Origin of the sequence: Pseudophaeobacter leonis, assembly GCF_002087335.1 — a bacterium.
Lineage (GTDB): Bacteria > Pseudomonadota > Alphaproteobacteria > Rhodobacterales > Rhodobacteraceae > Pseudophaeobacter > Pseudophaeobacter leonis.
In genome coordinates this window covers 1-57671 of record NZ_MWVJ01000068.1, presented here as the reverse complement: position 1 = coordinate 57671, position 57671 = coordinate 1, and the positions used below count along the sequence as shown (strand labels likewise).

Genomic DNA, 57671 nt, shown 5'->3' with positions numbered 1-57671 from the left:
TGTGACTTTATTTTAGTCGGTGACAGCGTTGGAATGGTGCTGCACGGGCTGCCGTCGACGCTGGGCGTCACCATGGAGATGATGATTCTGCATGGCGCGGCCGTCGCGCGTGGCCTGAGCCACGCCATGCTGGTGATTGATATGCCGTTTGGCTCTTATGAAGAGGGGCCTGCGCAGGCCTTTGCCAATGCGGCGCGGCTGATGCGCGAAACCGGAGCTGCGGCGGTCAAGCTGGAGGGCGGTGTCGAGATGGCCGAGACCATCCGGTTTCTGGTGCAGCGCGGCATCCCGGTGATGGCGCATCTGGGCCTGACGCCCAGTCGTTCAACGCCCTTGGCGGCTATAAGGTGCAGGGTCGCGATGAGGCGGGTGCCGCTGTGCTGGAAAATGCTCATGCGGTTGCAGCAGCGGGGGCCTTTGCCGTGGTGCTGGAAAAGGTGCCTCAGCGCCTCGCAGATGAGATCACCGCAGCCGTGGCAATCCCCACCATCGGCATTGGCGCCTCTGCGGGCTGTGATGGCCAGATCCTGGTGGTGGATGACATGCTGGGGCTGTTTACCGCCTTCAAGCCGAAGTTTTTCAAACGCTACAGCGATCTGGGAGAGCGGGCCGAGGCGGCCATCGCCGCATACGCCAGCGAGGTGCGCGCCCGCAGCTTCCCTGCGGCCGAACATGTCTTTGCCGACCAGTCCCCAGTTCAGTCCCCTGTCAAGAAGTGACCCCTCCTATGACCCCTGCCATGACAGCTCCTATCCTTCGGCGCCTTGCTGATCTGCGCTCAAAACATGCGGGGTGGATTCGCGCGGGAGAGCGCGTCGGCGTGGTCCCCACCATGGGCGCTCTGCACGCGGGACATTTGTCGCTGGTAGAAGCCGCCAAAGCCGCCTGTGACCGCGTTATTGTGACGATCTTTGTCAATCCCAAACAGTTCAACAGTCCAGAGGATCTGGCCAACTACCCGCGCACCGAACATGAAGATGCCAGGCTGCTGGCCCCCTACGGTGTTGACGTGATCTATGTGCCCGACCCGGAGGAGATCTACCCGCAAGGCTTTGCCAGCAGTGTCTCGGTCTCCGGGGTGTCGGATGTGATGGAGGGGGCCTGTCGGCCGGGGCATTTTGACGGGGTGGCCACGGTGGTGGCAAAACTGTTTCTGCAAACCGGGGCGCATCAGGCGTTTTTTGGCGAAAAAGACTATCAGCAACTGATGGTGGTGCGGCGCATGGCGCGGGATCTGGATATCGACATCGAGGTCATCGGCTGCCCAACCGTGCGTGAGGTGTCGGGGCTGGCCCTGTCCTCGCGCAATTCTCGCCTGTCAGCGGGGGCATTGCGGCAAGCGGGTCGCCTGCATCCCATTTTGACGCGTCTGGCGGCAGATCTGGCGGCCGGAGGTCGCTTTGATGCCCTCTGCGCGGCGGCGCAGGCAGAAATTATCGCGGCGGGGTTTGATGAGGTTGAATACCTGTCGCTCTGCGCCGCCGAGGATCTGCAGCCGTTGCAGGTTGCCGAGAGCACGGCGCGGCTGTTTGTGGCGGCCTGGATAGAGGGCGTGCGGCTGATCGATAATATCGCCGTCGGCTAACTAAAGTTTTAGCAGGGACTGGCAGCGGTAACATGTTGCCGCTAGTGTCCCGCCCTGAGGAGATCCATCAAGGGGCGGGACATGACATATATTCTGGCAATCGATCAGGGCACCACGTCAACACGGGCGATCTTGTTTGGTGCGCGTATGCAGGCCGTGGGCGCGGCGCAGCAAGAGTTCACGCAGCATTTCCCCAAGGCCGGCTGGGTAGAGCACGATCCTGAGGACCTCTGGTCCACAACGGTTGCAGTCTGTCGTCAGGTGATTGCCGAGGCGGGCATCGCCGTCACCGAGATCGCCGGTATTGGCATTACCAATCAGCGCGAAACCACCGTGGTCTGGGAAAAGGACAGCGGCAAGCCGATCCATAACGCTATTGTCTGGCAGGACCGGCGCACTGCCGAGACCTGCGAGGCTTTGCGTAGCGGAGGCCATGAGCCGATGATCCGTCATAAGACAGGCCTGCTGCTGGATCCGTATTTTTCTGGCACCAAGGTGAGCTGGATCCTGGATCAGGTGCCTCAGGCGCGGGTACGGGCAGCGGCAGGAGAGCTGCTGTTTGGCACTGTCGACAGCTTTTTGATCTGGCGGCTCACGGGGGGCAAATCGCATGTCACCGACGCCACCAATGCCTCGCGCACCATGCTATATGATATTCGCGAGGGGGGCTGGAGTGCTGAGATCTGCGCCCTGCTGGATGTGCCCATGGCGATGCTGCCGCAGGTCAAGGACTGCGCCGCCGATTTTGGCACCACGCTGCCCGAGATCTGTGGGGCTGAGATCGCCATCCTTGGCGTTGCTGGGGATCAGCAAGCGGCAACGATAGGCCAGGCCTGTTTTGAGCCGGGGATGATGAAATCGACCTATGGGACCGGGTGTTTTGCCCTGCTCAACACAGGCGAGACGCCGGTGGTCTCAAACAATCGCATGCTGACCACCGTGGCCTATCAGTTGGATGGCAAGACCACCTACGCGCTGGAGGGGTCGATCTTTATTGCCGGGGCGGCAGTGCAGTGGCTGCGCGATGGGTTGGGTATTATTGCGCAGGCGTCGCAGAGCGGAGAGCTGGCACCCCAGGCCGATCCTGAGCAGGATGTGTTGCTGGTGCCTGCCTTTACCGGGCTTGGTGCGCCCTATTGGCAGCCCGAATGCCGCGGTGCCGTCTTTGGCCTGACCCGCAGTTCCGGCCCTGCCGAATTTGCCCGTGCCGCGCTGCAAAGCGTGGCGTATCAGACGCGGGATCTTTGGGAGGCGATGCGGGCCGACTGGACGGGGGATACCCATGTGACCCTGCGGGTGGATGGCGGCATGAGCGGCAGCGACTGGACGATGCAAAGCCTGTCAGACCTGCTTGGCGCCGCAGTCGATCGACCTGTCATGCAAGAAACCACGGCTCTGGGGGCAGGGTGGCTGGCGGGCATGCAGGCCGGGATCTATCCGGATCAGGTGGAATTTGCCGCGACCTGGGCGTTGGATCGAAAGTTCACACCACAGATGGCACCAGAGCAGCGGGAAGCGGCCTATGCCCGTTGGCAGCGCGCGGTACAGGCGGTGATGGGCGTCTGACCATCGACAAAAGCAGGCGAAATTCTCGATCCAAGGGGGGGCTCCCGCGCCCGCAGGCTCCCGGCTATCGCCGAGAGACCTTGGCGGCCTTGGGCATGGCGCCGCGCTATCGCGCGGCGCGGTTGCACATTGACGCATGGGATGCCGCAGAGCGCACGCCGCGCGGCAGCGCGGCGCTATGCCCAACGGGAAGAGGGCATGTATCATGCCCAATGACGGGCGGGAGCGCTGCCTTAATCGCGCAGGCGCTCACCGGCTGGGATTGTGGCCGGGATCGTAGCAGGGCTGGCATTCAGTGCTTCAATCGAGAATCCGGCGATGGATTTGTAGCGCGCTGCATGTGCCGCGAGATCCGCATGCGGGATCACATCCTCGATGGTGACAAAATCGCCGCCACAGAGATCTTCGACCTGCTGCAACACCCCATCCGGCCCTTTGCCCGCGCGGTTGGTCTTACAGATGGCTGTGGCCAGCGGGCGCACCTCATCCTCGTAGGCATCAAGCGCTGCCTCGGTGACACCCTGCGCCAGAAAACGCGCCCCAAGGATACGTGCGTCCAGAATAGCCTGACTGGCCCCGTTTGAGCCCACAGGATAGGTTGGATGCGCCGCATCCCCCATCAGGCTAACCGCGCCAAACCGCCACTGCGGCAGCGGATCGCGATCTACCATTGGATACTCGTAAACGGTTTCAGCGCCCCGAATGAGACCCGGCACATCAATCCAGTCAAAGCGCCAATCCTCAAATTCGGCTATGAAATCATTGATGTCGGCGGCGCGGTTCCAGTCTTCCTTTTTCCACGGCGCCTCAGGGTCAAAACTCTTTTCCGCAATCCAGTTCAGGGTTGCAGTTCCATCCGGGCCAGGGCGCGAGATCGGATAGGCCACCATGCGCAGGCTGTCGTGACCGATCATGACCATGACGGCCTCGCCCTTCCATGGCCTTCCCTGCGTGGTGGCGCGCCACAGAATGCGGCCGTTCCAGATCGGCGCGCCTTCCTCGGAATACATCTGTTGGCGCAGGGCCGAATGGATGCCATCTGCCGCCACAATCAACCTGCCGCTTTTGCGCGTGCCATCGGCCAGCAGCAGCGCGGCGCCTGTCGCTGTCTGCTCAAACCCTACGGCGCGCGCGCCCAAAGTGATGCAGTCAGCGCCTGCGCGTGCGATCAGCGCCTGGTAGAGCATCATCTGCAGTGCGCCCCGGTGGACGGAATATTGCGGCCAGGCGTAACCAGCCTCCAGGCCACGCGGCTCTTCCCAAATGGTTTTGCCCAGCTTGGTGTAAAACCCCAGTTGCCGGGTGCGGATGCCGATCTTATCCAGCTCAGCCTCCAGCCCGAGGTCAAACAGCTCGCGCACCGCATTGGGCTGCAGGTTGATACCAACCCCCATGGGGCGCAACTCATTGGCGGTTCATAGATATGAAAGGGCACGCCAATCTGGTGCAGCGTCAGGCCAAGGCTCAGCCCGGCGATGCCGCCGCCTGCAATGAGAATGGTCATCGTAAGTCTGCCTCCAAATGTGCGGCGCCACACAAACCATATTGCTCTGAGCGAAGGCAAGGGAAAACCAACAGGCAGCACGGTGCCGACGCCAGCGCTCGGCCAGTGTTACGCCAGCGCCAAGCCAGTGTTACGCCAGTGTCAGGTCTTGGACGCGATGATCAAATCCGGGCCAAAGATGACATCGGCATATTTGTGCAGATAGATCTTCAGCCAGGGGGTAAAGCGCTCGGGATGCCGCTGCACTTCGGCGAGAAGATCATGATAGTCCATCCAGCGGGTCTCCATCACCTCATCGGGGTTGGCGACGGGGGTGAGGGGGCGATGCGCATGGGCAAGAAAGACGTCGACCACCTCGTGTTCAATCATGCCGTGGCCCACATCCGCACGGTATTCCAGCTGATGGCGAAATTCGGGGTACAGGCCCCGGATGCCCAGCTCCTCCCCCATCCGGCGCACAGCGCAGGCCGAGGACTCCTCTTCCCACATGGGATGAGTGCAGCAGGTATTGGCCCACAGACCAGGGGTATGATATTTCTCCAAGGCGCGGCGTTGCAGCAGAATTTTCACGCCTTTGACCACAAACACCGAGACAGCCTTGTGCTTTAGCCCCTGTTCATGCGCCAGGAGCTTTTCCACCGGTGTCAGTTCGCCGTTCACCCAGGCCGGGATCATATGGGGCATTCCGGGTCCATGATAATCTGCCGTCAAAGCGCAGCCTGCACTGGCTATCGCGGGGCGCGCCGCAAAGCAACTACGCGAAAGGCCGCGCCCCTGAGGATGCGGCCTTAGGTGCCCAGAATTCAGGCATTTCCTTATCCCGGATTGCAAAATCATCGCTGCGTTCGGGACGTGACGGAGGAGTTACTCCGAAGCGGGCTCTTCGCTGGTTTCTGCGGCATCCATTACCGGGCCATGCAGAGAGAGGAAGGCATAGATATCTTCAGCGCCTTTTTTCAGTTTGAAAGACATCTTGGATTTGGCCTTATTGTCGTCCAGATGGGTCCGCAGAAAGCCGCGGGGATCCGCGGTGAAAGCGGTGAAGCTCTCGAGATCCCAGACCAGACCGGCTTCACCGGCGGCAACCAGATCCTTACCATATTTAAAGCCCTCATAGCTGCCTGCGGTGCGCCCAGCAACGCCCCAGAGGTTTGGTCCGGTTTTGCCGCCCTTAATGACTGTTTCGTCTGTGTCCGAGACAACCATGTGGCAAGATTTGCATTTTTTAAAGCTCTTCTCGCCTTTTGCGGCATCGCCCTCGGCAAAGGCGGGGGCGGCCAGAAGGCTGAGAAGGGCTGCTGTCAGAATGGGTTTCATGTGCTTGCTCCGAATTTGAGTTGGCTGGGCGAATACGGCATCTCTCGACCGGGATAGTCAACAGGTGAATCTGCCGCATCTAGGCTTGAGATCAGGTGCTGCTGTGCGGATTTTCGCTCCAGCAGGGCAGCAGGTCCTTTTCTTTTGGGGTGGCGCTATAGATGGCCCGTGCGATGCCCCGGCTGAGACAAAGTGCAGCGGCATGGCCGATATTGCCAAGCTCTGCTTCTATGTTCGACAGGCTGCGCGCGCCGGTGCTGGCGGCAAAGACCAGATCGCCGTCGCCGGGGGCATGCGCCGGAACCGTGGCGCGCCCGATACCGTCATGGGCGGCGGTGGCTATGCGCTGGCATTGGGCCTTGCTCAGGGCGGCATCGGTGGCCACGATTGCGATGGTGGTATTGCCGCGCTCATCAGGCAAAGAGCCTGCGGCGGCCAGATCGCGCATCGCCTGCATCTTGCGACTGTCGAGCCTGCGTCCCAGCCCCGCAGCGCTGTCAGGTCCTGCGCCGCCAAACTCTCCGTCAACTTCAAATGGTGCCGCCCAGAAGTGGCGATCCCCGGGTGTGGTGACGCTGCCCATCGGATTTGCCGCAACCAGGGCCCCAACCGTCACGCCGCTGTCCAGCACAAACGAAGCTGAGCCCAGCCCGCCCTTGAGCATCGCCGTCAGCGCCCCGGTGCCCGCGCCGTGGCTGCCGATGGCGAAATCAGTGGAGGCGGTCTCAAAGGCGGCACGGCCCAGAGCGCGATAGGGATTGTTCTGCCAGTCCTTGTCGCCACCGTTCAGCAGATCGAACAGGATGGCGCCGGGCACCAGCGGGATGATCGCAGGCCCCAGGGCGAAACCGCGCCCCTGGGCGCGCAGACCGTCCACCACGCCTGAACAGGCATCCAGCCCAAAGGCGGACCCACCAGACAGCACCAGCGCGTCAATTTTGGCCACGGATTTATCGGGCGCCAAAAGATCCGTCTCACGGCTGCCGGGCGCGCCGCCCATGACATGCACCGAGGCGACCAGCGGCTCAGCGCTCAGCAGAACCGTGGTGCCGGATTTCAGCGCCTCATCCTGAGCATTACCAACCAGCAGGCCGGGCACATCGGTGATAAGGTTCTTGGGGCCTGGTTTCATGGGGTCAGGTTTCATAGGTGTTGGGCTCATCCCGTGATGTCCTGTTTCAAAGCCGCAGGGGAGGCAGGTTCACCTCTTCCTTTTAGGCGTGATTCTGATGGGGTCTTTGATCCGGCGCAAAGTGCCGGGAGGTGATGTCATGACGACAGATCCGTCCCGGCAGATTTACGGACTAAATCCGGTTCTTGGCGGCGGCTGTTGTGGGATCACCGGAATTTGGCTCTCCCCTGGGTTCGATCAGCAAAACCTTGCATTCGTGATCTGCACGGGGGCGGTGGGTGACGCCCTTTGGCACCACGAATAATTCGCCAGTCCGCACAGTATGCGAGTCATCACCTTCGATATCCATCACCATTTCGCCCGCAAGCACCAGAAAGAAATCATCGGTGTCTTCATGCAGATGAAACGGAAAGGCGCCCTGAAATTTGACCACCATGATCTCGTTGTCATTGTAGTCGGCCACGACCTTGGGGTCCCAGTGCGTGTCAAACAGTGCCAGTTTCTCGGCCAGATTTACCGTCTTCATATGCAGCGCCCGCCGTCGACTTCCATGGCGACACCAGTGACCATACTGGCCTCGTCCGAGCACAGATAGCAGGCGGCATTGCCCATGTCCTCGGGGGTGGAAAAGCGGCCGATGGGGATGGTTGAGATGAATTTGGCGCGCATCTCAGGGGTGTCCTCGCCCATAAAGGATTTCAGCAGCGGTGTCTCTCCGGCCACCGGGTTGATCGCATTGACGCGAATGCCCTTGGGGGCCAGCTCAACCGCCATGGCCTTTGTTGCGGTGATCATCCAGCCCTTGGAGGCATTGTACCAGTTGAGGTTGGGGCGTGGTGACACACCGGCTGTTGAGGCCACGTTGAGGATGGCGCCTGTGCCGCGCGCCTTCATGTGCGGCACCAGGGCGCGCGCGGTCAGGTAGACCGACTTCATATTGACGTTAAAGACCCGGTCGAAATCTTCCTCGCTCACCTCGTCCAGGGGGGTGGGCAGATGGGTGATGCCGGCATTGTTGATCAGGATATCGACCTGGCCAAAGGCCTTGATCGCGGCCTCTGCCATGGCATTGACCGAGGCGGCCTCCGAGACGTCGACCTGCTGGGCAATGGCTGCGTTGCCGCGGGCATCAGCCAGCTGTGCGGCACCTGTCTCATTGATGTCGGCGATCATGACCTGGGCGCCTTCGGCCAGGAATTTATCAACAATGCCAAGGCCAAACCCCGAAGCTCCGCCAGTCACGATGGCGCATTTTCCTGCAAGCCGCATATTCATCTCCTCAAATTCATATTGAGACAAACATGGCCAAGGCGGCGAGAGGGTGCAATCACAAGCGTCAGTCTGGCGAGATTTTCCCCCGCGTCGCTTTGACCGAGCTGCGTTGCTTTTTGCTCTCGAGCCGTCGCTTGACCGAGCCGCGGGTGGGTTTGGTCGCTATACGACGTTTTGGAACCACCAGCGCCTGACGGATCAGCGCGACGAGGCGTTCACGCACCAGTTCGCGGTTGCGCAGCTGCGAGCGGGTTTCGTCACATTGCAGCAAGATGGCGCCCTCTTTGGACCAGCGCCGGCCGGCCAGACGTTTGAGCCGGGCCTTGACCGCCGGGGTGAGCGCAGGCGAGCGGGCCGCCTCAAACCGCAACTCAACTGCGGTGGCCACCTTGTTTACATTCTGCCCACCGACGCCCGAAGCGCGCATAAAGCTCTCGCTCAGCTCCCAGTCCTGCAGGGTTATCTCGTCTTTGATATGCAGCATGCTGGGGGATTTAGCGCGCTTGGCGCAAATGGAAAAGGCCGCACGCAACACGCGGCGGCCTTTTGCCAGGACTGTTGTATTGCCGTGTGGCCTAGGCGGGCTTGGCCGTGAGGTGGCTCACGATCATGCGGAAGGGCACCAGCGCCAGCAGCGCAAGGGAGAGTTTGACCAGCCAGTCAGCCACGGCCAGGGAGACCCAAAGCGGCGCTGTGGGACCTGCGCCCAGCAGCGGCAGCATCTCAGCCGCCCAGGAGATGTCATTGGCAGGTTCGATCCAGCTCAGCGCGCCGGAAAAGGCGATGGTGAAAAAGATTGCTGTATCCACCGAAGAACCCACAAGGGTCGAGGCCAGGGGCGCACGCCACCATTTGCCAGAGCGCAGTGCTGCAAAGATTGACACGTCCAGCAGCTGCGCGGTGAGGAAGGCGAGGCCAGATCCAAGTGCTATGCGCAGGGTCACAAGCGGGCCAAATTCGCCAATGATCTGCGTGCCAATGAGAGAGCAGGCAACGCCGGTTACAAAACCAGCCAGCACGACGCGGCGGGCCGGGCCTACGCCGTAGACGCGGTTCATCACATCGGTGATGAGAAAGGCGATTGGATAGGTGAAGGCGCCCCAGGTCAGCCATTGGCCAAAGAGGAATTGCACCAGAATGTTGGAAGCCACTACAACGGTGGCCATGGCAAGAATGCCAGGTAGGTGTGATCTGTTCATTTCAGGATCCGTTTTTTACAAGGTCGCGGCGACTTGTTCCGCCCGAAGTGCGAAAGACTGGCTCTGTTAGCCCCGTTCCAAAGCTTTGGCAAGTTTATTGGCAGATATTTTGGCAGCTATACTGCCCTTTCGCATGTCGTCTGGGTCACGAAAAAGAGGGGGGGCTCCCGCCTGTTTCACCACATTCAAAGAATGTGACTCAACAGTTGGGCCCGGCACCGCACTGACGTGCGCTGCGGCAGCGCAGATGAGCGACGTTGTATCCTGACGGCAAAACGTCCTGTGGAATGGTTGGGAAAAGGGACGCCATGGGCCGCCATACTGAGGGCTAAGCACCAGCAGCAGGCCGGTGACTGTTTTAGGCACTTTTACAATAAACAAGGCGGCACGCTTTGGCAGCTATCTTGATGTGAGGTGTGAATTAGGCGCAACCGCGCCGCGCAAAGCGCGGCGCCAGGCCCAAAGGGGACAGGCTAAAGGGGGCAGTGGCAAATGGCGTCAGCCAATGGGCCTGGCAGCTGCGGGAGCGCTTGGTTCTCTGTGGCATTTTACGAAAGTTGGCCTGCGGAACTGAGGCCAGTTCGAGCCACCTATAGTCACTCCGGCAGGGTGTATTCCACCAGTTCAGTCCGCTGCAATGACTTGAAATTGTCATCCGAAATCATGGTGGCGCGCAGATCGCCGGCGTGATCGCGCCACACAGAGACACCCTCTAGATTGTCATGCAGTCCCGTCCCCGTCTCCAGAAGCGTCACCTCGTTCTGTGCGCCCTGATCCGTGATGTCCCAGCGCCGCAGCCGGGAGCGAAACCCGATAAACACAAAGTTCCGTTCCAGCAGATAAAACCGGCCGTCGGGGCCAAAATCAGCGCCTACCGGCAGAAAGCCTCCGCGACGCGGCAGAGCAAACGGCTGGCTCCAGCGCGCGCCATCCCACCGCCAGACCGGGATCTCTCCTTTGGCGTTGGGCGCATTTTCAGGCAGGGTATAGAGCCTTCCGCGCGCATCAATGGCCAGCGCCTCCAGCGCCTTGTTCAGGGGCAGGGTCCTAAAACCCTTTGGGCGTGGCAGAACACGGGCGCGGCTGTCGTCCCGGCGATGATGCACCACACGGGACACGCCCTCAAACGAGATATAGAGAGAGCCATCTGGTGCCATCGCCAGGCCTTCGCTGTCCATGATTCGGCCGATCAGATACCTGCCCTTGGAAGAACGCAGCCGCTGCGCACTTTGCAGCTCTATCCCCGAAATCACCCCTCCGTCGCGCTGAATCCGGGCACGTGCCAGCGTGGCGCGATCGCTCAGAACGGTCATTTTTGTGCCGTCATCCGAGACTTCGATCCCCGAAAAGCCACCAAACCAGTCCGGCTTGGCCCGCCAGGTGTAAGAGCCTACGAGCTGAGCCCTAGCCTGTCGCGCGCCATCGCTACGATCCGGGCCACTCTCTGGCCTGTTTGCGGCAAAGGCCGCGGCAGCCAGCATGAGGCCGAAGGCCAGGGCCAGACCGCCCCACAGTCTGCGGCGGGACCACCGGGTGAAGGGCTGAGAGGAGCGGCTCAATTGGCTTGCAGAACGGCGGCGCATTGCTGCGGCAGATCCGCAAGCGTGTAATCCCGTCTGGGTTTGGGTTTCGGCGCGTTGGGGTCAGCAGGGTTTGGCGGCGGTGGTTTCAGAATGTCATTGACCCATTTTTGCGCATCGTCACAGCCATCACCGCGCGGCGGCGCTGCCTGATCGACGCAGCCACGGGCACCCTTTGGGCAGGCGAGACGCACATGGAAATGATAGTGATGTCCCCACCAGGGGCGAATTTTGCGCAGCCAGCGCCGGTCGCCCTTGGCAGTCTTGCACATCTGTACCTTGGCGCCGGGAAAAACAAAGATCCGGGCCACGCGTTTGTCCGAGGCGGCGGCCTTGATGATCTCGTGATGCGCCCGCGTCCAGTCGCCGTTCACATAGGCGCCTTTGGAGCGGCGCATGGAAATGGATGATATCTTCTCGCGCTGGGCGCGGCTGAAGTTCAATTTGTCTGCGGGGCGCATCCAGATATCAATGTCGAGCCCAACCTGGTGACTGCGGTGCCCCGACAGCATCGGCCCGCCACGCGGCTGGCTGATATCGCCAATATAGAGCCCGTCCCATCCCGGCTGTTTGGCGGCAAACCGGCTGAGTTTCTCGATAAAGCTGATGGTCTCGGGGTGGCCCCAGTTGCGGTTACGGCTGAGACGCATGGCCTGCCAGGTCGGACCGGTTTCCGGCAGCTGCACGGCTCCAGCCACACAGCCCTTGGCGTAAGAGCCATGCGAGGCCGGAGCCTGTTGCGACCCGGTTGCCTTGGCACCAAACAGCTGTTTCGCTGGTGTCGCGGCATCTGCGACCGCAACCAGTCCAAACAGGATACAAAAACACGTAACAAGCAGTCTCAAACCTGGTCTCCCTTTGCCTCGACCCTGCGCAAAAATATCAACCCGAGCAGAAACAAAAAGATCACGGGCGTGATGCCCAATCGTGCGCTACCAGTCAGGGTTGTGGCAAGCCCAATCAGAGCGGGGGCCAGAAAGGCGGTGGCGCGACCCGACAAACCATAGAGCCCAAAGCTCTCAGTCGCCTTGGCAGGATCGGTAGGGCGCACCATCAGGCTGCGGCTGGCGGCCTGCAAGATTCCGCCGAAACCGCCAATCAACATGCCGCAGCCAAAGAAAATCGCGTCCGGCAGTTTGGAGGTCTCGCTGAGCTCGAACCCAAAAAGAGCCTCGCGCGACATGTTCACAACGGTGATGCAAACCAGCGTCAGCATCAAAATCGAGGTCACAATGACGGGCTTGGGACCAAAGCGGCGGTCCGCAATGCCCCCGACCCAGCTGAACAGGGTGGCGGCAAAGGCCGAGATGATGCCGAAGATGCCGATAAGGGTGATTTCCCAGCCCAGCACCAGGCTGGCATAGACTCCGCCAAAGCCATACAGCCCATTGAGCGCATCCCGATACAGCATGGACGATCCGAGATAGTTTGCCAGGCTGCGACGATGCCGCAGCGCCTTGACCGATTTCACCACCAGCCGCACTGCATCGCCGAGCGAGCCACGCTTGCCAGTGCCTGCGTCGTCCTTGACCCACAAAAAATAGGGCACCATGAAAATGATGAACCACAGCGCAGTAAAAGGTCCCACCGCACGGGTGCCTTCACGGGTTTCGGCATCCAGGCCAAGCACCGGGTCCAGCCCGATCAGTGTCTTGCCATTGCCCTGCTCAACAAAGAGCAAAAGCATGATGAACAGTGCCAGCACGCCACCCAGATAACCAAAGGCAAAGCCAGAGCCCGAAATGGCGCCGACATCGTCTTTGTCGCCAAGGCTGGGCAGCTGCGAGTTGGCAAATATCAGGGCAAATTCAGCGCCGATAAAGCCAAGACCAAAACAGGCAAGCATGGCCCAAAGGTTGGCACCGGCCGGATCCATGAACCAGATGCCTGCGGCGCCGGCCACATACATCAGCGAAAACCCCAAAAGCCAGGGCCGCTTGCGCCCTGAAATATCGGCCATTGCGCCAATAAAGGGCGCGCCAAAACCAATCAGCAGGCCGGTTATTGTCAGGCCCAGCGACCAGACGGTCTGCGCCTGGGCCTTGGCGGCTTCGGGGGCAAGGCCCTGATCGAGATAGAAATTCGCCGCCACGGCCGCAAAGAATGGCCCAAAGACAAAGGTGACCAGCAGCGTGTGATCGGGCTGACTGGCCCAGTCAAAAAACCACCAGCCCCAAATGCGCTTGCGCATCGATATATTGCTCATCCCGTCCCCGCTTGTTTGTTATCGGCGATAAGACAGGGGCGCGGCCTGCTAGGCAAGCGCATCTTGCATGGGCGGCCAGGGACGTTGCGCGTCCGCCGCGCGCCAGGCATCGATCCAGGCTGGCATCTCATCCGGTGCAAGACCCGACTGGCCCATCGCCTGAAGCACGCGTTGGGGAGAGACGATGCCTTCTTTGTCGGTCAGCGCTGTGCGCAGCATCACATGGCTGGCGCATTCGCCGTCCTTTTTCCACATGCTCTGTTCCAGATAGATGAACTTGTCATCCCAGGCCACGGCGCGGCTGCGCATCTCGAACCGTTCAAAGCCGCGAATGCGGCGGCGAAACCGCACAGATGAGCCCGCCACCGTCATGCCCCAGCGGTTCTGGCGCAGGGCGCCAATCAGCCCGACCCGCTGCGCCAGCATGGTGCGCCCCAGATCATACAGCGTCATGGCGCGGCCATTGTTCAGCTCCATCCAGATGTCCAGATCCCAGGGCCAGCAGATATGGCTGGAAACATGGGTATCCGTGAGGCCAAGCGGCGCCATGCGGCGCGCCTTGAGCAGGTCTTTGATCAGGCGGAAAATAGGGAACATCTGCGGTCTCTCCTGTGCAATGTGCCCCTCATGCCACCGTTTAACCAATGGTCAACTGCAACCTCGCGGAAGCCTTGCACATGGGCGCTGTGCTGCTTACCTGTGAGGTCGATATTCTAAAGAGGTAAATAATGCTCTCTCTGTTCCAAATCCTGCTGCTGATCCTGGACGTTGTCTGGTTCTTCATAATCGCCCATGTGATCATGAGCTGGCTGATCAACTTTCAGGTGCTGAACCTGAATCAACAGCTGGTGAGCCAGATCTGGTACATGCTGCAGCGCATTCTTGATCCGATCTATAGCCGGGTGCGGCGTTTTATGCCCAATCTTGGCGGGGTCGACCTTACAGCTCTGGTGGTTTTGCTGGCGGTCTACGCGCTGCGTATTGTTATTCAAAACAACATGATGGCCTTCTACTAACGCAGGCGCCCGCCGCCAAGTCAGCAGCCTGCAGATCCTGCGGTATCCGGCCTTGTCGGGCCGGACTGCTGTATCTGTGCCGTTTGCAGCTCTCACGGGGGTGCAGGGCATAACAGGGCTGCGGGGCGTAAAAGTTATGCAGCAAGGCAGAAAGCTTTGCCGCCTGCCCTTGCTGCCCGATTCGACCTGTGGGATTGTGCTGCCTAAATCAGAGCAGTCCAAACCCCAAGAGGTCCCACTCCATGACAGCCGCGCCAGCGATTCCCGGGACCGAGACATCAGCGCTCTCTGGCTCTTCTGCAATCTCTGGCTCTTCGCCGCTTTTGCGCGAGATTTTCGGCTTTGACGCCTTTCGCCCCGGTCAGGAAGAGATCGTCGACGCGGTGACGCGTGGCGAGAACGTGTTGGCCATCATGCCCACGGGGGGCGGCAAATCGCTGTGCTTTCAGCTGCCTGCCCTGCTGCGCGCGGGGATTACGGTGGTGATCTCGCCGCTGATCGCCTTGATGCGCGATCAGGTGCGCGCGCTGCAGGCGGTGGGTGTCAATGCTGGCGCGCTCACCTCGGGCAATACCGAAGAAGAGACCGAAGCCGTCTGGCAGGCCATCGAGGCGGGTGAGCTGAAGCTGTTATACATGGCGCCGGAACGGCTGGCCTCGGGCGCGACGCTTGGCCTGTTGCAGCGTATCAATGTCAGCCTCATCGCGGTGGATGAGGCCCATTGCGTCAGCCAATGGGGCCATGATTTTCGCCTGACTATCTGCGCATCGGCGAGCTGCGTCAGGCGCTGGATGTACCGCTTGCGGCCTTTACCGCCACGGCCGATTCGGAAACCCGCGACGAGATCGTGCGCAAGCTGTTTGACGGCCAGGCACCCCGGACCTTTTTGCGCGGCTTTGACCGGCCCAATATCCATCTGGCCTTTGGGGCCAAAGACGGGCCACGGCGTCAGATTTTGGAATTCGCGGCGGCACGCAAAACCCAGTCGGGCATTGTCATTGCGGCACCCGCGCCAAGACCGAAGCCCTGGCCCGTGCGCTGCGCGATGCCGGCCACGCGGCCTGCCATTATCATGGTGGCATGGAGGCCGGCGAGCGCCGCGATGTGGAGACGCGCTTTGCCCGCGAGGATGGCTTGATCGTGGTGGCCACCGTGGCCTTTGGCATGGGGATCGACAAGCCGGATATCCGCTGGGTGGCCCATGCCGATCTGCCCAAAAGCATTGAATCCTACTATCAGGAAATTGGCCGCGCTGGCCGGGACGGCGCGCCCGCTGAAACCCTGACGCTGTTTGGCTCAGACGACATCCGGCTGCGCCGCTCTCAGATCGACGAGGGGCTGGCGCCGCCCGAACGCCGCGCCGCCGATCATGGCCGTCTCAACGCGCTGCTGGGGCTGGCCGAGGCGCTGAGCTGTCGTCGCCAGACCCTGCTTAGGTATTTCGAGGAAGCCTCTGAGCCCTGCGGCAATTGCGATCTCTGCGACAGCCCGGTTGAGGTCTTTGACGGCACTGTTGCGGTGCGCAAGGCGCTGTCGGCGATATTGCGCACCAATGAGACCTATGGCGCCGGGCATCTGATCGATATTCTCTATGGCAATGAGACCGACCGGGTGCGCGAAAAGGGCCATGATGATCTGTCGGTGTTTGGCTGCGGCAAGGAATATAGCAAACGCCAGTGGCAGGCCGTTTTCCGCCAGATGATGGGCCATGATCTGGTGCGGCCTGACCCGGAACGCCACGGCGCGCTGCGCATGACCGAGGCCGCCCTGCCGGTGCTGAAAGGCGAAGCACAGATTTCCCTGCGCAAGGATACCATCAAATCGGCCGAACGCCGCCCGGCGGTGAAAATGCTGGTCTCGGAAGAGGATGCGCCTTTGATGTCGGCGCTGAAGGCAAAGCGCCGCGCCCTGGCCGAGGCGCAAAAAGTGCCGGCCTATGTGGTCTTTAACGACAAGACCCTGATCGAGATGGCCGAGAGCAGGCCGGAAACTCTGGATCAGATGGCGCGGATCGGCGGCGTTGGGGCCAAAAAGCTGGAGCGCTATGGCGATGAGTTCCTCGCGGTGATCACGGGGGCTATTGAGCAGCTGCATCCGGCGCGGCGCAAACTGGCGACACGCGCCGGGGCGGGGTCAACCTATGACGCGCTGATGCAGGTGCAGACCCAGCTGATGCGTGGCACCTGCGGCACCCTGAAACCGCTGAGTTGCCCGGCGCCGATGCTGGCCAAGCTGGCGCAGATGCGGCCTGAAAACGAGACAGGCATCACCCTGCTGCTGGGTGAGCGCCGGGTCGAGAGATTTTTGCCGGCCTTTCTGGACGTTTTGCGCCAGACTGAGTAAGTCTGTCCGTGGAAACAAAGCGGAAACAAAAAGGAGCGCGCGATGCTGGTAGTGGTATCCCCGGCGAAAAAGCTGGACTGGGCCGAGCGGGATCAGGAGATGACCTCTCCTGCGTTTCAGGACGATGCCATTCGTCTGGCCGAGGTGGCGCGCGGGCTGAGCGTGCAGGAGCTGATGAAGCTGATGCATATCAGCGAGGATCTGGCCAAGGTGAACTACAGGCGCTTTCGCGATTTTGCCTCCGAGCCCAAAGCCGAAGACCTGCGCCCCGCCGCGCTGGCCTTTGCTGGTGATACCTATCAGGGGCTGGAGGCCGCCTCGCTGGAGCCTGAGGAAATGGCCTGGGCGCAGGATCATTTCCGTATTCTGTCAGGGCTTTATGGTCTGCTGCGACCGCTGGATGCGCTGCAGCCTTACCGGCTGGAAATGGGCTCGCGGCTGAAAACGCCACGCGGCAAGAACCTCTATGAATACTGGGGCAGCCAGATTTCTGACGCGCTGAATGCCCAGGCCGCAGCGGTGGGGGCTGAGGTGCTGGTAAACTGTGCCAGCCAGGAATATTTCGGTGCTGTGGACCTGAAAGCGCTAAAGCTCAAAGTGGTGACGCCGGTCTTTATGGAAGATAAAAACGGCACGCCAAAGATCGTCAGTTTTTACGCCAAACGCGCCCGCGGAGCCATGGCGCGCTATGTCATTCAGCACCGGATAACGGATGTCGCGGCGCTGCAGGATTTTGACAGTGGCGGCTATGTCTTTCAGCCGCAGCTGTCAGAGTCGATGAAGCCGGTTTTCCTGCGCCAGCCGAGCGCCTGAAGACCCGGTTACCCTAGGCCGCTGAGTTTACCGAGATTGGCTGAACATCTTCGGGCGCATGTTTCTCAATGCGTTCGAGGATAAGAGCTTTGCGCAGCGGCTTGGTCATATAATAGTCGAGCCCGGCTGCCAGGATCCCGTCGGAATCGCCTGCCATAGCATGGGCGGTGAGGGCGACAATGGGGACATGCCCCCCGGTTTGGCCCTCGATCTTGCGGATCTCGCCGGTTGCTTCTTTCCCGTCCATTTCCGGCATGGAAATATCCATGAAGATCAGATCGGGCTGGAACTCTTTGAAGAGAGCAACCGCTTCGAGCCCATTGCTGGCAAATTGCAGCTCGATCTGAAGCTCTTTGACCATCTTGCTAAAGACCAGCTGGTTGGTCTTGTTGTCTTCGGCCGCAAGAACACGCAATTTGCGCGCTTCGGTTGGCACCGCCGGGGTGTCCGCATCTGTTGTGTCGGCGGCATAGGCCTCTTCCAGAGTTTGCGCCTCAGGCCCGTCATTGTCTGCAGCCGCGCCCTGACCCACATCTGGCAGCACATCAGAGCTCTTTTCCGGATGCAGCTCCACGGCCTCTGCCTCGACCACCTGAGACGGCAAAGAAGAGCTGAGGCTGGCGAGCTTGGCAAACAGCTCGTCGCGCGGCGTTGGCTTTGGCAACAGATTGAGGTTCAGCTCTGTGACATCCTTGGCGGCAAAATCGTGCAGATTGGCGCAGAGCATCACAATCGGTGTGTCGCTCCAGTCACTTTTGCGCAATGGGCGCGTCAATTCCAGACCGCCGCCACCCGGCAGCGCATGATCGCTGATGACCATGTCGATGCCATGGTGCATTTTCTGCATGGCGTCCGAGACACTGTCGGCAATGGTTGCCTCTACGCCCAATAGCATCAACTGACGGTGCAGGATCTCGCAGTTGAGCGTCGAGTCATCGACCAACAGGATGTGACGCAGGCTTTTGGGCAGCTTGGGGGTCGGTGCATAGGGGCCCTCGGCGGTGGGCAGCGGGATGCGGAAGCCAAAGCAGGACCCCTTGCCTTCTTCGCTTTCGACCCAGATCTCGCCGCCCATCAGATCAATCAGACGGCGCGAGATCGCCAGTCCCAGACCGGTGCCTTCGAACTTGCGGTTGCGCTCATTCTCGACCTGGTTGAATTCGCCAAAGACGTGGTCGATTTTTTCTTCGGGAATGCCGATGCCGGTGTCTTCGATCATGCAATGGACAGCGCAGGAGTTGTCATCGGTGTCGTAGACCCCGGTCACCCGCAGGGTCACATGGCCTTCATTGGTGAATTTCACCGCATTGCCGGCCAGGTTGGTCAGCACCTGCCGGATGCGGCCCGGATCGCCAACAAACCGGGTTGGCAGGAACAGGTCATAGTCCACCAGCATGGTGAGCCCCTTGTCCCGCGCCGTGGGCTGCAACAACATGACAATCTCGTGGATGCTGCGCTCCAGATCAAAGTTCTCTTTGTGCAGCACCAGTTTGGCGGCTTCAATTTTGGAATAGTCGAGCACGTCATTGATGATCACCAAAAGCGCTTCGCCAGAGTTCTTGATCGTTGTGGCGTAGAGTTTCTGCTCTTCTGTCAGCGTGGTGTCGTTCAGCAGTTCGGCCATGCCAACAACGCCATTCATAGGCGTGCGGATTTCGTGCGACATATTGGCCAGAAAGGCAGATTTGGCGCGGTTGGCAGCCTCGGCATGTTCGCGCGCGCTGCGCAGCTCTTCTTCGTAGTGCACGGTCGAGGTGATATCGAGCGCGAGGCTCACCACATCACCGCCATGGCCACGTTGGTCAATCAGGCGCAGATAGCGATCATCCCACAGCTGCACCACCACGGGTTCAGGCGCCAGTGACATCCAGCGTTCGGTCATCATCGCACGCCAGATATCGGGCTTCATGTCGCCGGTATTGATCAGGCCTTCATCGGTGAGAATCTGCAAGATACGCACATAAGAGATGCCAGGGGTGACCTCCTCGAGGCCATCAAAAATGTTGAGATAGGCCGTATTGGCGCCAATCAGCTGACTGTCTGCACTGAAAAAGGCAAAGCCGTCCTGAAAGGCCTGGATCGAATGCCCCAGCCGCCGCTCGGCTGTTTCGATCTTTTCATTGGCCATGCTGAGATCTGATTTGACCTTGGCATTTTCTTCCCGGGCGGTTGCCATCTCGGCCTGGGTGACGCCGTTTTGTTTTGTCAGCGCCAGAGCATGGCGGCCCAGCTTGCGATTCGCGGCTGTCAGTTCGGCCTGCTTGAGCTCAAGCAGCCGTTCTGCCGCCAGTCTTGCCCGGCGTTCTTCCGCGATTCTGTCAGCAAGGCTCATCCCTGCGGGCTCCATCAAAAAATCCAAACCGGGACCCGCCAAAAAGGGGCCGAAAGCTGAGTGAAAATACAAAGATCCTGATCTCATACCTACGCGCGAACTTCTTGCTATGGCGTTAAGCCCGTGTCAGCCTGTTGGGGATTTAGGAGGGCGTTATGTTTGATTATTTATTTTCACCTCTCACTTTTATGTGTCCCGGTCTTCGCCATCTTGCGGCCCGCAGGACTTCTATGGCGCTGCCAACAGCGCTGCCCATCGTGCCAACTGCGCTGTTCACCGTGCTGACGGCTCTGCCCATCGTGCTGACGGCTCTGCCCATCGTGCTGGCCGCTCTGCTCACAGCCTTCCTTGCGAGCCCGGTGACAGCCGGACCGGCGATCCCGTCGCTGCGCTATCAGGCCTATCTTGATACGGACTATTATGGCTCTGATTTGCAGGCGCTGTTTGATACCGATCTGGCCTCTTGCCAGCGGGCCTGCTCGGCGCAGAAATCTTGCGCTGGGTTTTCCTTTAACAGCCGTGCAAATGCCTGTTTTCCAAAGCAAGACATGCAGACAGCGTCACCGTTTGTAGGCGCCATTTCCGCCCTGAAACAGATCCAGCCCAAGCGCCTGTTGCAGCAAGGAGAGGCCCGCGCCAAACAGCTGAGCTTTCTGCCGGACGCGGATCTCAATCTGGCCTTTCGCGAGGCCGAAGAGATCGGGTTGCGCTTCCCCTCCGAGGGGGCGGCGCTGGAGGACATGATTACGGCAGGGCAGATCCAGGCCCGCAACGGCAATGACAAGGGTGCGTTGCGCTGGCTCTCCCAGGCGGTGGCGCTGAGCGACGAGGCAGCCCTCTGGGCGGAATATTCCACTGTTTTGTTGCGCTATAGCCAGGTGCAGAGCAGTGGCAAAAATCAGTCCCGCACGCGGGCTTTTGCCGCCGGGCTCAACAGCTTTTTGCGCGCGCCCTCTGCGTCGGGGCAGGTGAACGGCCTGGTCGCTGCTGCTCTGGCGCTGGAAAAACTGGGCCGGGGACGCGATATGCTGCCGGTGCTGCGTCTGGCCGAAGAAATCGCGCCGCGCCTTGATACCGCCCGGCTGCTGGACGAAGCGATCACAAAATATGGCTTCCGCGTCACGGATAGCCGGGTGCAAAGCGACAGCGCCACCCCGCGCCTCTGTGTGGAATTCTCTGAATCCCTGTTGCTGAGCGGCGTCTCCTATGAGGACTACATCAAGCTGCCCACCACCGGAGTTGTCGCCACACCTGAGGGCCGGGAGCTGTGCCTTGAGGGTCTGGAGCATGGCCAGCGCTACACATTGGTGCTGCGCCGCGGCCTGCCTGGGGGCACGGGTGATGCGCTGATCAAGGATGTTGAGCTGACGCATTATATCGGTGATCGCAGCCCTGCGGTGCGCTTTCCGGGTCGCGCCTATGTGCTGGCCAAGACGGATCAGGCGGCGCTGCCCATCGAGACCGTGAACCTCTCGGAGGTGGAGCTGCGCCTGCGGCGTGTCAGTGACCGCAACCTTTTGCGCAGCATTCAGGACGGCTATTTTGGCCGCCCCCTGTCGCAGTGGCAGGATGAGCATTTTGCCAGTGATATCGCCGAGGAGGTCTGGGTGGGCAGCGCGGTGCTGCAAAACGAGTTGAACCGCGACATGACCACCCGGCTGCCGCTGGCCGAGGCTATCGCTGACCAACCTGTTGGTATCTATGCGCTTTCGGCCCGTATTGCGGGGGCTGACCCCTATGAAGACCCCGGCGCCACCCAGTGGTTTGTGCTGACCGATCTGGGGCTGAGCACTATGTCCGGCAGCGACGGGTTGCATGTGCAGGTTCAGGGTCTGGCGAATGCCAAACCAAAGCCGGGCGTCGAGGTCACGCTGGTTTCCAACGCCAATGCGGTGCTGGGCAAAGCCGTCAGCGATGCCACGGGCTATGCGCATTTTGCACCGGGCCTCGCGCGTGGGCGCGGCGGGGCGGCCCCGGCCATGGTGCTGGCCCAGGCTGGAGAGGACGACTTTGCCTTTTTGTCGCTAAAGGATGCCGCCTTTGATCTGTCAGATCGCGGCGTCGAGGGCCGCCCGGCTCCGGGTCGGGTGGATGTATTCCTCGCCACGGATCGCGGTGCCTATCGGGCGGGAGAAGTGATCCATGTGACGGCGCTGACCCGCGATGGTACTGCCCAGGCAATCGAGGGCCTGCCCCTCACCGCCATTCTGACCCGCCCCGACGGGGTGGAATACAGCCGCCATTTGTCAGCCGGCGACAAGGCGGGCGGGTATGTCTTTGCTCTGCCCGTGGGGCTGTCGGCGCCGCGCGGCACCTGGCGGCTTGACGTCATGAGCGATGTGAAGGCGCCCGCGCTGGCCAGTCGCCAGATACTGGTCGAGGACTTCCTGCCCGAGCGGATTGATTTTGACCAAAGCGTCGCCAATGCCAGCGCTCTGCGTCCCGGTGAGCGGGCCCAGCTGGAGATCACGGCGCGCTATCTCTTTGGTGCGCCGGGGGCCGGGCTTGGCATTGATGGCGATCTGCGTCTGCGGCCTGTCACCACGCTGGAGAAATGGCCGGGCTACAGGTTTGGCCGCTATGACGCCGCGCGCGACAGTCAAAGCAGCTATTTCGGCGGCGATGAGACCGACCCAAAGGTCTGGCCCGCCTCAGTGTTGAGCTGCCCAAGATCGAGGCCGCAGGCCTGCCGCTGCAAGCCACGCTCATCACCCGGCTCACCGATGGCTCGGGTCGTCCGGTGGAACGCAGTCTCAGCCTGCCGGTCAGCCCGTCCGGGCCCATCCTGGGCATCCGGCCGCTGTTTGACGAGGTGGTGGCAGAGGGCACCGAGGCGGGATTCGAGCTGATCGCGCTGTCGCCGCAGCTGATACCGACCCCCATGCGGGTGAAATGGAGCCTGAACCGGATCGAGACCCGCTACCACTGGTATCAGCTTTATGGCAACTGGAACTGGGAGCCGAGCACCCGTCGCAAAAGCATTGCCACCGGTGAGGCCCTGCTTGGCGACACACCCTTTGTGCTGTCCACCCCCACCGACTGGGGCCAGTACGAGCTGGTGGTGGAACGGCTTGATGGCGACTATGTCGCGGCGGCGCTGGATTTTTACGCCGGCTGGTATGCGCCCGCTGATGGCTCGGCCACCCCGGACCGGCTGGAGCTGTCGCTGGACGCAGACAGCTATCAGCCCGGCGACACGGCCCAGCTGCGACTGGTGCCAAAAAATGCAGGCACCGCTTTGATTTCGGTGCTCTCCAACCGGGTCATCAGCCGCCAGGCTGTTGCGGTCGAGGCAGGCGATGTCGCGGCGGGCGAGGTTGTGATCCCGCTCTCTGTCACAAAAGACTGGGGCAGTGGCGCCTATGTCACCGCGATGATGCTGCAGCCACTGACCGGCAAGGACAGTCGCACCCCGACGCGGGCCCTGGGTCTTGTGCATGCCAAAGTGGCACAGCCCGGTCAGGACCTGCAGGTCAGCATTGAGGTGCCCGAGGTGGCGCGCCCGCGCAGCACCGAGGTCGCGCATATCGCAGTCAGTGGGGCGCATCCCGGCGCGGAGGTCTGGCTGACCGTTGCGGCCGTGGACCTTGGCATTCTTAATCTCACCGGTTTCAAAAGCCCGGATCCAGGTGCCTATTACCACGGCCAGCGTCGTCTTGGCATGGAATTGCGCGATCTCTATGGCCGCCTGATTGATCCGGGTAATGGCGCACTGGGGCAAATCCGCTCGGGTGGTGATGCGGATCGCGGCATGCAGATGCAATCACCGCCGCCGACGCAGGATCTGGTGGCGTTCTTTTCCGGACCACTGCAGGTTGATGCCAATGGCGCGGTTGCCATGCCGCTGGACCTACCTGCCTTTAATGGCACGGTGCGCCTGATGGCTGTGGCCTGGTCAAAACAGGCGGTAGGTCAGGCCGAGGCCGATATGCTGGTGCGCGACCCCGTGGTGGTGACAGCCTCTCTGCCCCGCTTCTTTGCACCGGGTGACCAAAGCCGCATGCGCATTGAAATCGTCCATGCGGAGGGCCCGGCTGGCGAGATGGCGCTGTCGGCGCAGGTTCTGGGCGCGGGCCTGTCGCTGGGCAATCTGCCTGCCTCGGTGATGCTGGGTGATCAGGGTAAGGCGGTGCTGGAGCTGCCGGTGACGGCCACAGGCGTAGGCGACCCTGAGGTTGCGCTGTCGCTGACCACGCCCGAGGGGCGTGTGTTGAGCCAAAACCTGCGTCTGCCGGTGCGGGCCAATGATCCGGTGGTGGCCACCACCCGGCGCTTTAGCCTGCAAAAGGGCGGCCGTTTTCAGCTCACCAATGATGTCTTTGCCAGTCTCAAACCGGGCACTACCCGCGCGGTTCTGTCGGCAGGGCCACTGGCCAAATTTGACGTGCCGGGCCTGCTACAAAGCCTTGACCAATATCCCTATGGCTGCACCGAACAGGTGACCTCAACGGCGCTGCCGCTGCTCTATCTGTCCTCGGTTGCGAAATCATTGGGGCTGGGCAAGGGGCCGCAGGTCGATGCCCGGATCCAATCAGCCATCCAGCGGGTGTTGACGCGGCAGGCCAGCAGCGGGGCCTTTGGCCTCTGGCGGGCCGAAAGCGGCGATTTCTGGCTGGATGGCTATGCCTCTGACTTCCTGTCGCGGGCCCGGGCGCAGGGCCACGCGGTGCCCGAAGGCGCCTTTGTGCGCGCCATGGACAACCTGCGCAACCGCCTCAACTATGCCTCTGATTTTGATCACGGCGGCGAGGACGTGGCCTATGCGCTCCTGGTGCTGGCGCGCGAAGGTGCGGCGGCAATGGGCGATCTGCGCTACTATGCGGATGTGAAAACCAGGGCCTTTGCGACCCCGCTCGCAGCAGCGCAGCTGGGGGCGGCCCTTGCGGCCTATGGCGACCAGCGCCGCGCGACCGGATGTTTGCCCGCGCCGCAGAGCTGTTGCAACATCAGGCGGATGAGCGCCCCCTCTGGCGGGCGGATTATGGCACCCATCGCCGCGATGCCGCAGGCGTGCTGGCGCTGCTGGTTGAGGCAGGATCAGAGGCGATCAACCCCGAGACCCTGACCCATCGTGTGAGTTCCAGCACAGCTCAGATGTCGACGCAAGAAGCCGCCTGGACCCTGCTCGCGGCCCATGCCCTGATCAAAAATCCTGAGGCCTCGGGGCTACTGGTTAATGGTCAGGCCACAACGGCTCCCTTTGTCAGGATCGAGGGGGGGCAGGCCTTAGCTCCTATGGCGATCTCCAGTGCCACAGGCGCCGCGACGGATCTGACCCTGACCACGCTGGGCGTGCCTGAGGTCCCGCCCGTTGCGGGCGGCTACGGCTATACGATAGAGCGCAGCCACTACAGTCTTGAGGGGCAGCCGCTGACGGGGGACAGTTTTGCTGTGGGCGACCGCTTTGTCACCGTTTTACGGGTCATACCGCATGAAAACGTTGGCGCGCGGCTGATGGTCAATGACCCTCTGCCGGCCGGTATCGAGATCGACAACCCCAACCTGCTGCGCGCGGGTGATCTGCGCGATCTCAGCTGGCTGAAACCAACCGGGGCCGAGCACGCCGAGTTCCGCAGTGATCGCTTTTTGGCGGCAGTTGATCTCTCTGGCACAAAACCCGTGACCCTTGCCTATGTCAGCCGCGCGGTGACTCCGGGTCTGTTCCATCACCCTGCCGCTCAGGTCGAGGACATGTACCGTCCGGCCTATCGCGCCCAGACCTCCGCCGGGCAGGTTGAGGTCCGGTGAGGGCTGAGAAAACAGCATCGCCGCGCCCGCCAGTTCGCCCCAAGCCTGCGCGCCTCAGGCCTGTGCGGCTCAGGCCAGTGCGCCGCAAGGCTGTGCGCCGCAACAGGCGCCTTTGGGGTCTCGGCCTGATCCTGGCTGCGGCGGCTGTGATGGCCGGGGTGAAAGGATTGGACAAATGGGTCGCCGACACGGTTTTGCCGGTGACGCTGGCGGAGACCTCAACCGAGGTTCTCGACCGCAATGGGACCTTGTTGCGGGTCTATCCGGTGGGGAACGGCATCTGGCGCATGGCACCGCAGCTGGACCAGGTGGATGCGCGCTTTTTGGCGATGCTAACGGCCTATGAGGACAAGCGGTTCTATTCCCACGCGGGGGTTGACCCGATTGCAATGCTGCGCGCTGTTGGCCAGGCCTTATGGAACGGGCGCGCGGTCTCTGGTGGCTCGACCCTGACGATGCAACTGGCGCGGCTGCTTGAGGATGGCTCAACCGGGCGCTGGGCTGGTAAGCTGCGCCAGATCCGGCTGGCGCTGGCGCTGGAACGCAGGCTTTCAAAGCAGCAGATCCTGGCGCTCTACCTGACCCACGCGCCCTATGGCGGCAATATCGAGGGGCTGCGCACGGCAAGCTATGCCTGGTTCGGCAAGGCCCCCAACCGTCTGACCCCGTCACAGGCGGCGCTGCTGATTGCGCTGCCGCAATCTCCCGAACGCCGTCGCCCGGATCGCGCACTACCGGCTCCAGCCATGGCCCGCGACCGGGTTCTGGCACGGCTGGCAGCGGCCGGATTGCTGAGCGCGGCCGAGGGGGAGGTGGCCTCACAGGCGCCGCTGCCGCGTCGTATGCGCTCGTTTCCGCGGCTGGCGCCACACCTGTCGGATCGCGTTGTGGCCAGCCGCCCGGCAGCCTCGCGTCTGTCCCTGACGCTGGACGCTCAGGTGCAGGCCAAGATGCAGCGCTTGCTGGCGCAGGCGGCACGCCGGGCCGGGCCGCGAATGTCGGCGGCGCTTTTGGCGGTGGATCACCAAACCGGAGAGATCCTTGCGTCTGTGGGCTCGCCCGGCTTTACAGACAGCACACGGCAGGGGTTTGTTGACATGACGCAGGCGCGGCGCTCGCCGGGCTCAACCCTGAAACCGCTGGTCTATGGCCTCAGCTTTGAGGCGGGGCTGGTGCATCCCGAAAGCCTGATCCACGATGGCCCGGTTGAGTTTGACGGCTATGCGCCGCAGAATTTTGACGGGCAATTTCGCGGCGATATCCGGGTGCGTGAGGCGCTGCAAATGTCGCTGAACATTCCTGTGGTGCGTCTCACCCGAGAGATCACCCCGGCGCAGCTGCTGGCCAGCCTGCGCCGGGGGGGCGCCAAACCTGCGCTGCCGGGCGGCAAACCCGGCCTTGCGATCAGCCTTGGCGGCATCGGCACCTCGTTGCAGGATCTGGTGCAGATCTATACCGGGATTGCAGCGGGCGGGCAGGCCCCACGCCTGCGCAGCGAACAAAGCGGGCCCTTTGAGGCCCTGCCGCGGATCCTTTCGCCGGTCGCTGCCTGGCAGCTGGGCGACATTTTGCGCGGCGTGGTGCCGCCGCCCGGGGCGCGGGCCGGGAGGCTCGCCTATAAGACCGGAACCTCTTATGGGCACCGCGATGCCTGGGCCATTGGCTGGGATGGCCAGCACGTGATCGGCGTCTGGCTGGGGCGGGCAGATGGCACGCCGGTGCCCGGGAGCCTTTGGCGGTGATCTGGCGGCGCCGGTGCTGTTTGAGGCCTTTGGTCGCCTGAAGCCAGGACTGGCAGCCTTTTCGCCGCCACCCCCGGCCACGCTGATCGTCACCGCTGCTGAGCTGCCGCTGCCGCCGCGCCGGTTTCGCCCCCGAGATGCCGTGTTTTCGGATGCGGCGCTGGCGCCACAACTGCTGTTTCCGCCGGATGGCGCAGGTCTGGCGCTGCGCGGAGAGCCTCTGGTGGTGAAACTGCGCGGCGGCACCGCGCCTTTTGCCCTGCTGGCAGATGGCAGAGTTCTGACCAAGGGGCAGCGCCAGCGCGAGTTTGAAGTGCCATACCCGGGGCAGGGCTACGCGCGGCTGTGGTGGTCGATGGTGCCGGTCAGAGCGTGGCTGTGTCGGTGCAGATTGATACGCCGGGTCTGTAGCCGGCTTTCACTGACTGGCCCGTCTGACTGGCCGGCCTAACGCCGTCCTTCGCGCAGCCATCCCGCAATGATGAACCCGGTCACCAGCAGCAGGCTCAGCCAGACTGGCAGCAACTGGATTTGCGACACTGACACTGTCTCATAGGCGCCGCGCGGTGTCAGGCCGATCCAGTCGCGTCCGGCAGCAGGGCGTCCCGGCTTTACCTCCCGCAGGCGCGGCAGGCCATCCTCTATGCGCAATGTGCCGCCGCGCTGGGGCTGCAGCACAGGGGCCAGAACAGCGCCGGTAGCGATGGTTTGCTGAAACTCGCGCGGCGCGGCAGGCCCCAACCCGATGACCGCAGCGACCTCGCCCTCACGCAGCCGGTACAATCCGGGCCCGGCTGCGATATGCGTCGCCTCCCAAAGACCGGGCGCCGTTTCCTGCATCATTTGCGTGGTCTCTTCCCCATCGGGCGCTGTGATCACCAGCGGGCCCGCCGCGCCCTCCATGCGACGGCGAAAGATCTGCATGCTTTGGCCAGTGGCCTCGGCCCAGAGCATTTCCTCTCCCAGTTCCGGCTCTTTCATCATCCAGTGCGCCAGACGGCGCAGCAGCTCCAGTTGCGGCCCACCCCCCTGATAGCCGCGGCTCCAGAGCCAGGCGTGATCCGAGGCCAGCAGCGCCACCCGCCCCTCGGCAACCCGATTCAGCACCAGCAAGGGCCGCTCAGTGACGCCCTGCATCACCACATGACCTTCGGAAGACGTGAGCTCGATCTGGCGCAGCCAGCTGCCCCAGGCGGGGGTGTCAGTTTGGTCCGGCTCCAGCCCGGCGGTGACCGGATGGCGCTGGCCCAGTGCGGTGACTTTGGGGCGAAAGGCCTGCTCTAATACGCGGGCGGTTGGGGCTGCGGGCAGCACACGCGCCAGCGGCGAAGCCATAGATCGAGTCGGCGCTGGCAAAACCCGGACCCGCCGCCACCAGAACAGCGCCGCCCTTTTCCACATAGTTGGCGACATTGTCGAGATAGATGGCCGGCAGGATGCCGCGGCGTTTGTAGCGGTCAAAGATGATCAGATCAAAGTCGTCGATCTTTTCCAGAAACAGCCCACGGGTGGGAAAGGCGATCAGCGACAGCTCATCCACCGGCACCCCGTCTTGTTTTTCCGGGGGGCGCAGGATGGTGAAATGCACCAGATCAACCGAGCTGTCGGATTTCAGCAGGTTGCGCCAGGTACGCCCGCCTGGATGTGGCTCACCCGAGACCAGCAGCACTCGCAGCCGGTCGCGCACGCCATTGATCTGCACCAGGGCGGCGTTGTTGCGATCTGTCAGCTCTGACGGCACCTCGGGGGTGGCAAAGCGGATCACGTTGCGGCCGCCGTGGGGCAGGGTGAGGGGCAAGGTCGAAATCCACCCCCAGAGGCAGATTAAACCGCTGTGGCACACCGCCATCCACGGATATCTCAAGCAGCGCGGATCGCAGATCAGCGGGGGCCGCGCCCTGATCCTCGATCCGCAGGGTCAGGGTGACTGCTTCGCCGATAATGGCAAAGGCCGGCGCGTTGCGCACAATCAGACGACGGTCCCAGTCGCTGGTCTTGCCGGTCTGCAGCAGATGCATGGGGGCCGGCAGGGTGAGCGCATGATCGGCGTCATGCACCTGGCCATCCGACAGGGCGACAATGCCGGCAACCCGCCCCTGTGGCTCATCCGCCAGCGCTTGCGAAATAGCCTCGATCAGGGCGGTGCCGGTATCGCCGGTGCCGTCTTTCACAGTGATCCAGCGGGTCTCGGTATTGGGGCGATCTGCCAGCTGTTGCTCCAGCCTTGTGCGCGCGGCTGCGACCTGGCTTTGGCGATCTGACAGATGCTGGCTGGCCGTGTCATCCACCGCGACCAGCACGATATCGCTAAGGGCGGTCCGGTTCTCGGTCTGGGACAGCGGCCCCATCAGAGCACCCAGCAGGCAGAGCGCGGCAAGCCCGCGCAGCACCCAGCCGGGCAGGCGGCGCCAGGCCGCGACAGCGATGCTTGCCAGGGTCAGCGCGACAAGGCTCCAGAGCACAGGCCAGGGCAGCAGCGGGTCAAAGAGAAACGTCTGTGTCATCAAATCTGCCCCTATTGTCCCAGCCGTTCCAGCAGGGCCGGCACATGGACCTGATCAGATTTGTAGTTGCCGGTGAGCACATGCATCACCAGATTGACGCCAAAGCGAAAGGCCAGCTCACGCTGGCGTTCACCGGCGAAGCCGCGCCCGACAGGCAGCAGTGGCCTGCCATTGGCATCGACTGCCCAGGCTGCGGCCCAGTCATTGCCGCCAATCACCACCGGGGTCACCCCATCGTTGAGATCGCGAAAGGGGATGCCTTCGATTTGCTCGGCGTCGGGCGGAGCCGCTTCGACCCAGAGTGCGCCGCGCGCATGGCGACCGGGAAAATCCTGCAGCAGGTAAAAGGCCCGGGTCAGCACATGGTCGCCCGGCACCGGCTCTAACGGTGGAATATCCAGCGGTACTGCCAGCTGTTGCAATCTGTGGGCGGCGGGGCTTGCGGCGCCACTGGCGGCATATCCGGCATCGCGGGTGTCGAACAGGATCATGCCGCCGGATCGCAGATAGCTGTTGAGCCTGGCATAGGCAGCAGGCGAAGGCAGCGGCTGTTGCGCCGTAATCGGCCAATACAGCAGCGGATAGAGCGCCAGATCGTCTTGCTCAAGATCCAGGCCAACTGGGTTTGCGGGCTCAACCGAGGTTCGGAAATACAGGGTGTCAGACAGGGCCTGAAGACCCGCCAAAGCAACACGGTCTATCTTTGCATCCCCAGTCACCACATGGGCCAGAGTGAGGTCGGCTGCGCGATCCGCATGTTCTGGCGGGCTGGTAATTTCAGGGATTTCAGGAGCTGGTGTCTGGCTCTGCGCCTGTAGCTGAGCCTGTGCCTGCATCTGGGGCACCGGTGTTGTCTGCGCCTGCAGCGGGGCACCCCCCAGGGCTATCAGGGCACACAGCGCGAGACCAAGCCCCAGTGCGGCACTCAGCGCAACACTTTGTGGCCGCCGCAGCAGGCCGCTGACAAAAAGCGTCGCCAGGACATCCACGGCCAGCAGCACCAGTGCGAGCGCCAACAACAGCCCCGCAAGGGCGCGTTCTTGTCCGCTGTCGTAACTGGCCTGCGAGACTGCAGAGCTCCAGCTGGCCGGGGTCAGGCTGTCGCCGGGGCGCAGAGTGTTGCGTGCCAGACTGCGTCCCTCGCTTTGGTACAGGCCGGGGCGCAGCGCCGGGCCTGCCGCAGCCTCTATCAGATCGGGGCCAGAGACGCCGGGCAGGGTTGTGGCCTCGGCACTGCGGCCAAAGCCATCCAACACTGTCACCGGCTGCCAGGTGGTGCCCTCCAGGCTCTGGGCTGCGGGGGTTTTGGCCGCAGAGGAGACCGTCTGCCGCTCCAGCATGCGGATAAAAAGCCCCGAAAGCGGCAGGCTGCTCCATTCCGCATTGGCGGTGACATGAAACAGCACCACCCGCCCCTGTCCCAGCGCCTTGCGGGGGACCAGTGGCGTGCCGTCCTCAAGCGCGGCTATCACGCGGGTGGCAAGGCTGGGATCCGGCTGCGCCACCACCTGCGACGAGACCGAGACCTCCTGCGGGATGGTCAGGCCATAAAAGGGAGAGGTCTCGGGAAACGGCGCCAGGGTCTTTGGCGCGCCCCAGCTCATGGCGCCGCCGATGCTGCGACCGCCAATGCGCAAGCGCACCGGCATCAGCGCGTCCTCAGCACTGCGGGCAGTGTCGCTGGCGGCCAGGCGTGGCCCGGCAAAGCGCAGCAATAGACCGCCATCATGGACCCAGGTGATCAGGCGCTCCTCAACCTCGGGCGACAGCCGCGCCACATCGGCCAGCACGATAACATCGGGGTTGGCGGGAAGGAGGTCGCTCAGCGCGCCTTCCAGCAGATCGGCGCTGGGTTTAAGAGCCTGCCGCAGGTAGTGCAGCGGCGACAGCAGCGCCAGACCTTCGTCCTCGGCCCCCGAGGCGATCAGCGCCACCTCACGACGGCGCAGGCTGTCGTCGCTCAGCGCCACCGCCCCGGCAGAGCGCTGGCCTGTCAGCTCAAACCGCTCGATGCGGGCGCGCAGCTCGGCGGGCAGCGCCAGCTTTACGCTGCTGCTCAGCGCTGCGGGTTCAAACACGAGAGTGGCCTGCGTCAGGCTGCGCTGGGTGCCACCTGGATCGCGGCCCCGCGCCTGCAGCAGCAGCTCTTGCGGCGCTTGGTTTTGACCAGAGGCGCTTTGATCCGGGGTGTGGCTGCGCAGCACCGTGAGCTCTAGCGCGCCGTCGCTGATGCTGGGGGGAAGAAGGCCAAACACCGGCAGGCCTGAGGAAACAACCGTCACCGCGCCGCGTGCAGTCAGGGCTGTGGTGAGATCCTGTTGTCCGCCGTAGGCCAGACCATCGCTGTACCAGAGGCTGTCGAAATCGCTGTCGCTGGCTGCCAGATGGTCCAGTGCGGCGGTGATCTGGTCGGGGCCCGGCTGCCAGGGCAGAGGGGTAATGCCGGGCAATTGTTGCAGCCAGGTTGAGGCCGCCTGAAACTGCAGCGCCCTTTGCGCAGTCAGGCGCAGCAGCGCCACGGGGCGGTTGGCGCGTCCGGCTTCTTCCAGCCGGGTGGTGATCTGGGCCTGGGTCTCTTGCCAGTTTGGCGCCCCGGCCCATGTGGCATCCACCACCAGCACCAGCGGACCTGACCCCTGAGTGTCGCGGGCCGGGTTCAGCACGGGGCCGGCAAAGCCGATGATGGCTGCGGCCACCGCCAAAAGGCGCAGCAGCAACAGCCACCAAGGGGTGCGGTCTGACTGGCAGACCTGATCTGACAGCCCCAAAAGCAGCGTGACGGCAGGAAAGACCTGTCGCTTTGGTGCAGGCGGCACCGCCCTGAGCAGAATCCACAGGACGGGCAGCGCCAGCAGGGCCAGCAACAGCCAGGGCGCGACAAAGCCAATGCCTGCAATCAGTGTCATGCTCTGCCCCGATCCATGGCGTGATAGAGCCACATCAGCGCGGACAATGCGCTGTCATTGCTGTGGTGCTGACCAATGCGCCAGCCGGCGGCGCGGCACAGGCGCTCCAGCGCGTCGCGTCGTTCTGCCAGCCGTTCCAGATGGGGCGCGCGCAGCGCGGCGGCTTTGAGGTTTTCATGGCTGGGCCCGCCGGTGACGCTTTCAAACCGGGTGCGCCCGTCAAAGGGAAAGTGCTCTTCTGCCGGGTCGAGAACCTGCAACAGTACGCCGCGCACGCCGCGATCGGCCGCCTTGGACAGGGCGCGTTCCAGCGGCTCAAACGGCCCGAGGAAATCCGAGATGAACAGCGCGCGCGCGTGCGGTGCCATGGCGCGGTCTTCGGGCGGCGCATAGTCCTGGGTCTGATCCTCACTCAGGGCTGCCGCCAGACGCAGCACCTGCAGATTGCCACGGCGCGGTGGCAGGCTGCCGCCGGTAAGGCCAACGCGCTCGCCGCCCCGCAGCATCAGGATCGACAGGGCCAGACCGATCAATCGCGCCCGGTCGACCTTTTTTTCCAGCTCGGGGGTTGAGGCAAAGCGCATCGACGCGCCCTGATCGACCCAGAGATGCACCGTCTGGGCAATCTGCAGCTCGCGTTCGCGGACAAATTGCACATCGCCGCGGGCCGAGCGGCGGTGGTCCACCATGCGTCGGCTGTCACCCTGCTGCAGCGGGCGGTACTGCCAGAAGTCATCGCCCGTACCGGCGCGGCGCCGTCCGTGTTCGCCGCTCAGCACCGATCCGGCCAGCTGTTGCGCCTGCACCAATAGCGGTGGCAGGGCACTGGCGGCGCTTTCGCCCTCCTGGCGCAGCTTGGCAGCAGTCCCTGTTGCGGCGGTCCCTGGGGCGGCGGTCTGGCTCATGCGGCGATGCCGTTTTGGGTCAATCCTGCGGCGGTGCTGGCGATCAGATCGCTCCAGGCTGTCACCACGGGCCCGCGCCGCAAAGCTGAGCTGCATGCGGTGGCTGAGCACCGGCAGTGCCATATTCAGCACGTCTTCGGCATTGGGTGCGAGGCGGTTTTGCAGCAGGGCGCGGGCGCGGACCGCCAGCATCAGGGCCTGGGCCGCACGTGGTCCCGGCCCCCAGGCCACGGTCTGTGCCACCTGTTCCGACACACCCGGCTCTTCGGGGCGAAAGGCGCGCACCAGATCGAGAATCATCTCCACCACTGTTTCGCCAACCGGCATGCGGCGCAGCAGGCTCTGGGCGGCGAGGAGGTCCTCGGCGGTAAAGACCTGATGCGCGGTGTCTTCTTCAAGACCCGTGGTGCTGAGCAGGATGTCGCGTTCCGTGTCGCGGGTCGGGTAGGGCAGATCGATGTGAAACAGAAACCGGTCCAGCTGTGCCTCGGGCAGCGGATAGGTGCCTTCCTGTTCGATCGGGTTCTGCGTTGCCAGCACATGAAAGGGCAGGCCCAGCGGGCGGTTTTCACCGGCAACGGTGACCTGGCGTTCCTGCATCGCCTGCAAGAGCGCCGATTGGGTGCGCGGGCTGGCGCGGTTGTTCTCATCCGCATCAGCAGCTGGCAAAACACCGGGCCGGGCAAAAAGCGAAAGGCGCGGCTGCCATCTGCTGCGGTGTCCAGAACCTCGGAGCCGAGGATATCTGCTGGCATCAGGTCGGGGGTGAACTGCACCCGCTTGCCGTCCAGTCCCATCACGGTTGAGAGGGTTTCCACCAGCCGGGTTTTGCCAAGGCCGGGCAGGCCCACCAGCAGGCCATGGCCACCGCAGAGCAATGTGGCCAGTGTCAGGTCAACGACCCTCCCTGTCCGATGAAACGGCGGGTGATCGAATCCCGCGCCAGTTGCAGCTTTGCTTCCAGAGCTTCAATCTCGGCCAGCAGATCGTCGGGTTCGGACATGACATTCCTTTCACGGCGGATATATGGTGCTACTGTATCGCGGTTCAGGGAAATGGCAAAAGCAATGAGTGGACAAAAAACTGTGACACCATCGGCAGAAGGGCTGGCGGCCTCGATCAAGGCGGCAGGCAGGGCTGCTGGACAGGCTGCTGGGCAAGCAGGCGGCAAAGGCGGATTGCCGCCGGTGCACCTGTGGAACCCGCCCTTTTGTGGCGACCTGGACATGCGGATCGCCCGCGATGGCACCTGGTTTTACCTCGGAACGCCTATCGGGCGCTTTGAGCTGGTCAAACTGTTCTCTTCGATCCTGAAACGTGAAGAGGGCAAATATTTTCTGGTCACCCCGGTTGAGAAGGTTGGCATCATCGTCGATGACGCGCCGTTTGTCGCGGTGGATTTTGAGGCGAAAGGCACTGGAGATGCGCAGGTCCTAAGCTTTACGACTCATGTGGGAGATCAAATGGTTGCGGGCGCTGAGCACCCGATTCGCGTTGAGCGGGACGCCACAACCGGGGAGCCCTCGCCCTATGTTCTGGTGCGCGCTGATCTGGAGGCGCTGATTGATCGCAAGAGCTTTTATCGCCTGGTAGAGCTGGGGGCACATCACGAGGGCTGGTTCGGGTTGTGGTCTTCGGGGGTGTTCTTTCCGGTGATCCCATCTGACGAATTACCCTGATTCGTCGGCGCGCAGTTCGCCCTCGTCATCAGACAGCCCCATAATATGTTGCCGCCCTGGCCGGTGTCTTGGCCGGTGTATTGGATGCTGTCCTGCGGGGCTGGCATAGGTTAGAAAGAATGCGTTGTTTTCTCTGCTTGGCGCGGGGGGGACGAAAACGATAGATCAAGGACGATGACAGACAGGAGGTCTATGGAATGCCACGATTTGCGGCGAATATCACTATGCTCTTTGCTGAGCTGCCCTATCTGGAGCGTTTCACGGCCGCCGCTGCTGCTGGCTTTACGGCGGTAGAGATCCTGTCGCCTTATGAGTTCGCTGCCAAGGAAACGCAGCGGGCTTTGCTGGCCAATGGGCTGGATCTGCTGCTGATCAATGCGCCGCCGCCGAATTATACCGGTGGAGATCCGGGCTATGCAGCCAGACCCGGCGGTACCGACCGGTTTCAGCGCGATATCCGCCGGGTGTTACGCTACGGAGATGTGCTGGATGTGAGCCTCATCCATATCATGGCAGGATATGCCAAGGGGGACGAAGCCCGTGCGACTTTTGTCGAGAACCTGCGCTGGGCTGCGGATTACGCTCCGGGCCAGCAATTCACCATCGAGCCTTTGAATTCAGGCGACCAGCCAGGGTATTTCCTGGATGACTACAACCTTGCGGCCGAGGTGCTGGATGCGGTGGCCCGGCCCAATGTCGGGCTGCAATACGATGCCTATCATGCTCAGGTGATCCATGGCGATGCGGCTCAGGTTTGGGATGCATTTGGCAATCGTGCGGTGCATGTTCAGATCGGTGCCGCGCCAGGTCGCTGTGAGCCGGGGACCGGGCCGATAGATTTTGACGCTCTGTTCCATGCCATTGATACCAGTGGGTATCAGGGCTGGGTGAGTGCGGAATATACGCCGTCAACAACGCGCACCGAAGATAGTCTTGGCTGGATGACTGGGCGTGTCGTAGGTTTGCGATAGCTACATTCTCTATGGGGAATGTAGCTTGGGCTGGCTGCATGTTCTGAACGAGGACGCCTAGCAACACCTGTTCGTTGTGTTCCCGATGTGGCCAGCGTGATGCTCTCAGGGCGCATGCCTTGTGACGTTTCTGTTGTCGTTGTTGCATGGGCCGTTTGTTTGAACGATTTACAGAGCTGAACCAGCGCTGGGAGGAACACCAAAGAGCGAGCGCTCCCGCCAATTCCACAACACCCCTAAAGGGATGTCGTTTCTTTGTTGGGGGTGGCGCCGCGCTAACGCGCGGCGAAGAGGGCAGGCTTGCAAAAAGGCTTTGGGACAGTTGTGATCTCAACGGTGACTTTTGAGGGGGCCGCGAAGAGGGGCCGTAAAGAGAGGGCTGAGAAGTCTGGGCGGCAAACCAGCAAGGCGAACCAGTTTCAGCTCCTTTAGCGTTCAAAGCTGCAGCGCCGTGCCATAGGCACGGCGCTGGGCCCAACGGCTGGAAGGCGCATCTTTGATGCGATTTCAGCGGGCGGGAGAGCTACCGGATTGAGGCTTGAAGCAACAGATATGTGCTAGTGTGCCTGCGCCCAGTTGCTCCCTTGCCCGGCCTCGACACTCAGTTTCACATCCAGATGCACCGCAGGGTCGGCAGCGTTTTCCATCACCTGGCGTGCGGTTTCGATGGTCTCTGCCACCGCAGCCTCGGGGACTTCGAACAGCAATTCATCGTGGACCTGCAACAGCATCCGGGCGGGCAGATGGGCAATCGCCTGCGGCATGCGTACCATGGCCCGGCGGATCACATCGGCGGCCGTGCCCTGAATGGGGGCGTTGATCGCTGCCCGTTTGGCAAAACCCGCGCGTGGCCCCTTGGCGGCAATCTCCGGCGTGTGGATCTTGCGGCCAAACAGCGTCTGCACATAGCCGTGCTCCTTGGCGAATTCCACCGTCTGATCCATATAGGTGCGGATGCCGGGGAAGCGCTCGAAATACCGGTCGATAAAGCCCTGCGCCTCGGCGCGTGGAATGCGCAGATTGCGCGCCAGACCAAAGCCGGAAATCCCGTAGATCACGCCAAAGTTGATCGCCTTGGCCTGACGGCGAATATCCGGCGTCATCTCCTCCATCGGCACGTTGAACATCTCCGAGGCCGTCATGGCGTGAATGTCCTGGCCCTCGGCAAAGGCCGCCTTCAGCGCGTCAATTCCGGCGACATGCGCCAGAATGCGCAACTCGATCTGGCTGTAGTCGAGCGACAGCAGCACATTACCCGGCTCGGCGACAAAAGCCTCGCGAATGCGGCGGCCTTCTTCTGAACGCACGGGGATGTTTTGCGGGTTGGGGTCAGACGAGGCCATGCGGCCGGTGTTCGCCCCGGTCTGAATATAAGAGGTATGCACCCGGCCGGTCTCTGGATTGATATGGTCCTGCAGCGCGTCTGTGTAGGTGGATTTCAGCTTGCTCAGCTGGCGCCAGTCCAGCACCAACCCGGGCAGCGTGTGCTCTGTCGCCAGATCCTCAAGGATATCCGCACCGGTGGCATAGGCGCCGGTTTTGCCCTTTTTGCCGCCCGGCAGTGCCAGCGTGTCAAACAGGATTTCACCCAGCTGTTTCGGAGAGCCGACATTAAACGGCTGACCAGCCTGTTCGTGGATTTCCGCCTCCAGCCCGGCCATCTTCTGGGCAAAGGCATTCGACATCCGGCTCAATGTGTCACGATCCACCTTGATGCCGTTGCGCTCCATCTCGGCCAGCACAGGCACCAGCGGCCGCTCGAGCGTTTCATAAACCGTGGTGACCTGCTCTCTGTGCAGCTCGGGCTTGAAATGCTGCCACAGACGCAGGGTGACATCGGCATCTTCCGCCGCATAGGGCACCGCATCCGTGATGGGCACCCGGTCAAAGGTGATGGCGGATTTGCCGGTGCCCAGCAGCGGTTTGATCGGGATCGGTGTGTGGTCGAGATAGCGCTCTGACAGGGTGTCCATGCCGTGATTGTGCTCACCTGCGTGCAGGGCGTAGGACATCAGCATGGTGTCATCGATCGGCGCAACTGCGATGCCATAGCGGTGGAGGATCTTGGCGTCATATTTCATGTTCTGCCCGATCTTGAGCACCGCCGGATCCTCAAGCACCGGTTTCAGCATCGCCAGTGCGTCTTCCAGCGGCATCTGGCCTTCGGCCAGGCCTTCACCGCCAAACAGATCATCGCTGCCGGCCTTATGGGTCAGCGGAATATAGCAGGCCGCGCCGGGCTCAACACAAAGCGAGACTCCAACCAGATCAACCAGCATGGAATCCAGCCCGGTGGTCTCGGTATCCACGGCGACATAGCCGCGCTGATAGATCTGGTCGATCCAGACCTGCAGGGCCGTCGCATCCCGGACGCAGTCATATTTTGTGGCATCAAACGGCACGGCTTCTGGCGCGGCTGTGGCCGTTGTTCCCGCAGCGGCGCTCTCTGGGATGCTCGGGGCCTCGACGCCCAATTGGTCGGAAATCCGCTTGGTCAGGGTGCGGAACTCCATCTCAGTCAGGAAGCCCAACAGCGTGTCAGGATCAGGATCCAGCACCTCGAGATCTTCGAGGGTGAAGTCCAGCAGCATGTCGCAATCAAGCTGCACCAGGGATTTCGACATCTCGATCTGGGCGCGCTTGTCGATCAGGGTCTGACGGCGCTTGGGCTGTTTGATCTCTTCGGCCCGGTCCAGCAGGCTTGTGAGATCGCCAAATTCATTGATCAGCAGCGCAGCCGTTTTGATGCCAATGCCAGGGGCTCCGGGCACGTTGTCGACAGAGTCGCCCGCCAGCGCCTGCACATCAACCACCCGGTCGGGGCCAACGCCAAATTTCTCCCGCACGCCCTCGCTGTCGATGCGCTTGTTCTTCATTGCGTCCAGCATCTCGACGCCGCCGCCGACCAGCTGCATCAGGTCCTTGTCGGACGAGATAATGGTACAGCGCCCACCCGCATCGCGCGCCTGATGCGCCAGGGTTGCGATGATATCATCGGCCTCAAATCCGTCGATCTCTTTGCAGGCGATGTTAAAGGCGCGGGTGGCATCACGGGTCAGCGGAAACTGTGGCCGCAGGTCTTCTGGGGTGGGGGGGCGATTGGCCTTGTAGAGATCATAAAGATCATTGCGAAAGTTTTTGCCCGGGTGGTCAAAGATCACCGCCGCATGGGTCGGCGCATCGGGGCCGGTGTTGCCCTCGACATAGCGGTGCAGCATGTTGCAGAACCCGGCAACAGCGCCAATCGGCAGCCCGTCTGATTTGCGCGTCAGCGGCGGTAGCGCATGATAGGCCCGAAAGATAAAGGCTGAGCCATCGATCAAATGCAGATGACAGCCTTTGCCAAATTTGGCTTTGCCGATTTGGGTGTCGCTCATGGCCTGATGCTCCGGGAATAACGCGTTTGTTCCCGTTATCGGTGATCCGGCGAGTGAGGGCAATTGCCCATTGTACCCGCGGCCAGAGAGTGCCCGCGGCCAGAGCAGCGTGGCGTGCGCGCAAAATCCTTGCCCCCGGCGGGAGGTAAAAACTGCCGGGGCAAGGGACAGGGGGGATGTGGAGAGATCTGTTAAGAAATCGCCCCTGTATCTGGCGTGTTGTCTGGCGTGGCGCATCCGGCTGACATGCTGCGTCAGGCTGGCCGCGCAGATCGGCTGACCGCGCGGATCGCCCGCACTAAATCGCCCGCACTAAATCTGGCAGACTAAATCTGGCAGTGCAGATCTGACTGGCTCAGACCTGCTTGCCTCAGTGCAGTGGCGCCTGCGACATGCCCCTGCGTCTGCCGGTCTGTGTCACCAGTTGATTGGGAGATCGTCGGTCCCGCGCGTGTCGCCGCATTGCCGCAAAGCTCTGGCGCAGAGGTTCTGGCTGCGACTGAGACTGGCGCATCTTGGACTGGCGCATCTTGCGCAGGACAAAGCGCCGCGACAGGCCAAACAGGCCAAGGCAGACATAGCTTGCCTGGATCAGAAAAGCGGCCAGATTAAAGGCCGTTACCAGGCTGATCAGCACGCAGGATGCGGCGGTGACCACAAAACAGGTATAGCCAACGCTATTGCCGCAAATACGTCCGGTCTGCAGTAGGGTGAAAGCGGTAATATATAATGAAAACCCAACAACACCGATGAGCTGCAAAATTTGCGGGTGCTGCTGCAATGCGGCAATGAAATCACTCATAAGAAACTCCCTGAACAATAAGAGCACTTAGGCAGAGCGTTCAAAGAGGGTCATACCCCCGATGGGGTAAGGCCCGCGTATTTTTGCAAAAACATGCGCGGCTAGCGGGATGTTGCCTGCACCAGGTCAGCAATCTTTTGCACAACATCTGATGCGTCCTGATAGAGCACCAGTTGTCCGACCTCTGGATAGCCGTAAAACGTGAACCCCATCCGGCTGGCAAAGGCCTGCGCGCTGGGCAGGGTGACAACCGGGTCGGCACCACCATTGCACCAGCACCACTGGCTGGCTCAGACCCTGGCAATATTTTGACCAGTCGCGCACCACATGATGCGAATCGATGGCAAAGCTCCAATGGCCCTGCTGCACCACCTGGCGAAATCCGGTGAACAGGATGTCGCGGTGTTCGGGGCGGGCGGCGAGGGCGCGATCGGGGCTGTCGGGACGGTAGAGCGCGTTGAGAAAGGCTTCGACTCCACCGGCATCAATCTGGGCAATGCCGGCGCGCAGCAGGGTGGGCAACATGCGCGGCGTAAACCGCGCGGTCAGGGCCATGACCTGCTGGCGGTAATGCATGGCACGGATCTGGCTCATCTCGGTGATGGGCACGGCCCCCGAGATATTAAAGACGCCCTGCACCAGATCGGGATGCCGCTGCGCCAGACGAAAGGCAAAGACCGCGCCGGACATATTGCCAATGGCAAGAAGTCGGCTGTAGCCCAGATGTTTGAGGAAGGGCTGCATGTCGGCGCAGAAGCGATCCGGCGCCTCTGCGGGGTGGCGTTGGGCGACCGGGTCCAGATCGCTGCTGCCAAAACCGGGGCGCAGCGGGCAGATGAATTTGAGCCCATGCCGGTGCAGCTGCTTCACCACCTGTGGCGGAAAATTCGGCCCGTTCAGCATGTTATGGATAAACAGGCAGGGGGCGCCGTGCTCCGGGCCAAAGATCCGGTAGCTGATCTTGCGCCCCTCTGGCAGGGTAAAGACATGGTCGCTGCCCCCTGTCGCAGACCCCGTGGGGCCATCGGTTTTAATCAGGGCTTCAAGCCCTGTCATGATCCGCACCAATTGCTGTTGGTTGGCGGTATAGGTCTTGCGCCGGATCGCCTTGAGCTGGGTGCGCAGGGTGTCGACGGATCGTCCGGTGGCCTCGGCGATCTCACGCAGATTGGCGCCGGTGAGCAGCTCGCGCGCCACCCGGGTTTCGGCCTGGGTGAGGCCAAACATCTGGCGCAGGATCTGGTCATGCGCCTCGGTCCAGCGGTTGTGCAACCCGGCCAGAACAAAGCCGCCCGTATTGTTTCCCGTGTTGTTCCCAGTCTGATTTCCTGTACCGCTGCCGTTGCCTGTACCTGCGCCGTTGCCTGTGCCACCACTGTTCGCCAGCTCGCGCACCATGGGGTAGGGGTGTTTGTCGCCCTTCGCAAAGAACACATAGACCTCACCGGGATAGCTGGACTGCTTGCCGCTCAGCTCCTGCCGCAGGCGACTGGCGGTCTCGGTTGACATGGCCAGATCGAGCAGCGCGTCTCCCGGCGCTGCCCCCAGAACCTCGCAGGCCAGCGCGCTGGCACTGCTGATGTCGCCGCGCGAGGTGATGCGGATTTCGGCGCGCTCACTGGCGGGCACCGGGGCGGACGCTGAGGCGGGGGGCTCCTGTCGGCCCAGCCGGTCCAAAATCTCGAAAGAGCGCAACAGATGTTGCGATATTTCCGGCGATGGGCCAGCGGGACTGTCGCCTGTCAGGGGGTTCTCTCCCAAGGTTGCCATGAGGTGCTGGCCCCAGAGATCGACCAGGCGGTCGTAGACATGCGGGTCAACCGCCACCTCATAGATTGTCTGGATCAGCGAGGTCTGATCGACCATCCTCCGATGGGACATCCAATACATCTGCCATCACCAGCGACACTCCCGACAAAGGGGTGGTTTCACGGAGAAAGGGAAAACACCAAACAAAAACAGATTACGCATCAGGGCCGCAACAATACCGACCCTGCGACTCATATTCGGAGCCGAAGATACCCGTGTAGGATACTGTGATTTTCTGTCTCGTCTATCTTTGTGCCCTGCGGCATTGGGGGGAAAATTTCGCCGTGCAGCGCAGAATTGTCGCCCGTCCTAAAGGTCGGTGCTACAGCTCGCTACTAGCATGAGCAGGAGATTGCGCTGGAAAGCGCCGTTTGTTACCGCGTTTGCCAGCCCGCAAATCTGGCCGTAAAATAGCCCGTAAACCTAGCCGCAGATCACGCCGCAGAGTCTGCGTGATCCTTGTGGATGTATTTGCAGTCGCAATAAGGGCATTCAACCCAGCCTGTGTCCTCGGGGATCTGCAGGTAGACCCGGGGGTGACCCAGCGCGCCTTCGCCGCCATCGCAGGCAACACGGTAGGTCTCGACGATCTTGATCTCGGGTGCTGGGATGGTCATCGCTGGCAGTCCTCTTGGTTTTCGGCTAGGCGCATGTTCAAACCATGTATGTCTGATGCAAAAACCGGGGGCAAGAGCTGCTATGAGAGATGAGGCAATCCGTATCGAAAGCTTGCGCAAAACCTACAAGGGCGCAAAGGGCCAGCCAGAGAAGCAGGTGCTCAAGGGCATCGACCTCACCATTCCGCGCGGCTCTGTCTTTGGCCTGCTGGGGCCCAATGGCGCTGGCAAATCTACCATGATCAACATCCTGGCCGGCCTTGTGCGCAAGACCTCGGGACGGGTGACGATCTGGGGGTTTGATCAGGACGCCAACCCGCGTCAAAGCCGCGCCGCCATTGGGGTGATGCCGCAGGAGCTCAATCTGGATCCGTTTTTCACCCCGCGCGGCGCGCTGGAGGTGCAAGCCGGACTATACGGCGTGCCCAAATCGGAGCGGCGCGCGATGAAATCCTTGCTATGGTGGGCCTCACAGACAAGGCGCATGCCTATGCCCGCACTCTGTCGGGGGGCCTGCGGCGCAGGCTGTTGCTGGGCAAGGCGCTGGTGCATCACCCGCATATCCTGGTGCTGGATGAACCTACAGCCGGGGTGGATATCGAGCTGCGCCAGATGCTCTGGGCCAATATCCGTAAGCTGAATGAACAGGGTATGACCATTATCCTCACGACGCATTATCTGGAAGAGGCCGAGGAGATGTGCGACGAGATCGCCATCATTGACCAGGGCACGGTGGTGGCGCGCGACAGTACCGCCAACCTGCTGGGGCGGCTGGATGCAAAATCCATGGTGGTGCAGCCCGCCAGCCCGGTTGGGACCCTGCCGCAGGGCGCAGGCATCACCTCCGAGCTGCGCGACGATGGCGCGGTTTTGTTACGCTATCACGGCAATGCCACCAGTGCCGATGAGGTGCTGGCGGCGGTGCATGCGTCGGGGATCTCCATTCGCGACGTCAAAACCGCCGAGGCCGATCTTGAGGACGTGTTTCTGGCGCTGACAAAAGCAACCTGAGGAAGCTTTTGCAGGGGCGATGCTGTCAAGGGTTGATTGCCTCCGATGCCTGGATCACACTGTCGTTTTTTGGCAGTGTTTTCAGAAGGGTAGGTTTCTTGGCAAAGCGGGGTGTTAAAGGTGTTTTGGCAGTGGGGCTTCTGGCTGCCCTATTGTGGGGCGCCTGTGTCGTCCATTTCGTTCAGCGCGGGCCTGTACTGCTGAAAAGCGTTGAATTCTATCAAGTGGATGCGTTGACCCGCGAGGGGCTGCTGCAACAGCTTTCACAGCGTGGACCCAGGGGATATGACGGGTTAACTGAATGGCAGATCACTTGGAATTGGCTGTGCCGGGGTGAGTTGCGTTCAAGGATAACCTTGCCAAAACATACCAGATTGGCAGAGCTGGGGCCTCTGCAGCAAGACAGCTGGAAGGCCTATCTGGCGGCGCTGCGGCGGCATGAGTTTACGCATCAGTATCATGGAGAGAGGGCCGCCAAAGAGGTCGCTGAAAATGCCTGTCTCGGCGCAAAATTCATTGTTGGTTATTGGATGGCTCAAACGGAGATCTTTGATCTGCGCACCAACCACGGGGCCAAGGATGGGCTGCAACTCAATCTATGGACCCCGTGACGCGTTGCATTGTTGTGCACCGTCGCTGTGGTGCGCTGTCTTCCCGGCGCGCGCCCACAGGGCAACGCGCCGGGAAGAGGTTTTGGCAGGGATGGTAACAGAGTGTCCTGTTCCATTTCGCGGGCGAAACATTTGCGGCGGGATTATGTGGCGTCGATACGGGCCTGATAGCAGTTATTGCGCGACGAGCGGATATGGACGTAGTCCACCCGTGCATTCGCCAGAATGGCTTCTGCTTGCTGCATCATTGCTCTCTGCGGCACCACCGCTCCGGTCCCGTAAACGATACGGTCCTCACCATTGTAGCCTTTGATCAGATACTCGGGGGATCCCGTCAGGGCCTGGGGCAGGTCTGGCCCTTCGTGCCGGGTGCAGGGCGCGGCGCAGAGAAAGATGGGTCCGGTCTCGGCATAGGGCTGGGCCGTGGCAAAGGGGCGGTGGGCAAGGATGAGCATCTCGGCGCCATCGGGGATGTAACGCAGGCAGTGACGGCAGGGGTTGGAGCCGCCATCTGAGAGGGCGCGCTCGGGGCGCTGGCCATGGGCGTCTTGTCCGCCTGCTTGCAGATGGCGGGTGAGCTCGGTGGTAAGGGCGACTATTCTGGGCATATCCATTTTCCGTTCTTTGGGCTGTTGTTGGGGGCAACACTGGACCGGATGCCCCGGTGCAAGCGATCCGAATCCTGCGCATAGGGAGGGCTCCCCCCCGGGGATGGTGCATCGCAGATGCGCCCTCCACCCGTTGGGCCAAGCGCGCTGCCCTCCTGAAGGAGAGCAGCGCGCTGCTGCGCAAAACTCTGAGCCTGCCACAATCTTTGAGAGCAGCCACATTGAGCAACGAAGCGCGCGGTAAACGCACAGAATTGCGCCACGATGGCGCAAGAGAACGCTGAAGGCCCGGTTGAAGGCTGTTTGAGCCCCGGCGGAAGGTTTTGCTGGCGGAACTGGCAGCGTTGATGGTGCTGATATCGCTACCTGCGACAGGAAGGTGGTTCACCAAGGGGCGGCAAGCGGGTAGAAGGCTGGCAAGGCCTTGACGGCCGCTATTGCTCGGGAGTTGCGACATGACCATACCGAAACCCGTCGTTCTGTGCATTCTTGATGGCTGGGGCAGCGCGGAACCCGGTGCCGCCAATGCGCCCTATCTGGCGAAGACGCCAACCTTTGACGCCTTGATGGCGGCGGGACCGCAGGCACGGCTGATCACCCATGGGCCGGATGTGGGGCTGCCCAGCGGGCAAATGGGTAACTCCGAGGTAGGGCATACCAATATCGGTGCCGGCCGGGTGGTGGCGATGGATCTGGGGCAGATTGATCTGGCGATCGAGGATGGCTCGTTTGTGCAGAACGCAGCCCTGCAGGATTTTATTGCCAGGCTGAAGGAAAGTGGCGGCGCGGCGCATCTGATGGGGCTGGTCTCGGACGGTGGCGTGCATGGCCACATCAGCCATATTCTGGCGGCCATCCGCGCGATCACCGCAGCGGGCGTGCCGGTCTGGCTGCATGCCATTACAGACGGGCGCGATGTGGCGCCAAAATCCGCCTATTGCTACTTTGAACAGCTGAAAGAAAACCTGCCGCGCGGCACCAGGGTTGCAACTGTCACCGGGCGCTATTTCGCCATGGACCGCGACAACCGCTGGGAGCGCGTCAGCGAGGCCTATGCGGCCATGATCAAGGGCGAGGGGCGCAGCGTGGCCGATGCGCATGACGCGGTGACCCATGGCTACAACCAATCCGAGACGGATGAGTTCATCAGTGCCAGCGTCATTCGCGGCTATCAGGGTGTGCAGGACGGTGACGGCTTTTTTTGCCTTAACTTTCGCGCCGACCGGGCCCGCAGGATCTCGCGGGCCATTGGCGAACCGGGTTTTGCCGAATTCGACACCGGCCCGCGGCCAAAACTGGCGGCGCTTCTGGGCATGGTGGACTACTCCAAGGAGCACAACGCCTATATGACCACGGCCTATCCCAAGGCCAAGCTGGTCAACACGCTGGGCGAATGGGTGGCCAAACAGGGCAAGCGCCAGTTCCGCCTGGCCGAAACCGAGAAATACCCGCATGTGACCTTCTTTCTGAATGGTGGCAAAGAAGAGCCCGAGGTGGGCGAAGACCGCGCCATGCCAAAATCGCCCAAGGTGGCGACCTATGATCTGCAGCCCGAGATGAGCGCCCCAGAGGTGACGTCGACTTTCGTTGCCGCTATCAAAGACGGCTATGATCTTATCGTTACCAATTACGCCAACCCGGATATGGTGGGTCATACCGGCGACATTCAGGCCGCGATCAAGGCCTGTGAGGCGGTGGACCAGGGGCTGGCCCAGGTGGTTGACGCGCTCAAGCAAGTTGGGGGCGCCATGTTGGTGACCGCAGATCACGGCAATTGCGAGGTCATGGTGGATCCGAAAACCGGCGGGGCGCATACGGCGCATACCACTAATCTGGTGCCATTGGCGCTGGTTGGCGGCCCGGAAGGCGCAAAACTGCGCGATGGCCGACTGGCCGATCTGGCGCCAACCCTGCTGGATCTGATGGGCCTGCCAAAGCCGCCAGAGATGACCGGGGAAAGCCTGCTTTCATGATGACACGCGCTGCCGGGGTTTTCCTTTTTGCACTGATCTGTTTTGCCGCGCCGCTGCAGGCGCAGCAATCACCTGCCGAGGCTGCCCGTCTGGCCGCGCAGCAGCTTGAGGCGGCAACGGTGGCACTGGAAGCGGCGGAAAGTGCTGCGGATCGGGTCAAGGCGCTGACCGGCACTGTGCGCGCCTATGAGGCCGGGCTTGGCGCGATGCGGGACGGGTTGCGCCGGGTGGCGCGGCGCGAATCGCAGCTTTTGGCGCAGCTGAAAGCCCGCGAAGACGAGGTGGCCGAGCTGCTGGGTATTTTGCAAACCATCGAGACCTCGGCGCCGCCGGTGCTGATGCTGCACCCTTCGGGGCCATTGGGGGCCGCCCGCTCTGCTATGATGGTGGCCGAGGTGACACCGGGGCTTTATGCCCGCGCCGAAGCCCTGCAACGCGATCTCGAAGAGGTGCAAACCCTGCGGATGCTGCAACAAAACGCCGCCGGTATTCTGGAAAACGGGCTAAGTGGCGTGCAGGAGGCGCGCACGGCGCTGTCGACCGCCATTGCGGATCGCACCGACCTGCCGCGTCGTTTTACCGAAAACACAGTGCGCACCGCGATACTGATTTCCTCAACCGAGACCCTGACCGGATTTGCCAGTGGACTGGCCGAGATCGCCGGCGGTGCAGATTACATCGCGCCGACCAGCGCTGACATCAGCGCGCTGCGCGGAGACCTCGTCATGCCGGTCGAAGGCCTGCTGCTGCGGGGCTTTGAAAAGCGCGATGCGGCAGGGATTGTGCGTCCGGGAGTGTTGATTGCAGCGCGTCCTCGCGCGCTTGTGACCTCTCCGACGGCGGCAACAATCCGCTACCGTGGCCCGCTGTTGGATCTGGGAAATGTGGTCATTCTTGAACCACAACCCAACACGCTCTTTATTTTGTCAGGTCTCGCAGAGGTTTATGGTGAGGCAGGTCAGGTGATCCCCGAAGGTGCACCCGTTGGTTTGATGGGCGGAAGTTCTCCACAAGCTGGTGCCATTTTGTCACTTAGCGGTGAAGGGGGTGGAACTGACCGGACAGAAACGCTCTATATAGAAGTCAGAATGGACAACAGCCCGGTGGATCCTGAAACATGGTTCCGTATCGGAAAAGGTGGATGAAGGTCTCATGAGAAAATTTGCCATGGCCGCTATTGGCGGCACCCTGGCCGGTATCGTTGCAACAACCTATGTGGCCGGCCCTTTGCTGGCACAGGAAACAGCGCGCGAAGCAACGGTCTACGAACAGCTCGATCTCTTTGGCGATATATTTGAGCGTATCCGCGTGCAATATGTCGAAGAGGTCGACGAGAAAGAGCTGATCGAAGCCGCAATCGGCGGTATGCTCTCTTCGCTCGACCCGCACTCTAGCTATTTGTCGCCCGATGATGCCGCCAGCATGCAGGTGCAGACCCGTGGTGAATTTGGCGGTTTGGGTATTGAGGTGACCCAGGAAGAGGGCTTTGTCAAAGTTGTCTCGCCGATTGATGGCACCCCGGCGGATGAGGCCGGCATGGAGGCTGGCGACTTTATCACCCATGTGGATGGCGAAAGCGTGCTTGGCCTGTCGCTGGACGAAGCCGTGGACATGATGCGGGGGCCGGTGGGCTCTGAGATCGTGATCACCGTGGTGCGCGAAGGCGAAAGCGAGCCCTTTGACGTCTCAATCATCCGCGACACCATCAAACTGACGGCAGTCCGCGCCCGCACCGAAGGCGAGACCGTGGTGATGCGTATCACCACCTTCAACCGTCAGACCACGCCCAATCTGGAATCCGGTTTGAAAGAGCAGATCGAGGCCGCAGGCGGCATCGACAAGGTGAGCGGCATTGTTCTTGACCTGCGCAACAATCCCGGCGGTCTGCTGACCGAGGCGATCAGCGTGGCGGATAGTTTCCTCGACAGTGGCGAGATCGTCTCGACCCGTGGCCGCAACCCCGAGGATGGCGAACGGTTCAATGCCACTCCGGGCGATCTGACCAGTGGCAAGCCCATCGTGGTGCTGATCAATGGCGGCTCTGCCTCGGCGTCGGAAATCGTCGCCGGTGCCTTGCAGGATCACCGCCGTGCGATTGTTGTTGGCACCAAAAGCTTTGGTAAAGGCTCGGTTCAGACCGTGATGCCGCTGCGCGGCGATGGTGCCATGCGCCTGACCACGGCGCGCTACTACACGCCCTCGGGTCGCTCGATCCAGGCGCTGGGCGTCAGCCCCGACATCGTGGTGGAACAGCCCCGCCGTAGCACCGAGGAAGAAACCGAAGAAGAGAGCACCGCACGCCGCACCCGCACCGAGGCGGATCTGCGCGGCAGCCTGAACAACGACAGCCTGACCGAGGACGAAGTCCGTCAGATCAAAGAGGACCGTGCCAAGGCGGAAAAAGCGGCTGAGCTGCGCGAGAAGGACTACCAGCTGGCCTATGCCATCGACATCCTCAAGGGTCTCGTGGCTTTGGGTCCAAAACAATAATCCTTTGTGAAACCTCCGGGGCGGAGTCCCGGGTGTTGTGCACAAAAAGACAAGAGGCTGCTCCCACAGAGCGGCCTCTTTCTGTATGAGCGGCCAGTATGAGCGGCCAATATGACTGGCCTGTATTTCCGGCGACCTTGCAGGTCTGAAAATTCCGCAGCGACTTTTATCGCGGTGTGTTTTATGATCCTCGCGGCGCAGAGACCGCCGCAAGCTATAGCGATGAAAGCAAAGCCCAGATGACACGGGACGACCCCCAAACCTTGCCGCCAACCTCCACGAATGATGCCGCAGCACCTGAACTGACGGCGTTGCAAAAGCTCGGCTGGCAGCCTTTCTTTGCGCGGCAGGTGGCTGACGAGGATCTCGTGGCAACGCCGCCGGTGCGGGTCACCGAGGAGCATCGCAGCGGTTTGCGGGTGCAGGGCGACGGCATTGACCAGTTGGTGCCGCCAAAGCTGGCCGCCACTGTCGGCGACTGGGTGCTGCTCAATCAACTGCTGCCGACCGCCAGCCGGGTGCTGGAGCGCAAAAGCCTGTTCAAGCGCCGCGCCCCCGGTCATGACCGCAGTATTCAGCTGATCGCTGCCAATACCGACACCAGCTTTATTGTCACTTCGTGCAACCCCGATTTCAATCTGGCCCGGCTGGAACGCTATCTCGCGTTGGCCTTTGAGGCCGAGGTGACGCCGGTTATTCTGCTGACCAAACCAGATCTTTGCGACGATCCTGCGCCCTATGTCGAACAGGCCCAAAGCATCTCGTCACGGGTGCCTGTGGTGTTGCTCAATGCCAAAAGCGCCGAGGCCAAAGACCAGCTCGCGCCCTGGTGCAAGCCAGGAGAGACGCTGGTGTTTCTGGGCACCTCCGGCGTGGGGAAATCAACGTTGGTCAACGCGCTTTTTGGCGATGAGAAGGCCGAGACGGCAGAAATCCGCGAGGATGATGCGCGCGGACGCCACACCACACGACACCGGCAGATGCGCTTTTTGCCCAATGGCTGCGCGGTGATGGACACGCCGGGTATGCGCGAGTTGCAGATGGCCGAGGCCGAGGCCGGCATTGCCGATCTGTTTGAGGATCTCACCGAGCTGGCCACCCAGTGCAAGTTCCGCAATTGTAAACATGAAAACGAGCCCGGCTGTGCGCTGATCGCGGCCCGCGCACGCGGTGAGCTCGATCAGCAGCGGCTGGAACGCTGGCGCAAGCTGGTTGTTGAGGACCGCAGCAACACCGCCTCGCTGGCCGAGCGCAAGAGCAGTGGCAAAGCCCTGCGCAAGACCATCCGCAACATGAAAAAGCTCAATAAGAAACTGGGTCGCTAGCGCGGCGCTCTGAAATGCGCAACAGAGTGCTGCCAGTGTTTTTGATATTAACGCCCGGAAACCGGCGACGCAGGCCCATTGGATTGGCTAGTCTGGCGGCATGATGTTTGACCTGCCTGATTCTAAAACCCTGTATGAGGCCCTGTGCAGCCGCGATGCCGCCTATGAGGGGCGCGCCTATGTTGGTGTCTCTTCTACCGGCATCTTTTGTCGCCTCACCTGCCCGGCGCGCAATCCCAAATTCGAGAACTGCCAGTTCTACGCCAGCCCCGGCGCATGCATTGAGGCGGGATTTCGCGCCTGCAAACGCTGCAAGCCGCTCAAGGCGGCTGCCGGGGATGACCCGATGGTGCAGCCGCTGATTGACGCGCTGGAGGCGCGGCCAACGCATCGCTGGCGCGAGGGCGATCTGGTGGCGCTGGGCTATGATCCCTCAACGGTGCGGCGGGCGTTTAAACGCCATTTTGGCATGACCTTTCTTGAAATGGCGCGGCAACGGCGGCTGCGCGAGGGCTTTACCGCACTGTCCGCCGGAGAGCCGGTGATTGCGGCGCAGATTGAGGCCGGGTTCGATTCGCCTTCGGCGTTTCGGGCGGGGTTTGCCCGACTGGTTGGTATGGCACCGGGAGCCTTTCGCAAGGACGCGCTGCTGTTGGCCGACTGGATCGACACGCCACTGGGGGCAATGGTCGCGATCAGCTGTCAGCACCAGCTGCACCTGCTGGAGTTTGCCGACCGCAAAGCGCTGCCGCGTGAAATGATCCGGCGGCAAAAGGCGCAGCCCGGCGGTATCGGTTTTGGGCGACCACCGCCGACGCAGCAGGTGGCCGGGGAGCTGTCGCGCTATTTTGCCGGAACCGAGGCCCGCTTTGACACGCCGCTGGCGCTGCATGGCACCGCATTTGAACGCGACGTCTGGCGCTATCTGCTACAGATCCCGGCCGGTGAAACCCGCAGCTATTCGCAGATTGCCCGCGATCTGGGGCGGGCCTCGGCGACACGGGCGGTGGCGCGGGCCAATGGCAGCAATCAGATCGCCGTTGTGGCGCCCTGCCACCGGGTTCTGTCGGCAGATGGCAACCTCACCGGCTATGGGGGCGGGCTGTGGCGCAAACAGCGTCTGATCGAAATCGAGACCAGCTATAAGGAAAGACTGACCGCATGACCGGTACAGACTGCGGTTCTCGCCTTCGCTGGATTGGTCTGGGCAGCTCTGGTCCGGGCAGCTCTGCTCTGGGTGGCCCTGGTCTGGGCGGCCGGAGCGCTGGGTCTGAACGGACAGTCCGACTGGCGGCCGTACTTCAGCTGGTTTCAACGCAGTGACGGCGAAATGCCCGTTTCAACATGTCCAGTTCTGCCCGCAACAGCTCGATCTCGGCCCGCATGTCATCCACGGCGGCCTCGCCTGCGATCAGCGAAAAGCTCTCCAGCTTTTGCCCGCCACTGCCGCCCTCGGCAATGACAAAGGTCTGTACCCCGTCGGCAATAGCATGCGGCGGTATCGTGATATGCAGGTTCCATTCGCCAAAGGCACTGCCCTCGGTGAGCGCGATACCTTCCAGAGGTTTGTCCTGAAACAGCACCTGGATATCAGGCGGCAGACCTGACTTTGCTGTGGTCTGGACCACACCTTCCCAGGTGCCGTTGTGAAAGCGGATCTTGGTGACGGTCAGGTCGCTCATCTTGGGTGTCTCATGTCTGGGCCTCAAATATTGGCACGGCGGTGGCGGGCAAAGGGTCAGGTCGCGCAACACCACCCGATTCATGTCCGGGGCCTCAAAGATCAGGTCGAGCCAAATGCGCTCGATGCGCTTTTCGTTCAGGTTGGAATAGGCCAGATCGTATTCCACGGTGACGTTTTTCTCACCCAGCGGCAATTCACGCACCAGCTGCTCGGTATTGGGACCATGCCGGATATTGAGGCGGGCAAAAATCTCGAGGGGTTTTTCCGTCTCGATGATGGCATCGACGCGTATCAGGTGATGGCGCAACAGGCCCTGGCAGGTCTCTCGCTGGAGGTCGACCACCTCCAGCGAGAGAAAGGAGCCGGCAAATTTGAACACATCCATGCGCAGGCCAAAAGGCGCCAGGTCTTCTTCGCGGCTGTTGCGCAGCTGGCGCAGGGTCAGCTCGGGAATCTCGCAGTCATGGAACAGGGTGATCTCCTGGCCCAGTTTTGATTTGGAGGGCACAGAAGACAGCCCCGGTATGGGCATGGGGCCGCGCCACAGCTCAGGGCGCCAGGACCAGTCGGTGCCATGGGGGCGGGAAAAGGACGACGAGCCAATCTGCGGCAGCGCCAGACGTCCATCGGCGACATGGATCAGCCGGTTCAGCTGCTCTTGCAAAACCCGGGCCTGATTGCGCTGTTGGCGCAGCTGCGGCAGCGGCATATTGGCAGCCTGTGCTGCGCCTTGCCGCCAACGGCGCAAACTGCCCCGGTGCAACAGCTTGTTTAGAAAACCGCCCATGTCGCGTTCTGCTACCTCTGTTGTTGTCCGGACCTTCTGCCCAGAGCATCGTCACATGTGATATCGGGGCAAAAGCCCTGAAAGTCACGCTGCCTTTTGCAGATCCTGCGCCTGTCCGGGCGTCTGAACCTGCTGCCCGTCTAGCCGGGTCAGGCTACTGAAATATAGCGGCAATCCTCTTGCGCAGCGAGCGTTTTTGCGCGGGCGGCGTGGCGGCGGCAGAATTGCCCTGCATGGCGGCGGCGTTTTGCCCCGTTGCAAGGGGGGCTATCTGGGAATTTTGCTGTGTCTCTGGTCGGGATTTGGGCCGTGTGGTGGCGCCCGGGGGCTGCTTTGCGGCAACAGGTTTTTTTGCCAGTGGCACGGCACTGGGGGCTGCGTCAGAGCGGGGAGCCCTGCTGGCGTGCAGACTGCGCCGGGTCATCTCGGTCAGCAGATCGGCGCCTGGGTGGCCCAGCAACTCACTGCCTTCGGGCGCATAGAGCCCCAGCACCACCAGATGATCGTTCAGCACAAATGCGCCGCGCCAATGATCCGCACTGGCACCGCTGCTGCCCGTGACGCTATGGCCCTGCCATTGCAAGCGCACCAGAGGCAGCAGGCCTTTGTCATCATAATAGAGCAGTTTTGCGCCCTCGGCGGTACGGGCCAGATCTGCCGTTGAGGGGGCCGCGGCCGCGTTGGTCTTGCCAATGGTGGCGGTGATCACAGCGGCCCTGTTGCGGCCAAACCAGCTGCTTCCTTGCAGGAAATTGCATCTGGGCAACAAGGCAAAGCCGCCGCTCGCGTCCTGGCGCAGCGTTGTCGAATCAATGCAATAGCCGCGCGGTGCGACCAGAGTCACATTGCCTTTGGCAAAACTGGCCTGGGAATGCGCCGCAGTGCTGCGGGTGCTGGAGGCGTCGGCACTCTGGTTGCCAGAGCTGGCAAAGGAAAACCCGGCCTCTGGTATGGCGCTGCAGCCAGTTAACGCCCAGCCCGCCAATGCACAGACAGTGACCAGCATCCTAGCGCGTCGGCCTGGCAAAACCCGGCTACTGTTGCGCGCAAATCTGCGGGCCAGAGCCGCTGCCATATAGGCCGGCGCGCCGGGCAGATCGGGGGCTTTGTCTTCTCTCAGATGCCCGCTTCTTAAATGCCAGTGTTTCATGTGCCCGTGTCTCATGTACCTGTGAGCGGTTATAGTTTTCATCTCTGCTGGTCTTCTGGTCACCGGGACCAGCCTCATTTTTCCCCGTGGATGGGGAGTGTTGTGATGCGCGCCGCAAGATTTCAGGCCTGCGCCAAAAGTACCCCGCAGAAGCGTGATCTGGATCACCTTGCCTTTGCCCGTTATGGTGCATACCGTCGTCAGGTTTTGGCACAGTGACTCAATTTCTGCCGGTAACGGCAAGCAGGAGACACGCGCAAGACTTTAGCATGCAGCTATTATGCCACAAGGACCGGTGATGCCCACAACGCTGTTTTCATTTATCTGGCGCTACTCAAAGCGACAGCAGCTTGGCCTGCTGGCCCTGACCTTGCTGATCTTCCCGTTTCTGTATGCCTCGCTTGAGTTGCCAAAGCGGATCATCAACGATGCCATTGGCGCCCCTGAACCCATTGTTGAGATCTGGGGGCAGGAGGTCAGCCAGGTCAACTATCTGTTGATCCTGTGCTGCGTGTTTTTGGCAACCGTGGTGGTGGCGGGCCTGTTGAAGATGCGGCTGAATACCGCCAAAGGCGTGGTGGCCGAGCGGTTGTTGCGGCGCCTGCGCTATAGCCTGATCAGCCGGATGATCCGTTTCCCAAAGCCCTATTTCCGCACCACCAGCCAGGGTGAGCTGGTCTCGATGATCACCTCCGAGAGTGAGCCCATGGGGGGCTTGATGGGGGATGCGCTGGCGCAGCCGGTGTTTCAGGCCGGGCAGATGCTGACCATTGTGGCCTTTTTGTTCATGCAAAGCGTCTGGTTCGGGCTGGTCTCTATCGCGTTGATTCCGCTGCAGGCCTGGCTGATCCCGCTGTTGCAGCGCCAGATCAACCTGCTGAACAAGGACCGCATTCAGGAGGTGCGCGCCCTGGCGGCCGAGATTGGCGAGACGGCAGCGGGGATTTCCGATCTGCGCGGCAACGGTGGCTGGCGCTATCGTCAGGCACAGATCTCGGACCGGCTGGGGCGGCTGTTTGAGATCCGCCGCCGGATCTATAACAAGAAATACTTCATGAAGTTCCTCAACAATCTGATCGGCCATATGACGCCTTTCGTGTTCTACTCGGCCGGCGGTGTGCTGGCCATCAGAGGTGAGATCACCGTGGGTGCATTGGTGGCAGGGCTGGCCGCCTACAAGGATCTGTCGGCCCCCTGGAAAGAGCTTTTGACCTATTACAATCAGCTGCAGGACATGGGGCTGCGCTGGTCGATCATGACCGAACGTTTTGCGCCCAAAGACATGATCGACGCCAAACTGATCGAAGGCGTGCCGGACGATCTGCCACATCTGCGCGGTGATGTGATTTTCCGCAATGTCTCGCTGCGAGATGCCGAGGGCAATATGGTGCTTGAGGATCTGTCGCTGACCATTCCCGAAGGTGCGCGCGTCGCCGTGCAAAGCAGCCGTGACAGCGAGCGGGCGGCCTTTGCCCAGCTTCTGACCCGCGAAGTGGTGCCTACGCGTGGTTCTATCACGGTGGCGGGTCACCGGCTGGAAGCGCTGCATCAGGGGGTGATTGCGGCGCGGGTGGGCTATGCCTATTCGCACCCCTATCTGTTTTCCGGATCCCTTGGCGATAATGTGCTGATGCCGCTGCGCAGCAGCCCCAGCCTGCCCAATCCCTCGGTCCAGGCCCAGCGCCAGGTTGCCGAAGCGCAGCGCGCGGGCAACAGTGCTGACCTGCTGCAGGCTGATTGGGTCAATCCGGCCCTTGCCGGGCTGGGGTCTGCGGGGGAGATGTGCGCGACTGGTGGTTCCAGTTGATCGAGGCCATGGGGGTGGATCAGCAACTGTTCCGCCGCACGCTGCATGCCCAGCTGCAGGTGGGCAATCACCCGATGCTGGAACAGCAGATCATAGAGCTGCGCCCGCTTATCAGGCAACGTCTGGCCGAGGCCGGGCTGGACAGCGTGGTCTATCATTTTGAGCCAGACGCCTTTAATCCGGCGGTGCCTCTGGCCAGCAATATCCTGTTTGGCGCGCCAACGCGGGATATTTCCCCGGACGAGCTGCTGGCCCCGGGGCGGCTGGTCTATCAGGTGATCAGGGATCAGCATCTGGCGGCCGAGACCCTTGGCATTGGCCTGGGTGTTGCCGAAACCCTGATCAAGACCTTTGGTCGCGACAACCTCGACCATCCGCTGTTTCAGCGCCTTGGACTGGATGATGAACTATACTGTCGGCTCTGCAGTGCCGCCGAAGAATATGCCAGCCTTGAGGGCCGCGCGACCGGCGAGGAAAATACCCAGCATCTGAGCGAGGCCTCGCGGGCGGCGCTAATGACCATCCCCTTCCTTTTGTCGGCAGAACAAATTGGTCCCGGTTTTCCCGAGGTGTTCAAAGCTCGCATTCTGAAAATCCGCGCCGCCAGCGGGGGCAGCCTGATTGCGCGCTCTGATGGTCTGTTCCAGCCGCTGCAGCTGGACGGCTATGTGCCGCGTCTCACGGTGCTTGAAAATGCGCTGTTTGGCAAAATATCGCTGCATGCCGGCGACAAAGCGCTGCAGGTTGAGACGCTGGTGAGCGAGGTTCTCGAGGCGCATGGGCTGAAAAAGCGTCTGGCGCTGATCCTCTATGATCTGCCCACGGGTCTTGGCGGCTCTTTGCTGGATCCGATGTTTCAGGAGCGCGCCGCCTTTACCCGGGCCGCGATCAAACGACCTGACATTCTGATACTGGACCGGGCGCTGGCCAGCCATGATTCCGACAGCCGTCTGCAGACCCGTGACCGGCTGCAAAAGCTGATGCCGGCAACCACGATGGTGTTTCTGGAGGAAGAGTTCCGTCACCCGGAACGCTATGATCTTTTCGTCGAAATTCACGATGGGCGCATCGACGGTGTTGAACGGCGCCATGAGAAGCGGCCTGACGGGGTGGCGGCCGAGGATTTTCGGCAAAAGACCGATGTCATTGCCCGCGCCGATCTGTTTGCCCGGCTGGATGCACGCAATCAGCGCCTGCTGGCCTTTTCGGCCCAGTGGCACCGGGTCGCCAAGGGCGCGTTGATCTTTGCCCGGGGTGAAAGCGTGATGCCGGTGTATCTCTGTCTGCAGGGCCCGCAGAG

Annotated in this window: 33 protein-coding genes and 9 pseudogenes (1 of these 42 running past the window's edge); 18 read left to right on the top strand and 24 right to left on the bottom strand. The window is 61.9% G+C overall.

Going from position 1 to position 57671, the window contains the following annotated elements; translation table 11 throughout:
- The 3 genes and pseudogenes from panB to glpK form a co-directional block, all read left to right on the top strand.
- A pseudogene (gene panB, locus B4968_RS15295) lies at positions 1–719 on the top strand (3-methyl-2-oxobutanoate hydroxymethyltransferase) (it extends 123 nt beyond the left edge of the window).
- Positions 720–739: 20 nt separating this feature from the next.
- Entirely contained in the window at positions 740–1585 is an 846-nt protein-coding gene (gene panC, locus B4968_RS15290; RefSeq protein WP_083100344.1) for a pantoate--beta-alanine ligase, read from the top strand.
- An 81-nt stretch (positions 1586–1666) separates the two neighbouring features.
- Positions 1667–3151 carry a glycerol kinase GlpK gene (glpK, locus tag B4968_RS15285; RefSeq protein ID WP_083100343.1) on the top strand — a complete coding sequence of 495 codons (1485 nt, stop codon included), beginning with the start codon at positions 1667–1669 and terminating at the stop codon, positions 3149–3151.
- A gap of 233 nt (positions 3152–3384) precedes the next feature.
- Here glpK and B4968_RS15280 read toward each other — a convergent pair.
- From B4968_RS15280 to B4968_RS15225, 12 genes and pseudogenes are all read right to left on the bottom strand, one after another.
- Positions 3385–4655: pseudogene (locus tag B4968_RS15280) on the bottom strand (flavin-dependent oxidoreductase).
- Between the two features lie 141 nt (positions 4656–4796).
- Entirely contained in the window at positions 4797–5339 is a 543-nt protein-coding gene (gene idi / locus B4968_RS15275) for an isopentenyl-diphosphate Delta-isomerase (RefSeq protein WP_083100342.1), read from the bottom strand.
- Between the two features lie 180 nt (positions 5340–5519).
- Complete coding sequence (locus B4968_RS15270) at positions 5520–5972, bottom strand: c-type cytochrome (RefSeq protein WP_083100341.1); 453 nt, start codon at positions 5970–5972, stop codon at positions 5520–5522.
- Between the two features lie 91 nt (positions 5973–6063).
- Entirely contained in the window at positions 6064–7104 is a 1041-nt protein-coding gene (locus B4968_RS15265) for a P1 family peptidase (protein WP_083100353.1), read from the bottom strand.
- A gap of 172 nt (positions 7105–7276) precedes the next feature.
- Positions 7277–7630 (bottom strand): cupin domain-containing protein, encoded by a 354-nt coding sequence (locus B4968_RS15260; RefSeq protein WP_083100340.1) that lies wholly within the window; start codon positions 7628–7630, stop codon positions 7277–7279.
- Complete coding sequence (locus B4968_RS15255; protein ID WP_083100352.1) at positions 7627–8373, bottom strand: SDR family oxidoreductase; 747 nt, start codon at positions 8371–8373, stop codon at positions 7627–7629. Before B4968_RS15255 ends, B4968_RS15260 begins: the two co-directional genes overlap by 4 nt.
- 67 nt (positions 8374–8440) lie before the next feature.
- A complete protein-coding gene (gene arfB, locus B4968_RS15250) occupies positions 8441–8860 on the bottom strand; it encodes an alternative ribosome rescue aminoacyl-tRNA hydrolase ArfB (RefSeq protein ID WP_083100351.1) in 420 nt (139 codons plus the stop codon).
- A 91-nt stretch (positions 8861–8951) separates the two neighbouring features.
- On the bottom strand, positions 8952–9575 hold the full coding sequence (locus tag B4968_RS15245) for a queuosine precursor transporter (protein ID WP_083100339.1): 624 nt from the start codon (positions 9573–9575) through the stop codon (positions 8952–8954).
- A 596-nt stretch (positions 9576–10171) separates the two neighbouring features.
- Entirely contained in the window at positions 10172–11056 is an 885-nt protein-coding gene (locus B4968_RS15240; RefSeq protein WP_083100350.1) for an esterase-like activity of phytase family protein, read from the bottom strand.
- Between the two features lie 74 nt (positions 11057–11130).
- Positions 11131–12000: a penicillin-insensitive murein endopeptidase gene (gene mepA / locus B4968_RS15235; RefSeq protein WP_173907551.1), complete on the bottom strand. Its 870-nt coding sequence runs from the start codon at positions 11998–12000 to the stop codon at positions 11131–11133.
- On the bottom strand, positions 11997–13361 hold the full coding sequence (locus B4968_RS15230; RefSeq protein ID WP_083100337.1) for an MFS transporter: 1365 nt from the start codon (positions 13359–13361) through the stop codon (positions 11997–11999). Before B4968_RS15230 ends, mepA begins: the two co-directional genes overlap by 4 nt.
- A gap of 48 nt (positions 13362–13409) precedes the next feature.
- On the bottom strand, positions 13410–13958 hold the full coding sequence (locus B4968_RS15225; protein ID WP_083100336.1) for an acyl-CoA thioesterase: 549 nt from the start codon (positions 13956–13958) through the stop codon (positions 13410–13412).
- A gap of 131 nt (positions 13959–14089) precedes the next feature.
- On the opposite strand from B4968_RS15225, the gene B4968_RS15220 reads away from it, so the two are divergent.
- From B4968_RS15220 to yaaA, 3 genes and pseudogenes are all read left to right on the top strand, one after another.
- Positions 14090–14377 carry a YggT family protein gene (locus tag B4968_RS15220; RefSeq protein WP_083100335.1) on the top strand — a complete coding sequence of 96 codons (288 nt, stop codon included), beginning with the start codon at positions 14090–14092 and terminating at the stop codon, positions 14375–14377.
- A gap of 242 nt (positions 14378–14619) precedes the next feature.
- A pseudogene (gene recQ, locus B4968_RS15215) lies at positions 14620–16720 on the top strand (DNA helicase RecQ).
- A 42-nt stretch (positions 16721–16762) separates the two neighbouring features.
- Positions 16763–17533: a peroxide stress protein YaaA gene (yaaA, locus tag B4968_RS15210; protein WP_083100334.1), complete on the top strand. Its 771-nt coding sequence runs from the start codon at positions 16763–16765 to the stop codon at positions 17531–17533.
- Between the two features lie 13 nt (positions 17534–17546).
- Here yaaA and B4968_RS15205 read toward each other — a convergent pair whose 3' ends face one another.
- Positions 17547–19865 carry a response regulator gene (locus B4968_RS15205; protein ID WP_083100349.1) on the bottom strand — a complete coding sequence of 773 codons (2319 nt, stop codon included), beginning with the start codon at positions 19863–19865 and terminating at the stop codon, positions 17547–17549.
- 302 nt (positions 19866–20167) lie between these two features.
- Between B4968_RS15205 and B4968_RS15200 the strand changes: the two are divergent.
- Positions 20168–25613, top strand: a pseudogene (locus B4968_RS15200) (alpha-2-macroglobulin family protein).
- A gap of 149 nt (positions 25614–25762) precedes the next feature.
- A pseudogene (pbpC, locus tag B4968_RS15195) lies at positions 25763–27766 on the top strand (penicillin-binding protein 1C).
- A 36-nt stretch (positions 27767–27802) separates the two neighbouring features.
- Here pbpC and B4968_RS15190 read toward each other — a convergent pair.
- The 4 genes and pseudogenes from B4968_RS15190 to B4968_RS15175 form a co-directional block, all read right to left on the bottom strand.
- Positions 27803–29859 (bottom strand): annotated as a pseudogene (locus B4968_RS15190) (hypothetical protein).
- Between the two features lie 11 nt (positions 29860–29870).
- Positions 29871–32765, bottom strand: a complete 2895-nt coding sequence (locus B4968_RS15185) for a DUF4159 domain-containing protein (RefSeq protein WP_083100333.1) — start codon at positions 32763–32765, stop codon at positions 29871–29873.
- Positions 32762–33670: a DUF58 domain-containing protein gene (locus B4968_RS15180; RefSeq protein WP_083100325.1), complete on the bottom strand. Its 909-nt coding sequence runs from the start codon at positions 33668–33670 to the stop codon at positions 32762–32764. The genes B4968_RS15185 and B4968_RS15180 overlap by 4 nt, the downstream gene beginning before the upstream one ends.
- A pseudogene (locus B4968_RS15175) lies at positions 33667–34673 on the bottom strand (AAA family ATPase). Before B4968_RS15175 ends, B4968_RS15180 begins: the two are co-directional and overlap by 4 nt.
- 64 nt (positions 34674–34737) lie before the next feature.
- Here B4968_RS15175 and B4968_RS15170 point away from each other — a divergent pair.
- Positions 34738–35349: a DUF1285 domain-containing protein gene (locus B4968_RS15170; RefSeq protein WP_083100323.1), complete on the top strand. Its 612-nt coding sequence runs from the start codon at positions 34738–34740 to the stop codon at positions 35347–35349.
- A 197-nt stretch (positions 35350–35546) separates the two neighbouring features.
- Positions 35547–36320 carry a hydroxypyruvate isomerase family protein gene (locus B4968_RS15165; RefSeq protein ID WP_083100321.1) on the top strand — a complete coding sequence of 258 codons (774 nt, stop codon included), beginning with the start codon at positions 35547–35549 and terminating at the stop codon, positions 36318–36320.
- A 557-nt stretch (positions 36321–36877) separates the two neighbouring features.
- Here the strand turns inward: B4968_RS15165 and polA are convergent.
- The 4 genes from polA to B4968_RS15145 all read right to left on the bottom strand — a co-directional run bounded on the left by polA (position 36878) and on the right by B4968_RS15145 (position 42925).
- On the bottom strand, positions 36878–39697 hold the full coding sequence (gene polA, locus B4968_RS15160; RefSeq protein WP_083100319.1) for a DNA polymerase I: 2820 nt from the start codon (positions 39695–39697) through the stop codon (positions 36878–36880).
- 370 nt (positions 39698–40067) lie between these two features.
- Positions 40068–40499, bottom strand: coding sequence for a CBU_0592 family membrane protein (locus tag B4968_RS15155; RefSeq protein ID WP_083100317.1), 432 nt, complete (start codon positions 40497–40499; stop codon positions 40068–40070).
- 126 nt (positions 40500–40625) lie between these two features.
- Entirely contained in the window at positions 40626–42380 is a 1755-nt protein-coding gene (locus tag B4968_RS15150) for an alpha/beta fold hydrolase (RefSeq protein ID WP_139792858.1), read from the bottom strand.
- 362 nt (positions 42381–42742) lie between these two features.
- The gene (locus tag B4968_RS15145) at positions 42743–42925 is read right to left on the bottom strand and encodes a zinc-finger domain-containing protein (protein WP_083100311.1); all 183 of its coding nucleotides are present in this window, start codon (positions 42923–42925) and stop codon (positions 42743–42745) included.
- A gap of 82 nt (positions 42926–43007) precedes the next feature.
- Between B4968_RS15145 and B4968_RS15140 the strand changes: the two are divergent.
- Together B4968_RS15140 and B4968_RS15135 are read left to right on the top strand one after the other, a co-directional pair.
- Positions 43008–43936 (top strand): annotated as a pseudogene (locus B4968_RS15140) (ABC transporter ATP-binding protein).
- Positions 43937–43968: 32 nt separating this feature from the next.
- Entirely contained in the window at positions 43969–44547 is a 579-nt protein-coding gene (locus B4968_RS15135; RefSeq protein ID WP_161492599.1) for a DUF922 domain-containing protein, read from the top strand.
- 143 nt (positions 44548–44690) lie between these two features.
- Here B4968_RS15135 and B4968_RS15130 read toward each other — a convergent pair whose 3' ends face one another.
- Positions 44691–45155, bottom strand: coding sequence for a DUF1203 domain-containing protein (locus B4968_RS15130; protein WP_083100348.1), 465 nt, complete (start codon positions 45153–45155; stop codon positions 44691–44693).
- Positions 45156–45610: 455 nt separating this feature from the next.
- Here B4968_RS15130 and gpmI point away from each other — a divergent pair, with 455 nt between their 5' ends.
- The 5 genes from gpmI to B4968_RS15105 all read left to right on the top strand — a co-directional run bounded on the left by gpmI (position 45611) and on the right by B4968_RS15105 (position 52108).
- A complete protein-coding gene (gpmI, locus tag B4968_RS15125) occupies positions 45611–47128 on the top strand; it encodes a 2,3-bisphosphoglycerate-independent phosphoglycerate mutase (protein ID WP_083100306.1) in 1518 nt (505 codons plus the stop codon).
- Positions 47128–48273: a murein hydrolase activator EnvC family protein gene (locus B4968_RS15120; RefSeq protein WP_083100347.1), complete on the top strand. Its 1146-nt coding sequence runs from the start codon at positions 47128–47130 to the stop codon at positions 48271–48273. Before gpmI ends, B4968_RS15120 begins: the two co-directional genes overlap by 1 nt.
- A gap of 7 nt (positions 48274–48280) precedes the next feature.
- A complete protein-coding gene (locus tag B4968_RS15115; RefSeq protein WP_083100346.1) occupies positions 48281–49618 on the top strand; it encodes a S41 family peptidase in 1338 nt (445 codons plus the stop codon).
- Positions 49619–49857: 239 nt separating this feature from the next.
- Positions 49858–50943 (top strand): ribosome small subunit-dependent GTPase A, encoded by a 1086-nt coding sequence (gene rsgA, locus B4968_RS15110; RefSeq protein ID WP_083100345.1) that lies wholly within the window; start codon positions 49858–49860, stop codon positions 50941–50943.
- Positions 50944–51043: 100 nt separating this feature from the next.
- On the top strand, positions 51044–52108 hold the full coding sequence (locus B4968_RS15105; RefSeq protein ID WP_083100303.1) for a bifunctional transcriptional activator/DNA repair enzyme AdaA: 1065 nt from the start codon (positions 51044–51046) through the stop codon (positions 52106–52108).
- Between the two features lie 136 nt (positions 52109–52244).
- On the opposite strand, the gene B4968_RS15095 is transcribed toward B4968_RS15105, so the two are convergent.
- On the bottom strand, positions 52245–53414 hold the full coding sequence (locus B4968_RS15095; RefSeq protein WP_420916535.1) for a DUF6478 family protein: 1170 nt from the start codon (positions 53412–53414) through the stop codon (positions 52245–52247).
- A gap of 154 nt (positions 53415–53568) precedes the next feature.
- A complete protein-coding gene (locus B4968_RS15090) occupies positions 53569–54564 on the bottom strand; it encodes a hypothetical protein (RefSeq protein ID WP_083100298.1) in 996 nt (331 codons plus the stop codon).
- A 298-nt stretch (positions 54565–54862) separates the two neighbouring features.
- On the opposite strand from B4968_RS15090, the pseudogene B4968_RS15085 reads away from it, so the two are divergent.
- Positions 54863–57671, top strand: a pseudogene (locus tag B4968_RS15085) (ABC transporter transmembrane domain-containing protein); the annotation flags it as partial.

Excerpts from the sequence above, each read along its gene's own strand:
- B4968_RS15230 (WP_083100337.1), bottom strand. The coding sequence starts at position 13,361 with ATGAGCAATATATCGATGCGCAAGCGCATTTGGGGCTGGTGGTTTTTT.
- idi (WP_083100342.1), bottom strand. The coding sequence starts at position 5,339 with ATGCCCCATATGATCCCGGCCTGGGTGAACGGCGAACTGACACCGGTG.
- B4968_RS15150 (WP_139792858.1), bottom strand. The coding sequence starts at position 42,380 with ATGTCCCATCGGAGGATGGTCGATCAGACCTCGCTGATCCAGACAATC.
- polA (WP_083100319.1), bottom strand. The coding sequence starts at position 39,697 with ATGAGCGACACCCAAATCGGCAAAGCCAAATTTGGCAAAGGCTGTCAT.
- B4968_RS15145 (WP_083100311.1), bottom strand. The coding sequence starts at position 42,925 with ATGACCATCCCAGCACCCGAGATCAAGATCGTCGAGACCTACCGTGTT.
- B4968_RS15155 (WP_083100317.1), bottom strand. The coding sequence starts at position 40,499 with ATGAGTGATTTCATTGCCGCATTGCAGCAGCACCCGCAAATTTTGCAG.
- B4968_RS15260 (WP_083100340.1), bottom strand. The coding sequence starts at position 7,630 with ATGAAGACGGTAAATCTGGCCGAGAAACTGGCACTGTTTGACACGCAC.
- yaaA (WP_083100334.1), top strand. The coding sequence starts at position 16,763 with ATGCTGGTAGTGGTATCCCCGGCGAAAAAGCTGGACTGGGCCGAGCGG.
- B4968_RS15120 (WP_083100347.1), top strand. The coding sequence starts at position 47,128 with ATGACACGCGCTGCCGGGGTTTTCCTTTTTGCACTGATCTGTTTTGCC.
- B4968_RS15115 (WP_083100346.1), top strand. The coding sequence starts at position 48,281 with ATGAGAAAATTTGCCATGGCCGCTATTGGCGGCACCCTGGCCGGTATC.
- B4968_RS15185 (WP_083100333.1), bottom strand. The coding sequence starts at position 32,765 with ATGACACTGATTGCAGGCATTGGCTTTGTCGCGCCCTGGCTGTTGCTG.
- B4968_RS15245 (WP_083100339.1), bottom strand. The coding sequence starts at position 9,575 with ATGAACAGATCACACCTACCTGGCATTCTTGCCATGGCCACCGTTGTA.
- arfB (WP_083100351.1), bottom strand. The coding sequence starts at position 8,860 with ATGCTGCATATCAAAGACGAGATAACCCTGCAGGACTGGGAGCTGAGC.
- glpK (WP_083100343.1), top strand. The coding sequence starts at position 1,667 with ATGACATATATTCTGGCAATCGATCAGGGCACCACGTCAACACGGGCG.
- B4968_RS15270 (WP_083100341.1), bottom strand. The coding sequence starts at position 5,972 with ATGAAACCCATTCTGACAGCAGCCCTTCTCAGCCTTCTGGCCGCCCCC.
- gpmI (WP_083100306.1), top strand. The coding sequence starts at position 45,611 with ATGACCATACCGAAACCCGTCGTTCTGTGCATTCTTGATGGCTGGGGC.
- B4968_RS15265 (WP_083100353.1), bottom strand. The coding sequence starts at position 7,104 with ATGAAACCAGGCCCCAAGAACCTTATCACCGATGTGCCCGGCCTGCTG.
- panC (WP_083100344.1), top strand. The coding sequence starts at position 740 with ATGACAGCTCCTATCCTTCGGCGCCTTGCTGATCTGCGCTCAAAACAT.
- B4968_RS15090 (WP_083100298.1), bottom strand. The coding sequence starts at position 54,564 with ATGAAACACTGGCATTTAAGAAGCGGGCATCTGAGAGAAGACAAAGCC.
- B4968_RS15180 (WP_083100325.1), bottom strand. The coding sequence starts at position 33,670 with ATGAGCCAGACCGCCGCCCCAGGGACCGCCGCAACAGGGACTGCTGCC.
- B4968_RS15220 (WP_083100335.1), top strand. The coding sequence starts at position 14,090 with ATGCTCTCTCTGTTCCAAATCCTGCTGCTGATCCTGGACGTTGTCTGG.
- B4968_RS15225 (WP_083100336.1), bottom strand. The coding sequence starts at position 13,958 with ATGTTCCCTATTTTCCGCCTGATCAAAGACCTGCTCAAGGCGCGCCGC.
- B4968_RS15255 (WP_083100352.1), bottom strand. The coding sequence starts at position 8,373 with ATGCGGCTTGCAGGAAAATGCGCCATCGTGACTGGCGGAGCTTCGGGG.
- B4968_RS15105 (WP_083100303.1), top strand. The coding sequence starts at position 51,044 with ATGATGTTTGACCTGCCTGATTCTAAAACCCTGTATGAGGCCCTGTGC.
- B4968_RS15095 (WP_420916535.1), bottom strand. The coding sequence starts at position 53,414 with ATGGGCGGTTTTCTAAACAAGCTGTTGCACCGGGGCAGTTTGCGCCGT.
- B4968_RS15130 (WP_083100348.1), bottom strand. The coding sequence starts at position 45,155 with ATGCCCAGAATAGTCGCCCTTACCACCGAGCTCACCCGCCATCTGCAA.
- B4968_RS15165 (WP_083100321.1), top strand. The coding sequence starts at position 35,547 with ATGCCACGATTTGCGGCGAATATCACTATGCTCTTTGCTGAGCTGCCC.
- B4968_RS15205 (WP_083100349.1), bottom strand. The coding sequence starts at position 19,865 with ATGAGCCTTGCTGACAGAATCGCGGAAGAACGCCGGGCAAGACTGGCG.
- B4968_RS15240 (WP_083100350.1), bottom strand. The coding sequence starts at position 11,056 with ATGCTGGCTGCCGCGGCCTTTGCCGCAAACAGGCCAGAGAGTGGCCCG.
- rsgA (WP_083100345.1), top strand. The coding sequence starts at position 49,858 with ATGACACGGGACGACCCCCAAACCTTGCCGCCAACCTCCACGAATGAT.
- B4968_RS15170 (WP_083100323.1), top strand. The coding sequence starts at position 34,738 with ATGAGTGGACAAAAAACTGTGACACCATCGGCAGAAGGGCTGGCGGCC.